This is a genomic window from Acidocella sp. MX-AZ03 (assembly GCF_027626035.1).
GTDB classification, from domain to species: domain Bacteria; phylum Pseudomonadota; class Alphaproteobacteria; order Acetobacterales; family Acetobacteraceae; genus Acidocella; species Acidocella facilis.
On the sequence record NZ_CP110774.1, the window covers coordinates 888589 to 942933 of the forward strand.

Sequence of the window (54345 nt, forward strand, 5' to 3'; positions counted from 1 at the left end):
CAGCGCCAACCGGCCGCCGATAAACTGACCAAGCGCAGCCTGCGGGTGACGCTGCTCAAACGCGCCTTGCCGGCGGCGGCTCTGCTGTTGCTGGTGGCGCTGGCCTTGGCGCCCTCCTGGCATTCCAGCGCCAACCGCGTCACTTATCATGTGACCGCCGGCGCCAGCACCCAGGCCTCGCGTATGCAAGGCGCGACCTATCATGGCCGCGACCAGCAGGGCCAGCCTTACACCGTCACCGCCAGCAGCGCCGTGCAGCAGGGCGACGATAATGTCGCCCTCGTCGCCCCGCAGGGGACATCACCTTGAAATCCGGCTCCTGGCTGTCGCTGAAATCGGCGAATGGTGATTATCACCAGAAAAGCGACAGGCTGGAGCTGGGCGGCGGTGTGACGCTGTATCGCAATGACGGTACCGTGGTGACCACCCAGCGCAGCGCCATCGATCTGCACGCCGGCGATGCAACCAGCACCGATCCGGTGCAGGTGACCGGGCCTTTCGGCACGCTGAACGCGCAGAAGGGCTTTACCTTGACCGGGCGAGGCAGCAAAATCACCTTCAATGGTCCCGCGACGCTGACACTCACACAGGTTCAATGAAATTCATTTATCTCCTGCCGGCCGCGGCCCTCGCCGCCGCGCCGGCCCATGCGCAGGATTTGAATCTGGGCGGCCAACCCGGGGCAGCGCCGGTGCCGATTCAGATCACCGCCCAGCAGGGCATCACCTGGTCACAGGATGCGCAGACCGTCACCGCCAATGGCGATGCCAAGGCGGTGCGCGGGGATGTCACCGTCACCGCCGACCAGCTGGTGGCGCATTATGTGAAAAAGGCCGCGAGCGGCACCCCTGCCCCGGCCGGCACGCCGGCGCAAGCCGCCGCCGCTTCCCAGCCCACCAGCGCCAATGGCGGCACCGACGGGCTGGACCAGGGCAATGCCCAGCTGACCGAGCTGGATGCGATTGGCAACGTCCATATCTATACCCCCACCGATAATGCCTGGGCGATCACGCGGTTTATTCCATGGCCCAGCAGGTGCTGGTGCTCACCGGCCAGCATCTGAAACTGACCACCCAGCACGACACCGTCACCGCCAAGGATTCGATCGAATATTACGCCGGCGAGCATAAGGCGATTGCGCGCGGCAACGCGCTGATCGTCGCCGATGACGGCCGCTCCATCGCCGCCGATGTCATTGTCGGCTATTTCGCGGCGCAGGCGGATAACGCCAAGCCGGGCACCAAACCCGTCGCAGCCAGCAGCCCGGATGCGCTGGGCCAGGCCGGCAATCTGCAGAAGGTGGAAGCCTTCGGGCATGTGGTGATCAAGACCACCACCGATACCGCCACCGGCGATCGCGGTATTTACCTGCCCCCCACCGGGCAGGCGCGGCTGGGCGGCAATGTGCATATCATCCATGGGCCGAACGAGCTGGAGGGCGCGGACGCCCTGGTGAACATGAAGACCGGCGTGGCCACCTTGCTGGCCGGCCCGGGCGGGCATGTCTCCGGCGTGGTGCTGCCCAATTCCGGCAAGACCAAATGAGCATGACGATCGACACGGCTTTGATGAGCCAAACCGGCCCGCTGGGCGAGCAAACCGGGCTGGTGGCGCAGGGCCTCGGCAAGCGCTTCAAGAAACGCCCGGTGGTACGCAATGTCTCGCTGTCGGTGAAACGCGGCGAGGCGGTGGGGCTGCTCGGCCCCAACGGTGCGGGCAAGACCACCACTTTCTACATGATCGTCGGGCTGATCGGCCCGGATAGCGGCACCATCTCGCTGGATGGCGCCGAGATCGGCGGCTTGCCGATGTATCGCCGCGCGCGCCTTGGCATCGGCTATCTGCCGCAGGAGGCCAGCGTGTTTCGCGGGCTGAATGTCGAGCAGAACATCATGGCCGCGCTCGACATGGTCGAGCAGGATGCCGACAAGCGCGAGGAGATGCTGACCGAGCTGCTGGCGGAGTTCTCCATCTCGCATCTGCGCCGCACCCCGGCGCTGGCCCTCTCCGGCGGTGAGCGCCGGCGCGTGGAAATCGCCCGCGCTTTGGCCACCGGCCCCAGCTATATCCTGCTCGATGAGCCGCTGGCCGGCATCGACCCGATCGCGGTGGGCGAGATCCGCGATCTGGTCGCGCATCTGAAGCATCGTGGCTTGGGCGTGCTGATCACCGACCATAATGTCCGCGAGACGCTGGAGATCATCGACCGCGCTTATATTCTCTATGACGGCCAGGTGCTGATGGAAGGCACGCCCGACCAGGTGGTGGCGCATGAGGATGTGCGGCGGGTCTATCTTGGCGAGAAATTCAGCCTGTAGGCTGGCTTAAAGGGGCGCAGGCCCCCTTTTTCATGCGCCAAATTCGCCGCCGAAATGCTGCGCGGCACCATGCAGGTTTCGCGCCAAACGCCCTTTGACAAAGATGAAAACCGCGCTAGGTTTCTGGCATGGCTTTTGCTCCGTCCTTCGCGCCGCGGTTGGATTTACGCCAGTCTCAGTCGCTGGTGATGACCCCGCAATTGCGCCAGGCGATCCAGCTGCTGCAGTTCACCAACCTCGAGGTCAGCGCCTATATCGAGGAAGAACTCCTTAAAAATCCGCTACTTGAGCAAGATGATGGCGGCGAGACGGTCACCGCCTTGGAGCCCCCACCGCAGCGCAAGCGGCCGATTTACCGGAAGATACAGCAAGCCTGACACTGGCCGGAATGCTGCCTGAAGCGGGATCGGCGCCGCTGGATATGGATAGCAGCAATGTCTATGACGCAGGCACCAACGCCGATGGCTACAGCACCGGCGGCCTGGGCGGCGACGCGGATGAGGACTGGAATGCCGTGGACGCGTTGGGGCGCAACGCCCCTGCCTGCGCGAACATCTTGAGCAGCAGGCGCGTCTGGCCTTCGCTGGCCGCGGGGAGCGGCTGATCGCCAGCATGATGATCGCGACCCTCGATCCCGCTGGCCGGCTGGGCGACACGCCGGAGGCTCTGGCCGGCGCGCTGGGGGTGGAGCTGTCCCGGTTCGAAGCGGTGCGCGCCGTGATGATGCATTTCGACCCGGTCGGCGTCTTCGCCACCAGCCTGGCGGAATGTCTCGCCGCACAGCTGGCCGAGCTGAACCGGCTGGACCCGGCGATGCAGGCGCTGCTCGACCATCTGCCGCTGCTGGCAAAGCGTGAGATGCGCGCCCTGCAGGAGCTGTGCGGGGTGGATGCGGCGGATCTCGCCGATATGGTGGCCGAGCTGAAGCGCCTCGACCCCAAACCCGGCGCGCGCTTTGAGTCCGAGCCGCTGCGCCCGCTGATCCCCGACGTGCTGATGCGCCCCGCCCCGGTACGCGACGAGGAGGGCAGCGACTGGCTGCTGGAAATCAACCCGGAGACGATGCCGCGCCTGCTCATCCGCCGCGGCTTTCATGCCCGCATTCTGGCCTCCGCCAACAAGGAGACCAAGAGCTTCCTCTCCGAGCAGCTGCAAGGGGCGACCTGGCTGGTGAAGGCGCTGGAATCCCGCGCCCAGACCATCCTGCGCGTCGCCGCCGAGATCGTGCGCCGGCAGGACGGGTTTTTCCATCACGGCATCTCGCATCTGCGCCCCTTGACCCTGCGCGACATCGCCGTGGAGCTGGGGTTGCATGAAAGCACCGTCTCGCGCGTCACCTCCAACAAATCCATCGCCACCCCGCGCGGGATTTTCGAGCTGAAATTCTTTTTCACCACCGCTTTGGCGGGGGCGAATGGAGAAACCCACTCGGCGGAAACCGTTCGTTATCGAGTTGCGCAGATCATCGGCCAGGAGAGTCCGAAAAATATTTTGTCGGATGACGCCGTCGCATCAATATTACAGAAAGAAGGCATAGACATAGCACGGAGGACCGTGGCCAAATACAGGGAAGCGCTGCGTATTCCCGGCTCGGCGCAGCGTAAGCGGGAGAAAATGCCCGCCTAGTCCTGGCGCGAAAGAGAGTGGCGCCAGGCAGCCTGAAATCAGAGCCGGTTTGTGTTCGGGAGAAGACCATGCAGTTAACGGTCTCTGGCAAGCAAGTTGAACTGTCCGACGCTTTGCGTGTGCATGTGGACAAGCAACTCGGCACGATTACCGCCAAATATTTCGATCACGCGCTTGAGGCACAGGTGACCTTCAGCAAGGCCCGAAGTTTCTTTACTTGCGACATCAACCTTCATGCCGGCCGCGGCATCACGGTGCGCGGCGAGGGCGAGGCGGCGGATGCGCGCGCCGCCTTTGAGGACGCGGCCGAGCATATCGCCAAGCGGCTGCGCCGCTACCGGCGCCGGGTCTCCGCGCATCAGCGCGACCTCGGCAAGATCAAGCCGGAAATGGCCCGCGCCTATGTGCTGGCGCATGAGCCGGACGATGAGGAGGAGCATGAGGCGCCCCCCAACGGCCATGCCAACGGCCATGATGCGGTGCCGATGGAGCTGCACGCCACCGTCATCGCCGAGGACACCACCACCATCGAGACGCTGACCGTGCGCGATGCGGTGATGAAGATGGATCTGGCCTTTCAGCCGGTGATGATGTTCCGCAATTCCAAGACTGGCGGGCTCAACGTCGTTTATCGACGCGGGGATGGCCATGTTGGGTGGATTGATCCGAATGGTTAAGGGGTAAGAGGTGGGGGTGTTTTTGGAAAAACACCCCCACCCCTCCGGCGCCATTCCAACGCCGCTGCGCGACGTTGGAACCTTGGGCGCCTCCGCCACCCAAAAACTTTTGCTCTTTTAGGCCTCGTAGGGCGGGCGGGTGTAGCCTTTTGGCGAGACCGTGAAGATTTCGGCGCCGGTTTCGGTGACGCCGATCATGTGTTCGAACTGCGCCGAAAGCGAGCGGTCGCGCGTCACCGCCGTCCAGCCATCATCCAGGATCTTCACATCCGGGCGGCCGATATTCACCATCGGCTCGATCGTGAAGAACATGCCCGGCTTCAGCACCGCCCCTTCCCCGCGCTTGCCGAAATGCAGCACATTCGGCGGCTCGTGGAAGCGCTGGCCAATGCCATGGCCGCAGAAATCCCGCACCACCGAGAAACGCTGCGCCTCGACATATTGCTGGATCACATAGCCGATATCGCCAAAGGTCGCCCCCGGCTTCACCGCCGCGATGCCGCGCATCAGCGCCTCATAGGTCACGTCGATCAAGCGTTTGGCGCGGGTATTGGCATTGCCGGCCACATACATCCGGCTGGAATCGCCGTACCAGCCATCCAGGATCACCGTCACATCGATATTCAGCACATCCCCGTCCAGCAGCTTCCGGTCGCCCGGAATGCCGTGACAGACGACATGATTGATCGAGGTGCAGATGGATTTCGGATAGCCGCGATAATTCAACGGCGCCGGCACCGCATTATGGGCGAGGATGAACTCATGGCACAGCGTGTTCAGATGCTCGGTGGTGACGCCGGGGGCGACATGTTCGGTGATCATATCCAGCGTCTCGGCGGCGAGCTTGCCCGCCGCGCGCATCGGCGCGAAATCCTCCGGTTTGTAGATCGTGATCCGGCGTGAATCTGCACCGCCATCCATAAGCAAATATCCTCGATTGGTCAGGGCAAGGTTGCTAGCACATCTCGCCCGCGCGCCGCAAAATTCACGCTTAAAGCGCTTTCAGGCTGACCGGAAACGCTCAGCGCACTCTAGCTCTGTGTTTTGGCAAGCAACATGACCCTGACTGGGTCCAGTCAGGGTCATGTTGTTCTAAACGCTCAGCGGCGCGGTCATCGCCTGGGTTTCACCCATTCATCGAACTGCGCGCCGCTCAGCGCTCCGCTGGCCAGGGCGGCCTCACGCAAGGTCAGCCCTTCCCGATGCGCCTTCAGCGCGATCTCGGCCGATTTCGAGTAGCCGATATGCGGGTTCAACGCCGTCACCAGCATCAGATTGGCAGCCAAATTCTCCGCAATTTTACCCCGCGCCGGTTCGATGCCTTCGGCGCAATGGGCGCAAAAACTCTCCAGCGCGTCGGCCAGCAAATTCACGCTGTCGAGATAATTGCTGAGCATCACCGGCTTATAGACATTGAGCTGGAAATTCCCCTGCGAGCCGCCAAAGGCCACCGCATGGTCATTGCCGAACACCTGCACCGCCACCATGGTCAGCGCCTCGCACTGGGTCGGGTTGATCTTGCCGGGCATGATCGAGGAGCCGGGCTCGTTTTCCGGGATCAGCAGCTCGCCGATGCCGGTGCGTGGGCCGGAGGCATACCAGCGCACATCATTGGCGATCTTCATCGCGGCCCCGGCCAGTACGCGCACCGCGCCGGAGGCTGCCACCAGCGCGTCATGCGCCGAAAGGGCCGCGAATTTGTTGGGCGCGGTGATGAAGGGGTGGCCGGTTTCCTCGGCGATGAACGCGGCCGCGGTGGCGCCGAAATTCGGATGCGCGTTCAGCCCGGTGCCCACCGCGGTGCCGCCCACCGCCAGCTCATACAGCCCGGCGAGCGAGAGATCGATCCCCTCCGCGGCCTGATCCAGCTGCGCCTGCCAGCCGGAAATCACCTGGCCCAGCGTCACCGGGGTCGCATCCTGCAGATGGGTGCGCCCGGTCATCACCACATCGCCATAGGCCAGGGCCTTGGCGCGGAAGACATCCGAGAGCCGGGCGATGGCCGGCAACAGCTTCGCCTTGGTGGCCTCCACCGCGGCGATATGCATCACGGTCGGGAAAGTGTCGTTGGAGGACTGGCTGTGATTGACATCATCATTCGGGTGGATCGGCTTTTTGCTGCCGACCACCCCGCCAGCGATCTGAATGGCGCGGTTGGAGATCACCTCATTGGCGTTCATGTTGCTCTGGGTGCCGGAGCCGGTCTGGAACACCACCAGCGGGAATTCCTCATCCCATTTGCCGTCGATCACCTCCTGCGCCGCCTGCACGATCAGCCGCGCTTTCTCCTCCGGCATCTGCCCCAGCGCCTGGTTGGCCAGCGCGCAGGCTTTTTTCAGGATGCCAAAGCCGCGAATGACCTCGCGCCCCCACACGTAACGCGACCGGCCGATCTTGAAATTCTCCAGGCTGCGCTCGGTCTGCGCGCCCCAGAGCCGGTCGGCTTGTACCGCCACGTCGCCCAGCGCGTCATGTTCAATCCGTGTTGTGGCCATCACCAATTCCCATGCAAAAACCCGAGGGCCGGGAGAGGTTTCCACCGGCGGGGCAGATCCGTGCGGCGGATCGGCCTTATCATGTAACGTGGGGCTGGCTGGTCGGTTCTTTCAAGGAAGCTGGCATAAGCGCGCACCTGGGCTTCGCGCCACGCCTGATCGCGCAGCGCCTGGGCGCGGTTGGGGAAGATCTCGGCGATGCGGATCACCCGGCCGATCACGGCGACCACGGCCCAGAGCGAATCTTCGCCGCCCCGGCGCTTTTCGGGAGGAAGTGACTCCAAATCCGGTCTCCTGCTGGAGGCTTGAGGGATGCGTTGTTATCCGCCCTCTCGCGCGCGATGGCCAGACCGAATTTCAGCCAGCCCCAAAGCCAGCAGCAAACGCGGCCCAGCCAGCAGATAGCGCCGTGCCAGCCGGCGCGGCTCCCGGATGAGCCGATGCAGCCATTCCAGCCCGGCCCGGCGCATCCAGAGCGGGGCGCGCCGCGCCGTGCCGGCGGCAAAGGCGAGCGCCGTGCCGATGCACAGCCCCACCCCGCTGCCCCCGCCCTCGCGCCAGAGCCGGTGGGCGAGGATCTCCTGCACCGGCGAGCCGACCGCGAAGAAGCTGACCTGCGGTTGCAGCTGGCGCAGGAAAGCCAGCACATCCTCCTGCGCGGCGAGATTGGTGAGCAGCCCCATCGGCGGCGCGTGGCGGTGAAACAGGATTGCCGGGTAGCGTAATCGTAGCGCTGCGAAATCAGCATCCGCCATGCCGATCACCGCAACCCGCATCCCCGCCAGGCGCGGCAGCAGATCCGCGGTGAGGTCCGCGCCGGTGACCACTGGCGGGGTGGCGCGGCCAAACAGCCCGAGCAGCCGGGCGAGGCAGCGCGAATCGAACAAACAGAGCCAGGCCTCCTGGTAGAGCGGCCGCAGCCCCGGCTGGCGGCGCAGCCGTTCCAGATGATCGACATTCGGGGTGACGACGTAACTGAAATCCGCCGCCTCCGCCTGGGCCAGAATGGCGGTGGCGGTCATCCTCATATCTTCTGTCGCAAAGCGCAGCCCGAAGCGTTTCATGGCGTCCAGCTCACCCCCATCGTCATCACATGCTCATTGGCGGCGCCAAGCTGGGGCGATTGCCGGTCATTGAAGCCATAGCGCAGCTCCAGCGCGAGGAAGGGGCTGAGCTGCCAGGCGACCGTGGCGCCGAGATTGACCAGGGTTTCCCGCAGATCCCCATGCAGATAATCGGCCTGCGAGACCTCCCCTTGCGCCTTGAACGAGAGCTGTTGCAGCCCGGCGCGCAGCAAGGTGAATTTGGCGGCGCTGAGCGTGTAGGGCAGCGCGCTGACGCGGTCCGGATCGTCCAGCTCGCGGACCAGATTCAGCCGCAGCTCGTCCAGCCGGTCGGGCGCCCAATCCAGGCGGATTTCCAGCGCCGGGGTGAGCAGTGCCGCCCCCTGGCGTGGCAGCCGCCCGGCCCGCCGGCCAGCACCGAGACCGACCAGAGCCCGTTCGCCTGCTCACGCACCCCGCCGAGCAGGGCGATGTTGGTGGCATCCTGCGCCACGATCCGCCCATCCGAGAGATCCCGCGCAGCTCCAGCACATAGCTCAGCGGCGCGCCGTCATTATAGGCAAGCCGCAAGGCCGGGCGCAGGTCGCTGCGGTCCTGCGCCGGGGCGTCGGGGAAGCCCAGCAGGCTGGCGGAGATTTCCGGGGTGATGGTCAGCGCCGCCTGGGTGATGGCATCGCTCAGCCGGATCTGTGACATGTTGAAGGGCAGCGGGCGGGCGAGGCTGCCGCCCCGATGGCAAAGCCGGTCTCCGCCCCCCGCACGAAGCCGCCCGCCAGGGTGAGGGTCTGGCGCGCCATGGTGAAGCCCTGCCCCACCGCCAGCGCCGCCATGGTGGAGGATTGCGGCTGGTCCTGCGGATAAAGGCTGGGGCTGACCAGCGCATAGGCGCCGAACCCCGCCACCGGGTCGCTCACCGCCAGGCTCGGCGAAAGCTGTACCAGCATCGAGCCGGCGGCACCATTCGGCGCGCTGTCATACCCGCTGGTGGCACTCAATGTGGGGCTGAGGCTGAGCGTGCCGAACCGCCAGCCGGTGGCGCCAAGCGCCCGCCCCTGCCGGGGGGTGAGAGCGGGCGCACCCGGCGCAAAGCCGGGGATGGTGACGGGCAACAGATCATCCAGCATCTGCGCGCCGGCGCCGGCGGGCCAGCAGAGCAGAACCAGGCACAACCAGGATGCGAGATCACGCGACACGGTTTCTGATACCACTCTAAGTGGAATAATGTTAATAGCAAAACAAATGAACGCTGAGATTTCCGCACGCCGCCAGGATATCGACATGGCCAAGGGCCTCGCCATCACCCTGGTGGTGTTCGGCCATATCGTGGCGCGCCAGGACCCCGCCCAGGTGCACTGGTACGAGCCCCTGCGCCGGGCGATCTATGCGTTTCATATGCCGTTCTTCCTGTATCTGAGCGGCTTCGTGGCGGCCTCCTCGGGCTTTCTCGTGCGCGGGCGGGCGGGCTTTGGCGCGGCGTTGCAGGAGCGCGCGCAACGTTTGCTGCTGCCGTTTTTCGCGCTGGGGCTGCTCATTCTCGCCGGCAAGCTGGTGGCGGCGCGCTTCATCGCCGTGGACAATACGCCACCCAGCCTCACCGCCGGCTGACCGGGCTGTTCTGGCACACCGAGGCCAGCCCAGCGCTGAGTGTGTGGTATCTGTTCGTCCTGTTCGTGCTGGTGCTGGCGACGCGCTGGGCGCTGGATGGGCAGATCGAACGGCTGGCGAATCTGCTGGCGCTGGCGCTGCTGGCCTATTGGCTGCCGGTGCCGGGCTATCTCTATGCCGACCGGCTGACCGGCTACGCGCCGTTCTTTCTGCTGGGGGCGCTGGCGGGGTTTGCCCGGGCGAGCTGGGAGCGCTGCCTCACCCGCCTCTGGCGGCCGGCTTTGCTCTGCCTGATGGCGGGGCTGAGTGTCGTCGCGCTATGCGGGCAGGACTGGCCGCAGCCTTTCTACATGCTGCCGCTCGGCGTGATCTCGATGCCGGCCCTGCATGGCGCGATGCGGGCCTTGCGGGCGCAGAGGGCGCGCGCCGCGCTGCTCGTCCTCGGGCGGGCCAGCTTTGCCATCTATCTCGGCAACACCATCTGCATCGGGCTCGCCAAGGGCATGATGCTGCGGCTGGGCTCCTGGAACGGCCCGCATTTCCTGCTCTTCGCCCCGGCGCTGATGGCGGCGGGATTGTTCGGGCCGATCTTATGCCGGGCAGCGTGGCTGCTCATCCAGGACCATGGTTGGCCGCCCCTGCCGCCGCGCATGCGCCACAGCCACGAGCACCACAGCTGAAAGGAGCAGTACGTCGCCCGGCTATTTCGTCACATACCCGCCATAGCGCGGGGCGTAGAATTCGGCGTCGGCATGGAAAGAGCGGGCATGGGCGGCGGGGTTGACGCGGGTGAGCGCGGTGCCGGCCACATCGGCGCCGGCCTCGCGCAGCAAATTCAGCGCCTCGCGCGCCAGCCGGCGCGGGTGCTGCCCAGCGGATGCATAGCAGGGTCAGATCCGCCATCCGGCAGAGCACCCGCGCCTCCGCCAGGGCAAAGGCCGGGGGCACGTCGAGCAGGATGATGTCGTAATGCTCCCGCAAGGCGGCCAGCAAGGCCGGCAAGGCAGGGGAGAGAAACAGATCCAGTGCGCTGGCCCGCTCGCCGCCAGCGCAGAGCAGGCTCAGGCTGGTCAGCTTGTCCCGGCCCAGCGCGTCGGGCAGTTGCGCCGTGCCGCGGAGCAGCTCCGCCAGGCCGGGGCGCTCCTCCAGGCCGAACACCCGCCCGAAGCCGGGGCAGCGCACATCGCCGTCAATGGCCAGCACCCGCAGCCCGGAGGCGGCCAGCATCCGCGCCAGCGAGACGCAGAGCGTGGTCTTGCCTTCCGCCGGGCGCGCCGCCGTCACCGCCAGAATCTGCCGTCCCGGCTCGCCCAGCCCCAGCCCGGTGCGGATGCCGCGCAATTGCTCGCAATAGAGCGAGAGCGGCGCGGTGATGGCGCGCTCCTCCGGCCTGGCTGCGACCGGCAGCAGCCCGTGGCAGCTCACCCCAGCGCCGCGCGCACTTCATTGCCGGAGCGCAGCGAGCGGTCCAGCGTATCGCGCAAGCCCGCCAGCAGCACCCCCAGGCACAGCCCCAGCACCGTCGCGGCGCTGAGCACCATGGCATAATGCTTGGACTCCGGCCGCGCCGGCACCGCCGCCATGGACAGGATGCGCGCCTCCGGCCGGGTCAGCGAGGCATCTTGCGCCAGCTGCCCGGCCTGCAGGGTCATCGCCCGCAACATGTCCCGCCCGGCCTCGGCGCGCTGCTCCAGAGCCCGGACCGGGGCACTCTCCTCATCCTCGGTCTGGCTGGCGATGCGGATATGGGCCAGGGCCGCCTGCAGCGTCCGCACCTGGGCCTCGTCGGCGGCGACATCGGCGCGGGCCGCCTGCATCTCGCGCCCCGCCTCCGCGTCGATCTGCGCGGTGACGGCGGATAATTGCGCGCGCGCCGTCACCAGCGCCGGATAGGCGGGACCGTATTCGCTGGCGAGCGACTTCACCTGGGAGGCAAGCTGCGCCTGCTGGGTGCGCAGCGGCAGCAGGTTGGGGGCCACGGCGGCGTTGGCGGCAGCGGCATCGCCGCCGGCCTCGGTGGCGGCATCGAGCCGGGCGCGGGCCATCGCCAGGGCCGCCTGCGCTTCCACCAGCGAGGCGGCGAGCCGGCTCGCGGTCTCGCCGGTCAAGGTGCTGCCTTGCGTTGCCGCCACCACCCCTGCCCCGGCCCTGGCTTTCGCCAGCTGCGTCTCGGTCTCGTCCAGCTGCTGCTGCACCTGGGCGGAATGGGTCTCCAGCCAGCTTTGCGCGTCATTGAGGGCCTGGAAGGCGACATCGCGCCCCTGGTCCAGATAAAGCTGCATCGCGAGATTGGCCCCGGCGGCGGCGAGGTCCGGGCTGCGGGCCGAGAAATGCACCGCGATCACCCGCGCCCCTGGCTGCACCGAAACGGCGAGATGGGTCTGCACGATTTGCGCCAGCGTCGCCGCATCCGGCGCGGCGGGGGCAGGCAACAGCGAGAGCGGGAAGATGCGCTTGCGCAAAGCCGGGTTGAATTCCGGCAGCTGGTCCAGATGCAGCCGCGTCGCGATCGCCGCCGCCGCCGGCAAAGCGAGGACGATGGCGCTCTGGCTCGCCATCACCGCATCCTGGTTCAGCTCTGTCGCGGGCCGGCGGCATTGGCGCCGGGCAGGCGCGCCGCTTCGGGATCATAGAGCAGAATGCCGGTGGCTTCATAATGCGAGGGGCTGAGCGCCAGCAACAAGCCGGCCAGCGCCGGGGCCAGCATGGTGGAGAGCAGCAAAATCCGCCATCGCCGCCCCAGCCCCTGCAACTGGTCGGCCAGCGAGGGCGGGGCGGCGACAGCCAGAGGCGGGAGCGCGACACTCATAACGATAGATTAACGAAAACAGCGAGCGAAAACAATCTATGGTTGCGACAGATTCGGCACCCAGGGGCGCGCCCCCTCCCAGGCGCGGTCCGTGATCAGGCGGATCCGCGCCGGGCTCACCCAGGCGGCCAGCGCGCCATCCCGCGCGGCGCGGCTGGCATCCAGGATCACCGCGCCGGCGCAGCCCGGTTGCGACACTGGCGAGACCAGCAACCGCGCCCCCTGGCAGTCGGTTACCGGGGTAGCGGCATAGAGCACCGCGCCGATGCGGCAGGTGGCAGCACTGCAGGCGGATGGCACCAAACGCGCCCCGCCCCAGACCGCGCGCCATTGCTCCAGCGTGAAGCTGCTGGCCTTGGGCATTTCCACCAGCAGCACCTGCCCGCCCTGGCGGATACCGATCAGCCTGGCATCGGCGGAGACCAGCACGTCCGGCGGGCGGGCCAGCAGCGCTGCCACCAGCCCGGCCGCGATCAACCCCGCCCCCGCCAGTCGCGCGGCCGAGCGCCAGAGGCACAGCCAGGCCAGCCCCGCCGCGATCAGCAGGATGGCGGCACCCGGCATCGGCGCCACCTTCAGCAGCGCATCCGGCCAGGTGGCGATATGGGCGGTCATCCAGACGATGATGGCGATGCCCCAGCCCATCGGCTTGAAGGCGAGCCAGGCCAGATGCAGCTTCAGCAGCGCCAACCCGGCCAAGCCCCAGGGCATGATCCAGAGCGCGGTGAGCGGCACCGCGACCAGATTGGCCGGGATCCAGTAAGGTTCGATCTGCTGGAACTGATAGGCGGAAAACGGCATCGAGGCGCCGCCGGCGAGCAGGCTGGTGAAGGCGAGCTCGGCCACATGCATCAGCCCCGCCCCCAGCATGCTGCGCCCGGCATGGAAGCGCCGCCAGATCGGATGCACCGCTTCATAGCCGGCGATGAGGGCGGCGACGGCGGAGAAGCTCATCTGAAAGCTGGCGGAGAGAATCGCCTCGGGGGTGGCCAGCAGCAGGATCATCGCCGCCAGGGCCAGCCCGCGCAGCGAGACCGCGCGCCGCCCCAGCAGCACGCCGAGTGTGACCAGGCTGGCCATCGCCAGGCTGCGCAGGATCGGCAGATGCGCCCCGGTGAGCACCGCGTACCCCGCCCCGCCCGCCAGCGCCAGCACGGCGGCAATGGGTTTGCCCGGCCAGTGCAGTGCCATCCAGGCGCTGCGCGAGAGCCCCCATCGCGCCAGCACAAACACGATGCCCATGACGATGCCGACATGCAGCCCCGCCACCGCGAGAATATGGGCGAGGCCGGAGAGGATGAAGCCCTGCCGCTCATCGGCGGGGATGATCTGCTCATCGCCGGTCAGGAGTGTGACCGCGATGGCGCCGGTGGAGAGCGGCAGCGCGCGCAGGATCTGCGTGGCGATCTCCAGCCGCAACGCCTGCAGCGCATCGCGCCACTGGCTGGGTGGCGCCGGGCGCAGCTGCTTTAGCGGTGTCAGCGCCACCCCGACAGCGGCGAGATTGGCGAAATATTCATCCCGCCCCTGCTGCCAGCCGCCCGGATAGGCCGGCGGGTCCGGGCCGAACAGCAGCGCATAGGCTTTCACCAGCGCCCCCGGGTCGGGCGGCGCATCGCCGGGGCGTAGCTTCAGCCGGACCAGACGGCGCAGCGTCGGGCCGTGATCGATCCGCGGGGCGCGCAGCACCACGCGGGCGGTGTTGGGCAGCATCTCCACCCGCGCGACGAAGCCGCTGACGCTGACCACGCCGGACGGGATGGGCGGCATCGGCGGCATCGTAGCGCTGCGATATTCGGCCCGGGCGAAGCCGATGGCCCCCGCCAGCAGCAGCCAGGCCAGAAACCGCGCATAAGGAAACCGCCAGCTCGCCCCCAGCGCCAGCAGCGCGCCCACCGGAAGGGCCGCCGCCAGCCAGAGCGGCGGCTCCGAAGGCAGCGCGAAATAGACCAGGATGGCGGCCCCCATGGCGACCGGCAGCAGCAGGATGAAATGCCCCCGCTCCGCCTCCACCCAGCGCGCGAACCAGTCCCGGGCCAATACCACCTCCGATTGTTCCGGATGATTAACTTTTTCGCCCGGCTGGCACAAATCGGCGCAAAAGAGTAACAGCCAGCCCATGAAAGTCCGTACCCGCTTCGCGCCCTCTCCCACCGGCCTGCTGCATATTGGCGGCGCCCGCACCGCCCTCTTCAACTATCTCTTCGCCAAACATCATGGCGGCGAGTTCGTGTTGCGCATCGAGGATACGGACAAGGCCCGCTCCACCCAGGAAGCGGTGCAGGTGATCCTGGACGGGCTGGACTGGCTCGATCTGAAGGCTGACGAGCCCCCGGTGTTCCAGAGCAGCCGCGAGGCAAGGCATGTCGAGGTGGCGATGGCGCTGCTGGCGCAGGGCAAGGCTTATCGCTGCTATTGCACCCCGGAAGAGCTGGCGCAGATGCGCGAGACCGCGATGGCCGAGAAGCGCCCGCCGCGTTACGATGGCCGTTGGCGCGACCGTGACCCGTCCGAAGCGCCGGCGGGGTGAAGCCCGCCATCCGCCTGAAAGCCCCACGCGAGGGCGAGGTGGTGCTGAATGATCTGGTGCAGGGCGAGGTGCGGGTGAAGAATGCCGAGATGGATGACATGATCATCCTGCGCTCGGACGGCACGCCGACCTATCTGCACGCGGTGGTGGTGGATGACCATGACATGGCGATCACCCATGTGATTCGCGGCGACGATCATCTCACCAACACCTTCCGGCAGATCCAGATTTATGACGCGATGGGCTGGGAGACGCCCGCCTTCGCGCATATTCCGCTGATCCATGGCGCGGACGGGGCGAAGCTCTCCAAGCGCCATGGCGCGGTGAGCATTCTGGAATTCCGCGAGCAGGGCTTCCTGCCGGAGGCGTTGTGCAACTACCTGCTGCGTCTGGGCTGGGGCCATGGCGATGCCGAGTTCCTTGGCCGCGACGAGCAGATCGCGCTGTTCACCCTGGAGGGTGTCGGCCGGGCGGCCAGCCGCATGGATTATGCCAAGCTCACCCATCTCAACGGCATGTGGCTGCGCCAGGCCGAGGATGCGCGGCTGCGTGACGATGTGGTGGAGCGCCTGGCCAAGGCCGACATCACCGTCGGCACCGCCGCCATGCAGCGCATTCTGGCGCTGATGCCGGGCTTGAAGGAGCGCGCCAAGACGCTGGAGGAGCTGAGCAACTCTTCCGCCTTCCTCGCCCGCGAAATTCCCCTGCCCTTCGAACCGAAGGCCGAGGCGCTGCTGACCCTGGAAAACCGCGAGATGCTGGCGCGTCTGGCCGGCCTGCTGGAGGGCACGGATTTCACCGCCGAGGCGATCGACGCGGCGTTGCGCGCTTTTGCCGAAGCGGAGGGCCGCAAGCTCGGCCAGGTGGCGCAGCCGCTGCGCGCCGCGCTGACCGGCAGCACGATGAGCCCGGGGATCGACGCGACGCTGATCGCGCTCGGCAAGGCCGAGGCGTTGGCGCGCATCCGGGCGGTTGCCGCCTGAGGGGTAATCCGTCTCATCGTTCAGCTCATGTTCATGCAAACATCCCGGCCGCCCCCACATCGGGTTGTGAGCCGGGACGACCCGGCCAACTAAAAACGGGAGTTTGCAATGAAACGCTTTTTCACCACCGCGACGTGTCTTCTGGCCATCGGCGCCGTCACCCCGGCCCTGGCACAGAGCTCCGCCACCGGCAGCAGCGGCTCGACCAACACCATCGGTAGCCACTCCACCGCCGGCATGGGCACCACCGGGGCCGGCATGGCCCCTCCGGCGGCAATGGCAGCGGCATGAAGGCCGGCACCGCCGGCACCGGCTCCAACAACATGGCCGGCAGCCATTCCACCGCGGGCATGGGCTCCGGCGGCTCCAGCATGTCGATGGGAACGGCCGGCGGCAGCTCGTCCTCCAACGCGATGAAGAGCGGCACCAATGGCTCCGGCGCCAGCAACATGACCGGCAGCAAATCCACCACCGGCATGGGGACCACGGGCAATAGCCAGTAAAAGGCTTTGGCCTGAAGGCGCGGAAGTTTTTGGGGATTGTAGGGGCGTTTTTTCAAAAACGCCCCTACGTGACAAAAGGCCGGATCGCCCCTTGAGGGGACGTCCGGCCTTTTGTCTTGACGCCGCTTTTTTGTAAAAAAGCGGCACCAAAAAACTTTTATAACCTATTCATTTTCAAAAATTCGCCACCGTGCAGGCATAGCCGGCGGAGGAGACCTCGCCGCAGAACCGCGCCGCATCGAGCTGGCTGGAAAAGCCGGTGACGCGCAGGCGGTAATAGGTAACGCCCTTCACATTCGCCTCGACGATGTCGGGCGATTTTCCGGCAAACAAAGACGGTGCCGCGGCGCGCACCTTGTTCCATTGATGCTGCGCTGCCTCCTGGCTCGGCAGCGCGCCGAGCTGCACCGCCGCCGGCCCGCCGGGGCTGGTATGCACCGGCGCCGGGGGCGCGGCGGGCGGTGTGTAGCGCATTGCCACCGGCTTTGGGCCCGGGGTTGCGGCTGGCATTGGCGGCGTCGCCACCGGGCCGGGTGTCGAGGAGGATATCGCGCCTGGGATCGGCGATGGGCCGGAATAGGCTGCGTTGGGGTCGCCGCTGGTCGGAATGGCCGCCGCTGGCTTTGGCACCGGAGCCGGAGCCGGAGCCGGAGCCGGCACGGGCGCCACCGGCACCGGCGGCGCAAGCGGCGTCGGCGCCACGCTAGTGGTTTGTGTGGTCACCTGGGTTGTCGTCACCACCGGCTGGGTCGGTGCCGGCGGCGGTGGCGGCGGCGGTGTCTGGATCGAGCTGGCGATCAGTGCCGAGAAACCATCCATCGCCTGCTGCACCTGTTCGGGGGGCAGATCGATCGCGAGCACCTGCCGCGCCTCCTCATCCCGCCCCGACGCGATCAGCGCCGCCGCGTAATCCTCGCGGATTTTCGGCGTGGCGCTCTGGCCGCTGGCCAGCGGGCCAAGATAGGCCAGAGCCTGCGGGCCGTGTCCGGAGAGCGCCAGGGAGAGGCCGAGATTGACCTCGGTTGCCATGCTGCCGGGATTGGCCAGCAGCGATTTCTGATAAGGCTCGACCGCGCCGGCGAAATTGCCTTGCAGGTCGCGCGCGATGCCCAGATCGCTCCAGGCCGCGGCATTGCCCGGGTCGTCATTCACCGCCGCGATGAAAGCCTGCTCGGCCGCCGCCGGATCGCTCTTCAGCAAACAGCGCCCGAGGCCGGTTTCCGCCGGGCTGGATTTGGCGTCATATTTCAACGCGACGGAATAGGCCGCCTGCGCCGGCAAACAGCGATCCAGCGCGTAATAGGCATCGCCCTCATGCACCAGCGCGTCGACATTGTCCGGATCGTCCTTGAGGATCGATTGCGAGATCGACAACGCCATGTTCGGATCGCCGCCGGCGATGGCCGCATCCGCGACATTCAGCGTGTTCGGCCCGACGGACCCGGTGGGCGCGTTCGCGGCCGTCTGCGATTCTGGCTGGCTGCACGCGGCAAGACCGAGAACCATCGTCGCCGCGGCGGAACCACGCAGCAGGCGGCGCAGGGGATAGCCTGATCGAGCGAAGGCGCAGGGGATCATCATGTCTCTTCTTCGGTGCAAGGGTTCATGTTCAGTGATGGGCCAGCACGGCCATGACCTGGATCACCGCCGGCCCGCCAACGATGAGGAAGACGCAGGGCAGGATGAAGACGATCATCGGCAGCGTCATCAAGGTGGGCAGCTTGCCGGCCCGATCCTCGAAGCGGATCAGCGCCTCGGCGCGCAATTCCGCGGAGAGGGTGCGCAGCGCCGCCGTCAGCGGCGTGCCATATTGCAGCGACTGGCTCAGCGTGGTGGCGAGCCGCTTGAGCACTTCCAGCCCGGTGCGCTGGCCCAGCGAAAACATCACGCTGCGCATATCCGCGCCGATCTGCAATTCGCGCGAGGTCTGGGTCAGCTCCTGCGCCAGATCCGGGTTGAGCTGCGAAATTTCCTGGGCGACGCGGGCGATGCCCGCCTCCAGCGCCAGACCGGCATCGGCGCAGATCACCAGCATATCCAGCGCATCCGGCACGCCGCGTTCAACCTGTTCGAGATGCCGGGTGCGGATATTCTTCGCCATCATATCCGGCAGCAACATGCCGACCACCGCGCCGCCGCCAATCTTCAGCACCAGCCCGATGGTGGAGACGAAAATATTATGGAAGGCGAAATAGAGCAGCACCGGCAGCAGGAACAGACCCAGCACCTTGGCGCCGACGAACAGGCCAATGCCGCGGCCGCCGCGAAACCCCGCCCTTCCAGCGTCGCGGTCATCTCCGCGAGGGTTTTGCGCGACAACAGGCCGGACCGGGCGACGGACATGCCAAAGGCCGAGACCAGACGCACCAGCGCCGAGCCTTCCGGCTTGGCCTCCTCCAGCAGAGCCGCATTGCGGCCATGGATGGCGAGATCGATCCGTTTGCCGAGCTTCTGCGAACGGGTCATCGTATGGTTCAGATAGAAAACGCCAGCCGCCAGCACCAGCAAAGCGAGCACCATGCCGGCCAGCAGGACCACGGGGGGAATGGAGCTATTTGAGAACATTGCTGATCATGAATTGAATGACGCCCATGCCGGCGGCCAGCAGCAGGATCGCCGCGCCAAGAATGGCCTCGCCGCCATCGGTGGTGAAGAGAATGCGGATATAATTGGGCTGCAGCCAGAACAGCCCGGCACCGGCCAGGAAGGGCAGCACGGTGAGCACCATGGAGCCCATGCGGGCTTCGGCGGTCAGCGCGTAGCCGCGCGATTTCAGCGCCACGCGCTTGCGGATCACATCCGCCAGCGTCTCCAGAGTCTGGGTGATGCCGCCACCGGAGCGGGCCTGCAGCGTGATGGCGGTGGCGAAGAATTGATACTCGGTCAGCTTCACCCGCTCGGAGAGCTCACGCAACGAAACATCCAGCGGAATGCCGATGCTCACCTTGTCGGCCAAAATGGTGAATTCGCGCTTGGTCGGCTCCATCGAATCCTGCGCCACCGTGCGCAGCGCCTCACCGATGGGGATACCGACACGCACGCAGCGCACGATGATGTTCAGCGCGTCGGGAAATTGCTCGATCAGCTTGGCGTTGCGGCGATTCTTCAGCCAGTTGAAGATGAAACGGTCGATCAGATACCAGAACACCGGCGTGCCGACATATTTCACCAGCAGCCAGATGCTGGGATATTTGCCCAGCGGGTGCGAGGCGAGCCAGATGATCACCAGGGTGATGACCGCGGCGATCGGCGGCACCAGCCACCATTTGATCGGGTAGGTTTCCGCCTGCTGCAGATCGACGCCGATCAGCTCGGCGGCTTTTTCCTTGATCTGATCCGCCCGCGAAACCTGACGCACCAGGCGCAATTCTTCATCGACCGTGGTGATCGGGGCGGAGGTGGAGGTGGTGGCCGCCGTGAGCCGGCGTTTCAGCCGCTCCTCGCGCTCATGCGCCCCCACCAGATTGAGCGTGACCGCCACCGTCGCGACCGCGAGGATGATGACCAGCACAAGTAGGATCAGCAGCTGATGCAGCATCAGGTTTCCTCCAGCGCCGCCATCCAGGCCCGGTCCAGCCCGTAATATTGCAGCCGTTCCTGGAAGGAGGAGCGGATGCGGCTGACCTCGTAGCGCCCGATCAACCGGCCATTCGGCGTCTCGCCGGTGATTTCCAGCTTGAAGATATCGTTGAGCAGCTGGGTTTCGCCCTCGATCCCGGCGATCTCGGTGACCTGGGTGACGCGACGACCGCCATCGCGCTGGCGCTCGACCTGGATGATCAGATTGACCGCGGCGCAGACCTGCTGGCGGATGGCGCGCGGGTGAGGCCCATCGAGGACATCTGCACCATGTTTTCGATACGCGAGAGCGCGTCGCGGGTGTTGTTGGCGTGGATGGTGGACATCGAGCCATCATGGCCGGTGTTCATCGCCTGCAGCATGTCGAAGGCTTCGGCGCCACGGGTTTCGCCGATGATGACGCGGTCCGGGCGCATACGCAGCGCGTTACGCACCAGATCGCGCGCCGTGACCTCGCCCTTGCCTTCAAGGCTGGCGGGGCGGGTTTCCAGCCGCACCACATGCGGCTGCTGCAGCTGCAGCTCCGCCGCATCCTCGATGGTGACGATACGCTCTGTGGCGTCGATGAAGCGCGAGAGCGCGTTCATCATCGTCGTCTTGCCCGAGCCGGTCCCGCCGGAGACGATGATGTTGAGCCGGCAGCGCGCGGCGATTTCCAGCACCCGGGCGATCGGCGGCGTCATCGCGCCGAATTCGATCAGCTTCTTGAAATCGATCGGTTTCTTGGAGAATTTACGGATCGAGATCGACGGCCCGTCGATCGCCAGCGGCGGCAGCACGATATTCACGCGCGAGCCATCCTTCAGGCGCGCATCGCACATCGGGCTGGCTTCATCCACACGCCGCCCGACCGAGGCGGCGATGCGCTGGCAAATATTGGTCAGATGCGCCCAGTCGCGAAACCGCACCGGCACCTGCAGCAATTTTCCCGAGCGCTCGACAAACACATGGTCCGGGCCGTTGACCATGATGTCGTTGATGCTCTCATCCAGAAGCAAGGGCTCCAAGGGCCCCAGCCCGAGCATGTCGTCCACCAGCTCGGTCGCCAAGGCGCGCTGCTCGCGGGCATTCAGCTGCACGCGCTTATCGGTGGCGAGATCGGAGATCAGCCGTTCGACTTCGATCAGCAGCCGTTCCGGCGGCAAGGCGGCGACGGCGGTGGCGTCCATGCGCGCCAGGCACATATTGCGCAGCTCGGCGATTTCGGCCCGCACTGAGGTGCTGGTATCGGCCGGAAACCGGCTGACATCTGGATTCGGCGCGGCGGGCGCGGCGGCGGCCAAGGCCGGCATGGCGGCCGCGGCTTCCAGCTCTTCCCTGCGGCGGCGGCCAAATACCGGCATGCTGTCAGACATTGCCGGTTATCCCTTGCTGAAGCCGAGCATTTTGAACAAGCCGCCGCCACCGCGGCCGGGCAAGGCCAAGCTGCCCTCGATCTCGTCGCGATTCCCCACGAAGCCGATTTCACGCGCCAGATCCAGAACCGCCTGGCGGAACGGCCCCTTATTGGTCACCGCCGGCTCGCCGAAACTGGCACTCTCATTCAGCTGCTTGGGGATGTCCGGAATGGTGATATGAATCTTCAGCTCCAGCGCCTCCTCGATCTGCTTGCGCGACAGCCCGCCCGGCCGGCCGAGCCGGTTCAGCACCACGGTCGGGCTCTGCGGCTGCCAGGGACCGTTGGGCAGCGCCAGCAGCCGGATCGTATCGCGTACCGAGGCCAGAGACGGGTCCATGACGATGACCCGGTGATGCGCGAATTCGATCAGCTCGCGATTACAGGCCATCGGCAGGAAAGGCACATCCATGAAGATGAAATTATAGCGGATGCGCAGCGCCTCGATCAGCCGGCGGGCGGCGCCGGGGTATAATTCATCGGCTCCGCCAGCTTTTCCTCGGAGGCCAGCACATGCAGGCGCTCCGCCACCGGCTGGGCGGCGCGCTCGACGAACAGCGGATCGATCCGGTCCGGCGTTTCCAGCGCCATACGCAGGCCAGGGCCAGTCTTGGCGCCCAGCAGCAACGCGCCGGAGCCCATATGGATATCGGATTCCAGGAACACGGTATGGCGTTTTTCGACCACGCCCAGCAGCCAGGCGAGATTGCCGGCAATGGTGGTCGCCCCTACCCCGCCCCGCGCGCCCATCACCGCCACCACGCGCCCGCCGCGTGTGGCGTCGTCGCCGATGGATTTGCGGGTGATCAGCGGCGCGAAATGCCGGGCCACGGCTTCGCGGGTGATCGGCTTGAACAGATATTCCATCACCCCCATGCCGCGGGTAATGTGGCGGTAGAAATCCACCTCCTGAATATCGCCGACCACCAGCACGCGCACGCCCGGCTCCACCACATCGGACAATTCGCCCAGCGCCTGCAGCGGCTGCTCCTCACCGGCGATGTCGACGATCAGCACTTCCGGGGTCGGCAGTTTGGACATGGCGGCGATGGCGGTGCGCACCGTGCCGCGGCGCACATCCATGCCGCCGCCAGCCGCGGTGATCAGCGTATCGCGCAGAACCTGTTCACTGACGGTATCGTTGATAAAGGCAAGCACGGTCAGCCGGTCCGTGCGGCTGGTCATCCTGCCAGACTCGGCAAGCCCGCCAATCGCGCCCTGGGTGCTCATATCATTGCCCTTCCGTCCTGTGCATGCCCGTCTCCTAGCTGCCGCTATTGATCGACGTGGCCGGCGAGGTCGCCTGGATCTGCGTCTGAATGCCGGTGCCGGTGCCATTCGTGGTCGCACGCTGGACGCCGCCGACGGCGAGGATACCGCTGCTGCCCGGCTCGCCATGGCCGCTGATCAAATCGGCCTTGTTCGCCACCTGCTGCGCCGTCGCCTCATTCGAGGCGCCGGTCAGGGACCAATTACCGGGGCGGTTGAACGGGTTGAACGCCCCCTGGCAGCCGGCCAGCGTCAGCAGCGCCAACAGACAAAACAGCGACACGGGTTTGGTCATGGCGGGGCGCTCCATCATTGCACCATGAAGCCGGCATTGCCGGGGATGCTGGTGCTGGCCTGATCGGTGCCATTATTGCGCAGCAAAAGAATGCGCTGCAGATCGTTCGGCGGCGACCAGCCATCGTCCGGCGAGGCGATGCTGTTGGGATGGTTGACCGGATTGACGATATAAGGTGTCACCGTGATCACCAGCTCCTGCTGCTCGCGCTGGAAGGCATTGCCGCGGAACAAGGCGCCCAGGATCGGAATCTCGGAGAGGCCGGGCAGACCATTGCTGACCTGATTGGTGGTATCTTCGAGCAAACCCGCGATCGCCATGCCCTGGCCCGAACCGAGCACGACGGTGGAGGACGCGGCGGTCACCGTCAGCGAGGGCACCGAGAAGACTTGCGAGCTGCCACCGGTGCTGATGGTGGAGGCGTTGGAGCTGTCGATGGTGCTGATCTGCGGTGATACCTGCAGGGCGATCCGCCCATCGGAAAATACCGTCGGGATGAAGGAGAGCAGCACGCCGTAATTCTTGAAGCTGACCGTCACCGTCGAGCTGCCGCCGGTGCCGCCGGAGGACACCGGAATCGGGAACTGCCCGCCCACCTGGAAATTCGCCTGGGTGCCGGAGAGCGTGGTCAAGGTCGGCTCGGCCAGAATATGGGCGAGATTATCGGTGGCCAGCGCGTCGATGACACCTTCGAACGTGCCGCCGGGGAAGGTGACGCCGATACCACCGGCCGTGGTCGAGGCGAGCGAGCTGGCGGCCGAGGCGGTGCTGCCGGTCAGCGCGAATTTGCCGATGGAAATCGCCGAGGAGCCGACATTGCTCCAATTGATGCCAAGCTCGCGCGTCACTTGCCGCGACATCTGGGCGATGCGCACTTTCAGCTCCACCTGGATCGGCTGCGCCACGGTGAGGTCATTGGTGACCTTGCCGCTCGGCGAGATCAGCTTGGCCTGGCTCATCACCTTGTCGGCATCCTCGGGGCTCTGCACCGTGCCGCGCACGACCATGCCGCCCTGCTCCGATTCGGCGGTGACGCCGCTGCCCGGCGCCACCGCCTGGGACTGGGTTTCGATGCGCTGGCCCGCATAGCCGGACTGGTTCACGGTGACCGAATATTGCGCGATTCGATTGCCGGCGGCGTCTGTGGCGACGACATCGGTCTCGCCCGCCGCCTTGCCGAACACGAACATCGCGCCGGGGCTGGCCGGGCGCACCGAAGCGACGCTGTCATCGGCGACGAACAGATTGGCGACCGGGCGCGGCAGCTTGATCAGCTTGCCCTGCCTTTCGCCAGCGTAATGCCGCCATAATAAGCGGGCGGCACAACCTGCGCCTGTTGCGCCGCGGCGCCGCTGCCGGTTGCGGTTTGCGCCAGGGCGGCTGGCGCAAGGGTAGAAAGCGCCAGCACTGACGCCGTGAACAAACCGCGCATCAGAACTTGAACTCCCCTGTAGTGCCTGAAGAAATCACATTGACTGTGGTGACGGTCTGCTGCGCCGGCTGCGCGGCGGAAAGGGCCGGCGAAACCTGACCGGCCCAGACCGGGCCGGGCGTCTGCTGCGGCACCGACGCCGTGGTCGAGCTCGCGGCGGAATGCACGATCAGGGACAATTTGCCGAGATTGACCGCGACCAGGCAGCGCGCCGCCTGCTCGGGTGTGACCTCGAGCGTCACCGTCGAGGCTGGCTGGTTGTTCGGGCCGCCGCTGCCATTGCTGGCATTCTTGATCAGTTCCTGACCCGTGGCGATCACCCGGACATCGCTCAGTACCGTCTCGGCGGCGATGCTTTTGCCATCCGGCGCGCCGGCAATGCTCTGGGTCAGCAATATATCCACCTTATCGCCCGGCCAGATCAGCCCGTCCGCGCCGGTGACGTTATCGACCGCCACCGTCACCGCCCGCATACCGGGTGCGAGCACTGCGGCCAGGAAGCCGTGATCGCCAGGATGGATGACCCCGCTGTTTAGAATGACCGCGCCCTGGGCGATCGGCGATTTCACCATCGCGCCCGTCAGGGAACTGCGGTTGCCGGGGGTGTCGATCAGCGCATCGGGCGGCACGGCGCTGATCAGCATCGAGCTGCTGGTAATGTTGCCGGGCTGGATCAGCGCGCCGCCGGAGAGCGGCACCCCCGCCACCAGAATTTGTTCGGTCGGCGGCGGGGCCGCGGCCACCGGGGCTTTATGGCCCTGATTGAGGATCGAATATCCAAAAATGAGGACAGCGGCCAGCGCGGCGATCAGGACAGCGAATATGCCGAGGCGAAAGACCATTGGCCACCTTATGTTTCAAAAAAGCGTGGCAGGATTGCCACGAGAGCGCCACCGGCAATGGCGCAGGCATAGGGAAGCGCGCCCCGGCGACGGATTCGCCACCGCTCCGTGCGCAGGGCACGCGTCAGGCGCGAGCCTTCGCGTGAAGCGGCCGGTTTTCCCACGACGAGGGATAAGAAAAGGTAAAGAAGCCCGAGAATGCCGCCGAGCAGCATGACATCGGCCAGAAACATCAATTGCGGGAGCCAGCCCGGGGGCACCAGCAGCGTGGTCGCGGCCCAGAGCTTCACATCGCCGCCGCCCATCAAACCCAGAGCCCAAATGCCGAACAGGGCGATAAACACCAGCAAAGCGGCCAGCAAGGCGGGGAGCAGATCATGCTCAAGCAGCCGCAGCCCGAAACCGGTGAGAAGAACCAAAGCTGAAACGGAATTGGGCACCGTTCGCACAGCGACGTCGTGCACCGCAGCATAGACAAGCAGAGCCAGCCCCAAGCCGAAAAGGGCGGTGATCATGTCCGCCTCATCAATATACGCCCCAGGATCGTCATCCGCTCCGCCCTTTAACGCCCCATAAATAGGCCTTTATCCGAGTCTGCTTAAAAAAAGCGATCAGGTTAACGAAAATCCATCGAAGTACGGTCTCGGCGTGACATTTTCAACACAACCTACACCGTACAGACTCCGATTTTACCGTACAAAATTGAAAAATTACAAGGGCTTTTAAGCTGCGCGTCGCACCACAAAAAAACGGCCGACCGGGAACCCGATCGGCCGCAGCGCAGACATCGCGGGGCTGAGCTTAGAGCTCGGACGCCACTGCGTTGAAGGTGCTGGAGATGTGAGTGCCGAGGCTGGACACGGCGGCGATGATCACAACCGCGATCAGCGCAGCAATCAGGCCGTACTCAATGGCGGTGACGGCACGCTTGTCGACATTGAGCTGCGCCAGCTTGGTGGTCATGGCGGCGCGGATGTAGTTTGCGAGCATGAAAGAAGACCCTTTCAAAAAATTAATTCGAGACCGAAACCTGATAACAGAGAAAGCGTCTCACGCGGAACTGCCACGCCATCTGCCCACCTTGTCATCAACCTGTCGAGGCTGGTGTTCAATACATAAAAATCAGCCATTTCTGTCAAACGAAGTTTGCGCACGAACTAAACAAAAATCCGTGAGCGTGACTTTTTTGTCAAAAAAACTCACGCTCGACCGGCGGCAACCCTAACGATTTGGTCACCAAGCCGCACAGCGACAGGATTTGTTTAATTTTTTATGACAACCTACCTTTATGAGACAAGCAACATCTTAAATAGGGACAGCTCGCCAGCAGGCACGGATAGGCGATTTTTTCCCTGTCAGAGTTCCGAGGCCACCTGATTGAACGGCACCGCGACTTCTGTGCCGATCCGCGTTAAACCTCCGACGATAGCCAAGATAACGATCAATGCGATCACGCCATATTCCACAGACGTAACAGCACGGCGATCGCGCAGAAAAACCGCCAGTCTTACGACCATATTTTGACCTAAGCCCTCAACATCATCAGTTCATTCACCCTAGGGCTGGCATTCAAAGATATTACCGATCAGCGCGCTAAACCAACTCGATCCTAGCGCATTAACGGGTCATTTTGATAGCTATGTCACGCAAAATTGTAGTGAATCGTCGGGTTGGCCCGGATTTTGGCAGTTTCGCAGCATCATGATATGAGCCGGGCGCCGCGCCCCCGTTGGCTAATTGGATAAGCTCCGATCCTTCTAAGTTCGTTTATGCAGGTTCGAGTCCTGCCGGGGGCGCCAGATCTTCCAAAACCCACACGGCACTATTGCGCCGACAGCGAACCACATGAAATCAAACGTTTTTTGTGTTTTTTAGGGTGATAACTTGTCTTGTTGTTCCATAAGTGTTCAGCCCGCTTGTCGCCATAAGTGATGTCACGTAACGCTTAGCATCACTTTTCAGAAGGTCGCAGGTGGTGCCTTTAACGAATGCGAAATTAGGTGCCGCTCAAGCCGGCCCGAAAGCAATATATATCGTATGACCGTGACAGGCTGTTTTTGCGGGCCGGGACCTCAGGCTGTTGGGTCTGGCAGTATCAGCTACGCCTCGGCAAACGACCAACCACGATAACCCTCGGCGATTACCCTTACATGACCTTGCGCCAGGCCCGAGATGCGCGGGACCCGCTGCGCATGCAGGCACGCGCCGGCGAGCCCATTCTGCACAGGACAAGCCGGCGGCGGCCGGCGATCTTTGCCGAAGCTGCGACGCGCGGGCTGAAGCGCCAGGAAAAGCTCTGCACACCAACGCATTATGCAGGGGTGAAACCCGGATGACGCTGCTGACCGCCTCACGCCAGAGCGAAATCCGGTTCGCCGTCTGGAAAGAGTTCCACGATCTGGCGGGAGAGGCGCCGGTCTGAATCATCCCGGGGCATCGGATGAAGGGGAAGCCCCCCACGTGCCACCAGATCATAAGATGCCGCTTTCACGGCAGGTGGTGGCGTTGCTGCTGCAGGTGCGGGACATGAGCGGGGATTCGGAGTGGGTCTTTCCGTCTTTCCAGAGGGTGAGCGTCATCAGCGGCAACGCCGTCAACAGCCTCATTAAACGAGCCGGCTATGAAGGGGGCCAGAGCGCGTACGGACTCAGGAGCTGCTTTTCCTTCATCATGAAGAAGCGCAACCGTATGGATTCTTATGTTATCGAGCTGATGCTGCCCCCGTCCGACGAAGTCGCCAGCGCTTAGGGCCGGGAGAAATATCTGGAGGAACGCCGGGAGCTGGCGCAGATCTGGGCGGATATCGTGTTTGGAGGGACAGCCATCGGCCGCCGCGCTGATCGGCCGCACGCGGCGCCGGGGCAAAGAGCCGACGAAGATGCAGATGGAGGATGCCGCGTGATCTTTACGGCCTCCCCAAGGACGCTAGCCAGGCCCGGGCCGGGTTCGGCCGGTAAATAATGCGCTATTAAAGCCGGGGATCAAACAGCTCTGACGACGAGGCTTTGGAATATCGCTGGTGCGATTTCCTCGACGGCCGCCAAATCCTCCCCGACCGCTTCGAGATAGACCACCGCCAGCGTACCGCCCTTCATCGCCAGCTTCGCGGCAAAACGACGCTCATCTGCCTCTTGCCCCTCATAGGTGGCGGACAGGGTTCCATCCTCATGTTGCAGAACATCTGCGACGCCGATGGTAATATCCGCGTCCGGCGCGGCGCTGAACTCCGAATCCCGGCGAATCTGGAGAAACCGGTCAAAAACATGCTGGGCGTCCTCGGCGGAGCCGTCAGTGGTAAAATAATAAACCGAGAGGGTTATCATCAACGTATCATCCGGTGACCCTATAAAATTTTGCAGGCCATCGCCGGATGATTCGCCCGGCCAATCATCCGGGACGGACATCTCGCCGCCGCTGAAAGACACAGACCGATAGGCATTATGCACGACACACCTCTCTTTGCGAAACTCAGGGCGCACAGCCGCCTGAAACAGATGCGTCATATGCCGGCATCACCGGCGCGCAACAACGCAGCCTCCCGCAACATCCGGCTGCCTGCGAAGGGGTAATTCAGGCACCCGCCACGCTTACGGCAAAACTGAACATATAGCTCCCGCAATCACCGCCTTGGGCAGGCACTCCTTAAACCAGCCACCTCAGAGGAAGCTACCACCACACCATTCCGCCTTTTCTTAGGGCCAGGGGGCTATCCTGCCCTCAATCAAGGGTGGATAGGCAGCTCAAAAGCCTCAAAGCACGGTCTGAGAGTTTGTGAAAATCGAGGACCGTCCCACGGAAGGCAACAATCACCCCACCTGCGCCGCTGAGTACAAGGGCCCGGAAGCCATCCGGCTTGTCCGTTCCTATCATGGATTCCAGCTTGTAGCCGGGTAGCACAGTTTTGACGTAATCCCCGCTTTGTCGATATAGGCCAAGCGGGATGCATGAATATAGGTTTGATTATCCACGCCCGGCATGTGGAACCTTTTAAGTATCAGGTTTGAAGAGCAATATTTCGGAATCTATGGCAACAGCGAGCTGCTGCCCATCAGGGCTGAATGCCGGAATGGCCCAGCCATCCGGTACGTGGATGATACGCGGCGCACCTCCACCTGCCGGGCAGATTTCCACCGCGCCTTCGCCGTTGGCTATAGCAATGCTGTCTCCGTCAGGACGCCAGGAGAGGCGAGAGGCACCGGAGGGCTGCGCCCCACAAAGCGGCTGTGGCGGGCCAGGCTGTGCCAAATGCCAGAGCAACAAAGGCGGGCGCGGCCAACCGGGAGAGCCATTCCCCACAGAGCTGAAGGACGCGGCCAGGGCGTTACCGTCTGGGTTGAAGGCAAGCTGAGTGAGAACCGCAACGCTGCCGGGCGGTAACTGGTAATGCAACACAACGGGACTGGTCGCGGAATCAAGCGGCTGGAGGATAATCCGGCCATTATCGACCGCCATGGCCAGCGTGTTGCCATCCGGCGAAAGCGCCAGCGCCAGCGCCCCTAACTTACCGGGCGGCATAAAGGCCGGCCAGGTTTGTAGGCCGGTGGCATGTAGAGCTGCGCGGGCTGGCCCGGTGCCTGCAACTGCGTAACAGCCAGCCTTGCGCCATTGGCTGAGAACGCCGCAATGCGCTCACCAAACCGGAAATGCGGGTCATGCGGCCAAGGCAGCGCGGTCTGCAGCTTGCCACTCTTTGCTTCCCAAACGGTCAGCACCTGGCCGGGGATGTTACCCGGTGCGTCCGTGACGAGTGTTTCGGCACCAGGAAAAAAATGGATGATCTGCCCTGCCAGCCCGTCGGGCAGATTGGTGATGGTCTTGCCTGTCGCTTCATTGAGGACATGGCAGCTTTGGGTCCCGCAATAGGCAAGATTTTTGCCATCCGGGCTCCAATTAACATCCCATGCCGGAGGGTCTGAAAGAGAGATATCCGCCGCGACGGCAGGCCGGGCAGATGATGCCAAAGAGCAAAACAGCAGAAGGGCACCGGCAAGCGGCTGGGCGTGGCGAAAAATAATGGCTTTCGTCATGCTAACCCCATGGATATGGCGTACAGGCATAGCTCAACCATGTCTGTCGGGCAATGATTGCGAATGGAATGGAGGTTATCACCACACCATTCCGCCTTCTCCTAGAGCCAGGATCGGGCTATCCTGTCCTCCATCAAGGGCGGATGGGCAGCTCAAATGGGTAATGTCGGCTGATCACAAGATGGAGCTGCGTTGGCATATGTCTGGTACGTTGGATCACGAGTTTAACGCGTTGCTGGCCTCCTGCACGGAGCATCCTGAGTCAGGTATTTTGCTGCGGGCCTTGCTGTCACTGGCAACCCAGACGGGAAAGCTTGCCGACGCCGCGGCTTTTATTTCGACACTTGATCCCGCCGCGATCACCGACGAAACGCTTTGCCGGGAGATCAGAGCGTTTCTCCTGGAGCTCGGCGAGCCTGGCGAAGCGGCACGTTGGAGTCAGCAGCCTGTGCTGGTGCAGCTAAACGAACATCGTCCGGTTTCGGTGCCGCCAGCGTTGCAGGCCGCGCCGATGAGCTTCGCCGATGTAGGCGGGTTGGAGGAGGTGAAGCGCCAGATCCATCGCCGCATCATCGCACCGCGTGAGAAGCCAAAATTGTTCGAGCGCTTCGGCCGGCGTGCCGGAGGCGGCATTCTCCTTTACGGCCCGCCCGGTTGCGGCAAGACGCTGCTGGCCCGCGCCGCCGCCGGCGAGGCGCGTACAAGTTTTATCGAGGTCGGCATTGCGGAGATACTGGACTGCTATAGCGGCCAGGCGGAAAAAAAGCTCGTCGCCGCATTCACCGAGGCACGGCAGCGCAAGCCCGCCATTCTGTTTTTTGATGAGATTGAGGCCCTGGCGGCGCGGCGCAAATCCGGCTTGGACACCTCGCTGGTCTCTACCTTTCTGAGCACGTTTGACGGGCTTGATAGCCGCAATGACGGCATTCTGGTGCTGGCCGCCACCAACGTGCCCTGGGCGGTGGACAGCGCCTTTCGTCGCCCAGGACGGTTCGACCGCGTCATCTTCGTTCCGCCGCCGGACCAGGCGGCCCGGCTGACCATATTGCGCCGGCTGCTGCTCAACCGTCCGATTGTGCCAGGGCTGGATATTGCGCGCTATGCCACGCTGACCAGCGGCTATTCCGGCGCCGATCTTACCAACCTCGTTGAAACCGCGATCGATCTCGCCATCGAGCAGGAGATGCAGGGGCGCGAGAGCACGCAGATTTCGCGTCTGCACATGGACGCGGCCCTGGAGGAAACCCGCCCGACGACATTGGAATGGCTCTCCACCGCGCGCAATTACGCGAAATACGCGCCCGAGCCCGGATTATATGGAGAGTTGCTGGCCTTTCTCGAGCGGTATCAGAAGTGACGGATACTCAGTTGCAAACCGTGCTCAAGCAGGGCGAAGCCGCTTGGCGGGCGGGCAATCTGACGGCGGCTTTGCTGCATTATGAGAGGGCCATTTACCTCGCCCCTGGCGCGGCCGAAGCCTATCTGCACGCGGGCAATCTGCAATATGGCTTCGGCCGTTACAAGCAGGCCCTGGCCTTGCTGGAGACCGGGCTGGGATTGCCCTGCGACGAGACGGAGCGCGCCTATGGCTTGCGTGTGCGGGCGCTCACGCTGCTGCAATTGCGGCGCAAGCGTGAGGCTCTGGGCACCGCGCAAGAGGCCGTCGCCATCGCGCCGGAATCCGAGGAGAACCACATTGTTCTAAGCACCGTCCTGCGCGCGCTTGGCCGCTTTAAACCGGCCGAGGCGGCACTGGCACAGGCGCAACGCCTGGCTCCGGATTCAGCATCGGTCTGGGAGGGTTATGCGCAGCTGCATAAGGCGCAGCGCCATTTTAAACAGGCGCAAGTCTTCGCCGACCGCGCCTTGCGCTGCGCCCCCGAAACGCCGGAACTGATGTTATTGAAGGGCAGATCGCATTCCGGCTGAACGATATCGCGACAGCACGGGACATGGCGCTCTGGGCCTTATCCCGCAATGCGACGGATCTGGACGCGCTGGGGCTTCTGGCCATGGTGAGGTCCTGGCAGAGTTGGTTCACCCGGCCATTCTGGTGGTTCAGCACATTACCCAATCGACTGCACAAAGGGGCGTTCATGTTCACCATGCTTGCGCTGGGCAGTGCGGTCGCGGTGGTGCAACTTTTTCTGCCGGCTTGGCTGCTGCAGGATATGCCCGCTGAAAGCACGCTTAACCAGGCGGTGATGGACGGGGCCGTTGGATATATGCTGCTCTGCGCCGCGCATGTAGGCTGGTTGATCTGGCGCGATCGCCGGCAGGTGAAGTTGAAAAATTATTAGCCGCAACGGGCGGGATTTTCGAGAGGCAGGAAATCAAGACCGAATTTGCAAAAAGCCCGTTATAAAAGACAAGCCATGGATGATCTGATTGTCAGCATCAGCCGGGAAGCAGACAACTGAGTGGCGGAGTCAACAAGAACGCGCCTCGACGAGCTTCATGTCCGCAGAGTTCCTGACATCCCTAAAGTCTCAGTATATCAGGATGGTTTCAGGGTAAGGTGAGGATTAATTTCGTCGCCCCCGCACGAGCTGAGCAGCGACGGCGGCTGACGGCGCATCACGGGCCCTGCGCCGCCTCAGCCGCAAATGGGATGCCTTTGCATTTTTGGTCGAGCGTTTCGCTGTTTTCGATCCTAAAATTCGGGTCAAAACAAACCAATTTCATGGTCCGAGAGCTGGCCTTGAAAGTCCGGCAGAGGCAAGCCGCACAGCACTACCGACAACTGCCAAATCCGCTGCTTTCTTCAGTTTCACAACGGGAATGCCAGGCGGCTGTTGCCTACACCTGGCCCGGCGCCTGCCAGCCCAGGCCCAGGCTCTTTTGCAAGGCGATGTAATCCTCGGTGGTTCGCGCCTGAGCCTGGATGAAACGATCCTGCGCGCTGTCCAGATCACGCTGCGCGCTCATCCATTGCAGATTCGATATGGTTCCTTGCGTGGCACGCTCCCGGGCAAATCCCGCGCTGCGTTGCGCCAGCCCGTAAGCCTGCGCCAGCGCCTGCGAATTCTGCCGCTGCGCGCCGTAACGCGCCAGCGAATCCTCCGCATCCTGCAAGGCCTTCAACACCGTGCTCTGATAATTCGCCACCGCCTCATCGCGCCCGCCCGGGCCTGCGAGACGGCGGCGGCGGTGCGGCCGAAATCAAACGGCGTCCAGGAGATCACCGGCGCCGCCAGTACGGAGAAGGCATTGCCGTTGAAGAGCTGCGAGATGTTGGTTGAGGAAAACCCGATATCGCCGAGCAGCGTCACTTTCGGAAAATAATCCGCCAGATGCTGGCCGATGGCGGCATTCCGCGCTGCAATGTTGCGCTCCGCCGCGCGAATATCCGGGCGCTGGCGCAGCAGCAAAGCGGGGTTGCCCACCGCGACTTGCGCCGGCGGCATCGGCACCGGCGCCGGGGTGGCCAGTTCCGCATCCAAGGCCCCCGGCAGCTGGCCGGTGAGGATGGCGAGCTGGTCCAGCTGCACGGAAATCTCCGCGCGCAGCGGCGCCAGATTGGCCTGGTCCTGCTGTACCTGCTCGGCCAGCTGCAGCAGATCATCCTGGGACACCGTCCCGGCGGCCGCGCGCTGCCGTTCCAACCCCAGCATCTGCTGGTGCAGCCCCAGACTGGCCTGGGCGAGTGCCACACGCTGCTGGTCGGCACGCAGATCCACATAGGCGCGGGCGAGATTGGCGGTCAGGCTCACCTGGGTATCCGCCAGATCCGCGATGCGCGCCTGCGCCTGTGCCGCCGCGCCTTCCGCGGTGCGTCGCTTCGCCCCGAACAGATCCAGCTCCCAGCTCGCATCGAAGCCGGTGCTGTAGAAATTCAAATCCTGGGCGCCGCCGCCAGAGCTGCCGCCGACCAGCCCGTTCAGCAGCCCATCGCCGCTATGGCTGTGCAGATAGAGGCCGCTCGCTCCGGTTGTCGGCAAAAGCTGCGCCTGGTCCGCATGCAACTCGGCGCGGGATTCGCGCAGACGCGCGCGCGCCGCCGCCAGATCCGGGCTGGCGGACAGCGCCTGGGCTTCCAGCTTGTTCAGCGCGGCATCGTTCAGCTCGGTCCACCATTGCGCGAGAGGCGGGCCGGGGACAGCGCCGGCATCCGCCGCGCGGGCGAAGCCCTGGCCGGGCGGCAGCATCTTTGGCGGGCCTTTATAATTCGGCCCCAGCATGCAGCCGGAGAGCAGCAGGCAGGCCAGAGAGAGGCTGGAGGTTCTGCGCATCTCAACGCCCTCCCGGGGCGGGGCGCGCCCGGCGCGGCGGCGGGCGCAGCAGGGCCACCAGCGGAATAATGCCCAGCAGCATGGCGCCGGAGAGATAGAAGCAATCGGAATAGGTCATCACCAGAGCCTGAATATGAATCTGTGCCGCCAGCTGGCTCAACGCCTGCATCCGCGCGTAGGCGGTATCGGTGCCGTTCTGCATGAAGCTTGCCGCCATCCCCGCCACCCGGCTCTGCACCAAAGGCGAATTCGCATCCAGGCTGGCGCGGATGGTGTCGGCGTGAAACTCCGTGCGCCGGTCGATGAAAATACCGAGTATGGCAATGCCGGAGGAGCCGCCGAGATTGCGCGCCATGCTGTAGAGCCCGGCCGCATCGGCCGCAAACTCGCGCCCCACCGCCCCCACCGAGGCCTGGTTCAGCGGCATCATCGCCATCAGCATGCCGGTCCCGGTGAGCAGCTGCGAGGCGACGAAGGCGCTGCCATTTTCCTGCGAGGTCAGGCCGATATTCAGCATGCAGGCCCGCCGAAACAAAGCAGCCCGATCGTCACCATGATCCGCAGATCCACCCGTCCCAGCAGCCGCGGCAGGATCGGCATCAGCAGGAACGCCGGAATGCCGGAGAGCACCAGCACCCGTCCCGATTGCTCGGCATTATAGCCGGCGATATTGGCGAGGAATTGCGGCAGCAGATAGGTGAGCCCGTACAGGCCGGAACCGACCGCGACCACCATGATGATGACGCTGGCATAAGAGCGGTTGAGCAGCAGCCGCAATTTCACCACCGGGTCCGCCACGGTGAGCTGGGAGAGCATCAGCGTCACGAAGCCGAGAATGGTGGTCGCGGTCAGCCAGCAGATCAGGTTGGAGTCGAACCAGCGGTCGCGCTGGCCTTCTTCCAGCACCACGGTGAGCGAGCTGAGAAAGAGTGTTAGCCCGAAAATCCCGGCCCAGTCGGCGCGGGCCAGCAGTTCCGGCCGGGCGGGTTCGTGCTTCAGCCCCAAAAGCAGCAGCGTCACCAACGCCACCGTCACCGGCATGTTGAGGAAGAAGCACCAGCGCCAGCTTACCGTCTCGGTCAGCCAGCCGCCCAGGACCGGCCCACCAGCGGCCCCATGATCACGATCAGCCCGAACAGGCTCATCCCCAAAGGCTGCTGGCTCTCCGGCAGCCGGGTGCGCACGATGGTCTGCGCGGTGGGGATCAGCGCCCCGCCGAAAAACCCCTGCCCTACCCGGCCCAGGATCAGCATGGTCAGGCCCGAGGAGAGCCCGCACAGGGCCGAGAATAGGCTGAACATCACCACCGTGCCGAGCAGCAAGGTGCGCAGCCCGAGCAGCCGGGTGAGCCAGGCGGTGAGCGGGATGATGACGATCTCGGAGACCAGATAGCCGGTGGACATCCAGGTGCCCTCGGTCCCGGTGGCGCCGATCTCACCCTGGATGGTCGGCAAGGCGGAATTGACGATGGAAGTATCCAGCGTCGCCAACAGCGCGCCCAGCGCCCCGGCCAGCACCGCCAGCCAGTCGGTCATGCTCGCTTTCGCGTGCGGATCGGGCGCCATCAGCCGGCGCCCTGAGCGGTGCCTTTGGCGTGCGTATCCACCGTTACCGTAACGGAGAGACCCGGCACCAGCCGGGCCAAGGTGGCCGCGTCAGCCTGCAGACGCAGCCGCACCGGCACGCGCTGGACGATCTTGGTGAAATTCCCGGTGGCATTCTCTGGCGGCAGCAGCGCGAATTGCGCCCCGGTGCCAGGTGAAAAACTCTGCACCACCGCATCCAACTTGCGCCCATCCAGCGCATCCACCGCCACCATGGCATGCTGGCCGATGCGCATATGGGCGAGCTGGGTTTCCTGGAAATTCGCGGTCACATAGATATTCTGCACCGGCACCAAAGTGAGCAGCCTGGTGCCGGGCTGCACGAACTGGCCGACTTGCACCGTCTTGTCTCCCACCACGCCGGAAATGCCGGCGCGGATCTCGGTATGGTCGATATCGAGCTGGGCGCTGGCCAGGGCCGCCTGCGCGGCCTTCGCCTCCGCCTGTGCCTGGCCGATCTTTTCCTGGGCAGTCTCCAGCTGCGCCTGGGCGGCGCGCACCCCGGCGGCATCCGCCTTCACCGCCGCATCCGCCTGGTCGCGCTGGCTTACCAGCCGCGCGTAGGTTTGCGGCGCTTCCGCCCCACTCTGCGCCAGGCTGTGATAGCGCGCCACCTGCCCGGCGGCGTAACGCTGGTTGGCCTCGTCCCCGGCCAGCCTGGCCTGGGCCTGGGCCAGATCCGCCTGTTGCTGGGAGAGCTGTCCCTGGGCGATGGTCACATCCATTTGCCGCGCCTGGGCGGTGGCCTGTTGCTGGGCGAGGCTGGCCTGGTAATTCGCCGCGTCGATCTTCACCAGCAGCTGCCCCTGGGTCACGTGCTGATTGTCATGCACCAGCACCTGGCCGACATAGCCGGAGATGCGCGGCGCCATCGCCACCTGGTCGGCGTTCAGATAGGCATCGTCGGTGCTGACATAGAACCGGGCCACCAGCAGCCAATACAGCCCCAGATGCAAAGGATCAGCAGCAGCAGGAACAGTACCGCCCAGGTGACGGGGCGCTTGAGCAGAGGCGTTTTCGCGGGCGCGGCAGAGGTGCTCGCTCCGGGAGATAAGGACGAAGCTGACAAGGGGCGACTTTCAATGTATGCCGGATGCTACAAATGTAACCCGGCGCAAATGTATGTCAACTGGTACAAATTTAACCCACCTCGTGGATGATCCACAGAAGCAGGACGGCCCCGCCGCAGCCCCAAAAGCGGCGGCTATGCGCGCGGCGAGGAAAAGCGGCTGAAAATCATCGAGGCCGCCCTGCGCCGCTTCGGCGAGGACGGGTACGAGGGCACCTCCACCCGGCAGATCGCCCAGGAGGCCGGGGTGAATCCGCCGGCCCTGCAATATTATTTTGACAGCAAGGAAGGGCTCTACGCCGCCTGCCTCACTTATATCCGCGAGCATTTCAGCGTGGCTTTGGAGGACGTGTTTGCCCGGGCCACAGCGTTGCAGCCGACCGATCGCGACGCGGCGACGGAGATTTTCGGCGACACGCTGGCGGTGATGGCGGAGTTTCTGTTCGAGACCTCGGAGGTGAAAGGCTGGCGCCTCTTTGCCGCGCGGATCAAGGCCAAGGACGGGTGCGGCCCTTATCAGTCGGAGGACAAGCAGCGCTTCACCAACAAACTGTTCGGCCATCTCTTCGCCCTGGCGGGGATCGCCACCGGCCAGGCGCCGGAGGATATCAACACCAGGCTGCGCGCCTTCGCGGCGATGGGCATGCTGATCGTCCTGCATCACAATCGCGACGATCTATTCCCCTGGCTCGGCTGGCAGGAGCTGCGCGGCGCGGCGCTGGAGGATTTCAAGACCATGCTGCGCCGGCAGGCGCGCGTCAGCCTGAGCCCGCTGATCTAGGACGCGTGGCTATAAACCCACCTGCTCAAGGCATTCAAGACGCGGCAAGCTGTCCGTATTTGTAATTTCCCCGCCCATAATCAGACGGCGCGCCTCACCCCACATCTCCTCCTCGGCACCCTGAACAAAACGCTTAATGGAGGACAAGATGAGCTACACGAATCAAAACCGCCCGCTCACCGATGGCGCGCTTGAAACAATGTCGCTGATTGCGGCAAGCAAAGTGAATTTCACAAATGTCTATGGCGTCGATGGCGAGAAAATCGGCTCGATCTATGATGTGATGATCGACAAAATGTCCGGCCGTGTCGCTTACGCGATTCTGTCCTTCGGCGGGTTTCTGGGCTTTGGCGAGAAATATCACCCCCTGCCCTGGAATCAGTTGAAATATAGCGAACAACATGGCGGCTATATCATCAATCTCAGCCGCGATGTTCTTGAAGGCGCGCCGGCTTATGGGGCGGCTGATGCGCCTGATTGGTCCCAGCCGGGTTATCGCGGCCAGATCGATGATTATTATGGCCGCCACAGGCCTCTCATCTAAGAGATACCTGGGATCGTCCGGATGACTTATTGAAAATTTTCGCGGGAAATTCCGTTTTAGACGGGAGAGTTGGGGGATTTTGAAATCTCCCAACTCTTTTCAAGGTTGTTTGCGAAAGCAACGCGCCAGGACCAACGTCAGACGCAGGCGGTCCGCAAGAGACCAGCAGGCCCGGCCCGACGCCGTCCGGCGGCGATCAGATGCGCAGGCTACATCGACCAGCCGCCATCGATGATCTGCGCCGTGCCAGTGGTGAAGCCGGCCTCTTCGCTGCCGAGATAGACGGCCAAGGCGGCGATCTCCTCGGCGGTGGCCAAACGCCCCATCGGTTGGCGCGCGATGAAATCGCGCCGGATCTGCTCGGCGTCGCGCGCCTGGGCTTTGGCCTGGGCCACGATCCGCTCATCCAGCGATGGCGATTGCACCGTGCCCGGGCAGATCGCGTTACAACGTATCCCTTGCCCGATATAATCCGCCGCGACGGATTTCGTCAGCCCGATCACCGCCGCCTTGGTGACGCTGTAGGCGCAGCGATTCGGCACCGCCTTCAGGCTGGAGGCAACGGAGGCCATGTTGATGATGGCGCCGCCGCCCGCCGCCAGCATGCCCGGCAGCACCGCGCGGATGGTATGAAACATCGAGGTGACATTCAGGGACCAGGAAAATGCCCAGGATTTTTCTTCAGTTTCCAGGATGCTGCCGGCATCGACATAGCCCGCGCAGTTGAACAGGATGTCGAAGGGGCCATGTTCGGCCACCAGCGCCTGGATCGCGGCGGCGTCGGTGACGTCCAATGTCGCGGTCCGCAGCCCGGAAAGTTGGTTTAGCGCGGCTTTGTTGATGTCGGTGGCGAGCACATTGGCGCCCTCCGCGGCAAAGGCGAGCGCCGTGGCACGCCCTATGCCCTGCCCCGCCGCCGTGATGAGAGCGGTCTTGCCTTTCAGCCTCATGGTTCATCCTTTTTCATGGTTCATCCTTTTTTAAGTTCATGGACGCTGGAAGGCGCCGATGATCGGCTGCGCACGAGATCGCGTCAAATATCGATAAAGCCATGATCGATCATCAAAAAGGCATCTCGTTTTTCTCGTTTTGATATTGTTTTTGGTATCAATCATGCGAAAAATTCGATTTGACAATTATCAAACCATCGCCTTACCACTGAGCGACAAGCGCTCGGGAGCAACCTGCGCGCCGATCGACCAGCATATGAAATCGCTGGCAAGGAGTGAAACCATGCCATACCCGGCCCAGCGCCGCATTGTGGTGAGCGCCGCACGGTGAGGCCGATGAGCGACAGACTCGTGCTGGCCGATTGGGGCACCAGCAATCTGCGCCTCTGGGTGCTGGATGCGGGTGGTCAGGTCTGCGCCCACGCCGCCAGCCCCGATGGCGCGGACGGCCTCACCCCGCCGGATTATGCGCCGCTGCTGCGGGCCCGGCTGCACGCCATGGGACTCGCCGAGAGCAACGACCTGCCGGTGGTTATCTGCGGCATGGCGGGCGCCTGGCGCGGCTGGCGCGAGGCCGGTTATGCGCGCGTTCCCGCGGCGCCCGCCGCCTGTCTAGATGCCGCCAGCGCCTTTACCGAGGCCGGGCTGCATGTGCGCATCCTGCCTGGCCTAGCCTTCGAGGATGCAGACCGGCCGGATGTGATGCGCGGCGAGGAGACGCAGCTGCTCGGCTTCCTCGCCACCGAACCGGCATTTTCCGGCCTGCTCTGCCTGCCCGGTACGCATAATAAATGGGTGAAGCTGCAGGCCGGACGGGTGATGCATTTCCACACCGCGATGACTGGTGAATTATTCGCCTTGCTCGCCCACCACTCGGTCCTGCGCCATGTGATCGGCGATGCGTCAGGGTTTGCGCCGGATCATCCGGCATTCGCCGCCGGGGTGGAGGCGGCGCTGGCGCACCCGGCGCGCTGGCCGCTGGCTTTGTTTCCCGTCCGCGCCGCCGGTTTGCTGGCCGGAGAAAAAGGCGCCGCGGCGGCGGCACGGCTCTCGGGCCTGTTGATCGGCGCGGAGCTGGCCGCGGCGCTGGAGGGCGAGGCGGTGCAAGAGATGGTGCTGCTGGCCTCCGGGAAGCTGGCGCCGCTTTATGCCCAGGCCCTCGCCCGAACCGGCCGCGCCTGCCGCCTGCTGGAGGCCGAACCGCTGACCCTGGCCGGACTGGAACAGGCGGCACGCCATCTCTTCCCGGCATTTTTCCAAGGTTGACCCATGCAAGAATTTTCATCCTCAGCGCCCTTCCCGTCCTTCAAACGCGGACTCGTGGCGATTTTACGCGGACTGACACCGGACGAAGCCGAACCGATTGGCACGATCCTGGCCGAGGCCGGCTTTGAGGCAATTGAGGTGCCGCTCAACTCGCCCCAGCCGCTGCGTTCGGTTGAGATCCTGGCGAAAGCATGGGGAGATCGCCTGCTGATCGGCGCCGGCACCGTGCTGTCCGCAAGCGCGGTGGCGGATGTCGCCGCCGCCGGCGGGCGGCTGATCGTCTCACCGAATGTCGAGGCGGAGGTGCTCGTGGAAGCCGCCAGGCGGGGGCTGGTGAGCATGCCCGGCGTGTTCACCCCACCGAGGCGCTGGCGGCGCTGCGTTACGGGGCCTCCGGGTTGAAATTCTTCCCCGCCAATGTGCTGGGCGCGGCGGGGCTGGGGGCCATCCGCGCCATTCTGCCGCCCGGCACGCTCACCGGCGCCGTCGGCGGCGTGGCGGAGCCGGACTTTCCCGCCTTCTGGCAGGCCGGGGTGCGTATCTTCGGCCTTGGCACCAGCCTCTACCGGCCCGGCGACCATCCGGACGAGGTGGCCAAGCGCGCCCGGCGCGTGATTGCGGCCTACGACGCCCTGCCCGCCGGCCGGTCATAATCAGCATATACGGCACAACCCATGCGTGATAATGATCCGGCCATAATCAACCACGGCAAAGGGAGTTCGAAGCGCTCATGCGACGCATCTGGCGCCATCGGCCGGGCCTGGGCTGAGCGCATGCCGCACGGTCTCGCACCAGACTGGTTCCTGCGCTCACGCCTGAAGCTGCGGCACCTGCAATTGCTGCTGGCGATCGACGAGCAGCGCAATCTGCACCGCGCCGCCGAGCACATGAATATCGCCCAGCCCGCCGCCTCGAAATTGCTGGCGGAGGTCGAGGCGATTTTCGGCCAGCCTTTGTTCGAGCGGCATCCGCGCGGCCTGCTGCCGACGGTGCAGGGCGAGATCCTGATCCGCAATGGCGCCATGGCGCTGCGCACCCTGACCCAGGCGGCGATGGAGATGAACGCCTTCACCAAGGGCCAGACCGGCATGGTCTGCATCGGCACGGTGATGGCGCCGATGATCGAGCTGCTGGTCGATGCGATCGAGGAGGTGCGTGGCCATCATCCTGGGCTGCAAATCACCGTCGAGCATAATATCAGCGACGTGCTGGCGACAAAGCTGCTGGATGGTGAGATCGATTTCGCCCTGGCGCGCATTCCCAGCGACATGGATCCGAAGCAGTTCGCCTACCAGGAATTATGGGGTGAGGAGCTGCATCTGCTTTGCCGGGAAACACATCCTCTTGCCGGCCGCAAGAATGTCAGCCTGGCCGAGCTGGCGGAATTTCCCTTCGTGCTACAACCGCGTGGCGCGCCGTTGCGCCAGAAGGTCGAGCAGCTTTTCCTCACCGCCGGCGTGCCGATGCCCTCCTCCATCGTCAACTCCACCTCGGCGGTGATGTCGCTGATCATGGTCAACCAGTCCGATGCGATCACCTCGCTGGAATGGAATGTCGCGAAGCTGATGTCCGATATGAGCCGGCTGCGGATTCTGGAATTTCCCGAGCGCGTGTTCCTGCAGCCTTATGGGGTGCTGCGCCTGGCGGAGCGGCCGCTCTCACCAGGGGCACGGGTGATGCATGATGCGATCCTGGGGCTTGCGGCCCGCCGTTACCCTGAGAAATTCCGCACCACCGGCTGAACGATATTCAAAAAATTATCGAACGCCCGCATTTTCGCATTTGACCGCTATTCTGCCCATGCCCTACCCAAATTCGCGCGTCGCGGCGAATCCAGGCGCCGCGCGGCGCCTGCCGCAAAGCCAGTCCAAGGAGAAAAAATGACAAAGATTCTAACCGCCTCCTACCCCAGCCTGAAGGACCGCGTGGTCTTCATCACCGGTGGCGGAACCGGCATCGGCGCCTCTCTGACCGCCGGCTTCGCCGCGCAGGGCGCCAAGGTGGCATTCATCGACATCGCCGAAGAGCCCAGCCGCGCTTTGGCCACGCGGCTCGGCGCAGAGACCGGGCGCACGCCGCTCTTCATCCCTTGCGACATTCGCGACATCGCGGCCCTGCGCGCCAGCATCGCCCAGGCGCAGGAGGCGCTTGGCGATATCGACGTGCTGGTCAACAACGCCGCCAACGACCAGCGCCACAAGATCGAGGACGTAACGCCGGAATTCTGGGATGAGCGGATGGCGGTGAATCTGCGCCCGCAATTCTTCGCCGCCCAGGCCGTGGCGCCGGGCATGCAGGCGCGCCAATCCGGCAGCATCATCAATTTCGGCTCTTCCTCCTGGAAGAAAGGCCAGGGCGGCATGCCGGCCTACACCGCGGCGAAGGCGGCGATCCACGGCCTCACCCGTGGCCTGGCGCGCGATCTCGGGCCCTCCCATGTGCGCGTCAACACCATCGTCCCGGGCTGGATCATCACCGAGCGCCAGCTGCAGCTCTGGCTGACGCCAGAGGCCGATGCCGAGCGCGCCCGCCAGCAATGCCTGCCGGAACGGGTGATGCCCGACCATGTCACCGCCATGGCCTTGTTCCTCGCCGCCGATGATAGCGCCGCCTGCACCGCCCAGGAATTCACGGTCGATGGCGGCTGGATCTGACATCCGCCCTTGCGGCGAACCCGGTGCCTTACTGGGCGAAGGCCCGGTCTGGCACCTGCGCGAGCAGGCGCTCTATTGGGTGGATATCAAAGGTCTGAGGCTGCATCGCTATCGCCCGTCGGACGGCAGCTCCCAGCATTGGGAGATGCACGACCGGCTGGCCTGGCTGTTGCCGCGTAGGGAGGGCGGTTTTGTCGCCGGCTTTCCGCACGAGATCGGCATTTTGCAGCTTGAGCCGCATCCGCATTTCACGCCGCGCCTCGCGGTGGAAGCGGAGTTTCCTGGCAACAGGCTCAATGATGCGAAAACCGATCATGATGGCAGCCTGTGGTTTGGCAGCATGGATGATGGCGAGACCCATGCCAGCGGCGGTTTCTACCATCTGCGCCCGGATTTTTCCGCCAGCCTGGTGGATCGCGGCTACACCATCGCCAATGGTCCGGCCATCGCGCCCGATGGCAGCTGCATCTATCACACGGATTCAGCCGCGCGCACGATCTATCGCTACGCCCGCCAAACGGATGGTACGCTGGCACCGCGCCAACCTTTCATCCGCTTCACCGAAGCGGATGGCTATCCGGATGGCATGACGCTGGATTCACAAGGCGGGCTGTGGGTGGCGCATTGGGGTGGCGCACGCGTCAGCCGCTTCGCCCCGGATGGCCGGCTGGACCGCGCCATCGCCTTACCGGTTTCACAAGTTACCAGCTGCTGCTTCGGCGGTGAGCGGCTGGAGACGCTTTACGTGACCACCGCCGCGATTGGGCTGAACCCCGCGCAGCGCGCCCGCGAACCCATGGCGGGTGGCTTGTTCGCGCTGCAGCCGGGGCTTGCCGGCCTGCCTTGCCCGGATTTCGCCGGCTGATCGCCTGCGAAATCGATAATAAATAAGATATCAAATGCCCGCTATTAAGCATTTGACTGCTATCGCTCAACGCCTAAGATATTTTTCATTCCGTAAGCAACAATAACCTCCGAGGAACCAACCAAAATGGACGATACTGAAAAATCCAAAGGTTTGCTCAATCTGAAGCGGCGCATGATGGTGCAAGGCGGCCCTGCCTTGCTGGCCGCGGCGGCCGGCATGGCGGCGATGTCAAAGACCGCCCAGGCGGCGGAATCTGGCCCCTGCCCAAGCATAAGCGCTGGAAGCTGGTGTTCGTGAATCACGTCACCACCAACCCGTTCTTCGTGCCGACGCAATATGGCATCCAGGACGCGTGCGCCTATTTCGGTTGCGATTACCAATGGACCGGCTCGGAGACCGCCGTGGTCGGCGAGATGGTGAACGCGATGAACGCCGCCATCGCCGGCAAGGCCGATGCCATCGCCGTCGCCATCGTCGACCCCAAAGCCTTCAACGGCCCGACCGACGCCGCCTTGCAGGCCGGCATTCCGGTATTTTCCTACAATGCCGACGCGCCGGCCAACAGCGACAATAAGCGCCTCGCCTATATCGGGCAGGATCTCTACAAATCCGGCTTTCAGATGGGCCAGAAAATTGTCGATCTGGTCGGCAGCGGCCATGTCGGGCTGTTCATCGCCACCCCTGGCCAGCTGAACATCCAGCCGCGGATCGACGGCGCGGCGGCGGCGATCAAGGCCTCGGGCAAGCCGATCACCTACGAGGAAATCGCCACCGGCGCCACCATCGATGAAGAACTGCCCAAGATCAAAGCCTATTATCTCGGGCATCAGGATGTGAAGGGCATGTTCGCGGTGGATGCCGGCTCGACCCAGTCCATCGGCCAGGTCATGCAGGAATTCAATCTCGACAAGAAGGGCGTGCATGGCGGCGGCTTCGATCTCGTGCCCCGCACACTGGAAGCCATTCATGCCGGCGTGCTGGATTTCACCATCGACCAGCAGCCTTATCTGCAGGGCTTCTACACGGTGATGGAGATGGTCATGTATCTCGCCTCCGGCGGTCTGGTTGGCCCGGCGGATATCAATACCGGCCTGAAATTCGTGACCAAGGACAATGTCGGCCCCTACCTGAACACCTCCACCCGCTATGAGGGCAACAGCGCGAAACAACAGATCGTGCCGCGCACCGGCCCGATTTCGGCATAATCGCGCGCCAGCCAGCATTCTTGCATTTGGGATGAAACGAACGTGAATAAGACAAAAGCCACTCTGCCGACGCTATTATTGCGCAAACCCGAGGCGAGTATCCTGCTGGCTGGCATCGTGCTGGTCATCGTCTTCCAGATTTTGACGCCTAATTTCTTTACCGACGCGAATCTGCAGACGGTGAGCCAGTTTTTCGCGCCCTGGACGCTGATCGCCTGCGGTGAGATCATGCTGCTCATCGCCGGCGAGGTTGATCTTTCGGTCGGCCAGGTCTTCGCCCTGGCCCCGTTCATCATGCATTTCGCCATGCTCGCCGGGCTGCCGGTGATCCTGGGCGTGATCGTGGCGCTGCTGGTTTCAGCCTTGCTCGGCCTGTTCATCGGCGTGATCACGGTGCGCTTTGGCGTGCCCTCCTTCATCACCACGCTCGGCGCGATGCTGCTCTTCAACGGCTTGACCCTGACGATCAGCGGCGGCTTTCCGATCGACACCCCGGCCGGCGCCACCGGCTTCGTGCTCGGCGGTTGGGATTATAGTGAAATCCTCTGGGCGGTCGTGATTGCTTTGGGCATGCATGTCATGCTGCGGCATACGCGTTGGGGCTGCATACCGTGGCCGTCGGTGGCAACCCCACCGGGGCGGCGGAGGCCGGCATCCATATCCGGCGGATCAAGATCGGCAACTTCATGCTCTGCAGCCTGCTGGGCGGGTTCGCTGGAATTCTCAACGCGTTTCATGTCACCTCCATCGACCCCAATGCCGGCGGCGCGAATGTGATGTTCCTCGCCATCGCCTCGGCGGTGATCGGCGGCACCTCGCTGATGGGCGGCTCGGGCACCATTCTGGGCGGGCTGATCGGCGCCGCGGTGCTGGGCATTCTGCAGGATGGCTTCACTTTGTTGGGCATCAACGCCTTCACCTTCGACATCATCACCGGTGCTGCGATTCTCATCACCATGATCTCCAACGTGCAATTCGCGGCCTGGCGCCGCCGGAGCCGGACCTGACATGAGCGACACAACCTACGCGCTGGAAGCGCGCAACATCACCAAACGCTTCGGCCGGGTGCAGGCCCTGCATGGCATTTCCCTGAACCTGAAACCAGGCGAAATGCTGGGCATATTGGGTGATAACGGCGCCGGCAAATCGACGCTGATGAAAATCCTCTCAGGGTTTCATGCCCCCAGCAGCGGCGAGCTACTGGTCAATGGGCAACAGGTGGCGTTTGAATCGGTTGATCATGCGCGCAGCCACGGCATTGAATGCGTTTATCAGGATCTCGCCCTGGTCAACACGCTCTCTGTCTATCACAACATGTTTTTGAACCGCGAGCTGCGCAAGCCGGGCACGCCATTTCTCGATCACAAGGCGATGCGCGAGCGCGCCGCGGCGGCCCTCGCCGATATCGGGGTGAATGTGCCCTCCGTCGATGAGGAGGTTGGCATGCTCTCCGGCGGCCAGCGCCAAGCCATCGCCATTGCCCGTGCGGTGTCTTCCAATGCCCGGGTGCTGCTGCTCGATGAGCCGCTGGCCGCCATGGGCGCGCGCGAGGCGGGCATGATCATCGCGCTGATCGAACGCTTGAAGGCGCGCGGCGATGTCTCGCTGATCATGATCGCGCATAATTACGCGCAAACGCTGGATGTCGCCGACAAGGTGATGATGGTCCAGCGCGGCACCTGCACCTTCGAGGGCCGCTCCGCCGAAACCTCGGTGATGGAATTGCTGGACATCGTCAAGCGGGAATACCGGGCGGCGGCGCAATGAGCGGCCCGGTCTATCGCGGCGTCTTTCCCGTCGCCCCAACGATCTTTAATGAACATGGCGAGCTGGATCTGGCGGGGCAGAGACGCGCGCTGGACTTCATGATCGACGCCGGTTCACACGGAATCTGTATTCTCGCGAACTTCTCCGAACAATTCGCGCTCAGTGATGAAGAACGTGAGATTTTGATGCTGGATTGCCTCGCGCATGTCGCGGGGCGCGTCCCGGTCATCGTCACCACCAGCCATTTCAGCAGCGCCGTCTGCGCCGCCCGCTCGCGCCGCGCCGAAGCGGCGGGGGCGGCGATGGTGATGGTGATGCCGCCCTACCATGGCGCCACCATTCGCGTCGGCGAGGCGGAGATTTATGAATTTTACCAGCGCGTCGCCGGGGCGATCACGATTCCGGTGATGGTGCAGGACGCGCCGGTCGCCGGCACGCCGCTCAGTGTGGCGCTGCTGGCCCGCATGGCGAAAGAGATCGGCAATCTTGCCTACTTCAAAATCGAAGTACCGCGCGCCGCGTCGAAATTGCGCGCCTTGATCGAGGCAGGCGGGGACGCAGTGCTGGGGCCGTGGGATGGCGAGGAGGCGATCACGCTGATGGCGGATCTCGCCGCTGGCGCCACCGGCGCCATGACCGGCGGCGGCTTTCCGGATGGCATCCGGCAGATCATCGATCCCTGGTTTGCCGGCAACCGGGAAGAAGCGACGCAGGCTTATATGCGCTGGCTGCCCTTGATCAACTGGGAAAACCGCCAATGCGGCTTTGCCACGGCAAAAATCCTGATGCGCGCGGGCGGTGTAATCGCGCATGATGGGCTGCGCCACCCGATCGCGCCGGTTCATCCCGCCGAACGCGAAGGGCTGCTCGCCCTCGCCCGCCCGCTCGATCCGCTTGTGCTGCGCTGGGGGACATGAACCGCCGCCAGCCTCCATCTGCCTCTTTTTGAAAAGAGTTGCCCATGACGACGACACCTCCAAAACTACGTTCCCGCGCCTGGTTCGACGATCCCGCCAACCCGGACATGACGGCGCTGCACATCGAACGCTACATGAATTTCGGCATCAGCCAGAAGGAACTCCAGGATGGGCGGCCGATCATCGGCATCGCCCAGACCGGTTCCGATCTTTCCCCTTGCAACCGGCATCATCTTGAACTCGCCACCCGGGTGAAGGAAGGGATTCGCGAAGCTGGCGGTATTCCTCTGGAATTTCCCGTGCACCCGATCCAAGAAACCGGCAAGCGCCCGGCACCGGGGCTGGATCGCAATCTGGCTTATCTCGGGCTGGTGGAACTGCTCTACGGCTATCCGCTGGACGGGGTGGTGCTCACCATCGGCTGTGACAAGACCACGCCGGCCTGCCTGATGGCGGCGGCGACGGTGAATATTCCCGCGATCGCCCTCTCCGTAGGCCCGATGCTGAATGGCTGGTTTCGCGGCGAGCGGACAGGATCGGGAACCATCGTCTGGAAGGCGCGGGAATTGCTGGCCAAGGGCGAGATCGACGAGGCGGGCTTCATCAAGCTGGTCGCCTCCTCAGCGCCTTCCACCGGCTATTGCAACACGATGGGCACCGCCACGACGATGAACTCCCTGGCGGAAGCTTTGGGCATGCAATTGCCCGGCTCCGCCGCCATCCCCGCCCCTACCGGGACCGGCAGGAAATGGCCTACCTGACCGGGCTGCGGATCGTCGAGATGGTGCATGAGGATCTGAAACCCTCCGATATTCTCAAGCGCGAAGCCTTCATCAACGCGATCCGCGTCAATTCCGCCATTGGCGGTTCGACCAACGCGCCCATTCATCTGAACGCGCTAGCGCGCCATATCGGCGTGGAGCTCAGCATCGATGATTGGCAGACCTATGGCGAAGAGATCCCGCTGCTCGTCAATCTGCAGCCGGCGGGGAGTATCTCGGCGAGGATTATTATCACGCCGGCGGCGTGCCGGCCGTGGTCAACCAGCTGATGCGCCATGGTTTGATCCATGAGGAGGCGCTGACGGTGAATGGCCGAACCCTTGGCGAGAATTGCCGGGGGCGGAGATCATGGCCGAGGCGGTGATCCGGCCTTTTGAAACCCCGTTGAAACAGCGTGCGGGTTTCCGGGTTCTGCGCGGCAATCTCTTCACCTCCGCGATCATGAAAACCAGCGTGATTTCAGAAGAATTCCGCGCCCGCTACCTCTCCAACCCGCATGACGAGGAGGCGTTCGAAGGCCGTGCCATCGTGTTCGACGGGCCGGAGGAATATCATGCGCGCATCGACGATCCGGCGCTGAACATCGATGCCAATTGCATCCTGTTCATGCGCGGCGCCGGGCCGATCGGCTATCCCGGCACCGCGGAGGTGGTGAACATGCGCGCGCCGAATTACCTGATCAAGGCCGGCATCACCTCGCTGCCTTGCGTCGGTGATGGCCGGCAATCGGGCACCTCCGGCTCACCCTCCATCCTCAACGCCTCTCCCGAAGCGGCCGTTGGCGGCGGCTTGGCGCTGTTGAAAACCGGCGACCAGGTCAGGATCGATCTCAAGAATGGCCGGGCCGACATGCTGGTGCCGGAAGCGGAACTGGCTGCGCGCCGTGCGGCACTGGAAGCAGCCGGGGGCTATCAATATCCCGCGCACCAGACGCCCTGGCAGGAAATGCAACGCGCCGTCGTCGGCCAGATGGATACCGGCGCGGTGCTGGAACCCGCCATCGCCTACCAGCGCATCGCCCAAACCAAGGGCATCCCCCGCGACAGCCATTAGAGCAATATTTGTTTATCTTAACGCTCCAGCGTCTAGATAAACAAATGAAATTGCTCGCCAATACCAAATTTAGAGCATCAAGCTAAAAGCTTGAGGCTCTAAATTGACATGACCCTGACTGGAATCATTCAGGGTCACAAAGTTTCCCGCTAAAACAAAAACTAGCGCATCAAGCTAAAAGCTTGATGCGCTAGAGTCTCTTTCACTTAATTTGACGCATACCCTGAGTTTCTGAGGTAGTTTGCGCATTCGTTGGGCTTGAACTCGTTGAGCAATATTCCAATGCGCTTCCATGTGGCTTCGACGGTTCTTTCTGCGGCTTTTCGGAGCAGGGTTTTGAGTTTGGCGAAGACCTGCTCGATGGGGTTGAGATCGGGGCTGTAGGGCGGCAGGAAGAGGAGTTTGGCACCTGCGTCTCGAATGGCCTTGCGCACGGCGGGGCCTTTATGGCTGCCGAGATTGTCCATGATGACGATGTCTCCGGGGGACAAAGTCGGCACTAGCATCTGGCGGACATAGGCGGTGAATGTTTTGCCGTTGATTGGCCCGTCCAGAACGAAGGGGGCGTCGATGCGATCTGAGCGCAAGGCGGCCAGGAAGGTCAAGGTTTTCCAGTGACCATGTGGCACCTTTGCCTGTAGGGGCTGACCGCGCGGTGACCAGCCGCGCAGGCGCGTCATATTCGTCTTGGCCCAGGTTTCGTCCAGAAAAACCAGCCGCTCAGGCGCCAGTTTTGCCTGATGCTTCTTCCAGAACCGGCGTTTGCGCGCCACGTCGGGACGATCTTGCTCGGCGGCGAACAGCGTTTTTTTTTGAAACTGAGCCGGGCGTCACGCACCAGGCGCCACACCGAAACCTCACTTGTGGCAACGCCGCGCGCGCCAAGTTCCAGCGCCAAGGCGCGCATCGTCAAATCCGGCTTCTCGTCCAGCCGGGCCAGTATCCAGCTCAAATGCGGCGCCAAAGCCCGAGGCGGCCGCCGGCCTTGCGGTTTGGCCGCAGCACTACCCGTCTCCCGCAGCCGCTGCGACCACTTCACCGCACTTGCCGGACTTACAGAAAACAGCGCCGCAACCTCACGGCACGAACGGCCAGATAAAACCGCCGCCGCCACTCGTTCCCTTAGATCGTTCGAATAATGCCGACCCATTCCAAGCTGACCTCCAACCCAGCAGTCAGCTTGAATCAGAAATCAGCCCGCGCCGGAATCCCAAAAACGATTCAAGTGAGAGGAAAGAGACTCTAAGAGAAAGGAACGCCGGCCGCGAGGCCGGCGTTTTCAGTTTCAGTCGGTCGAGAACTTAAAGACCGTGGTGGATTTGAAGGTCTGCCCCGGATTCAGCACGGTGCTCGGGAATTTCGGCTCGTTCGGCGAGTCAGGATAGTGCTGGGTCTCGAAGGTATAGCCCTCGCCCTGGCGGTAAAGCTTATCGTCGGATCCGACCGTGGTGCCATCGAGATAGTTGCCGGTATAGAACTGCACGCCGGGTTCGGTCGTGTAGACCTTCATGATCCGCCCGGTCTTTGGCGCGTAGGCTTCCGCGGCGAAGCTGAGCGCATCGGGCTGCGGTTTGTTCAGCACCCAGTTATGGTCGTAGCCATGCGCCATGATCAGCTGCTGGAAATCGGTATAAATCTGCGAATCGATCGGCCGTAGCGTGCGGAAATCCATGGGCGTGCCGGCCACGGGCGCAATCTCGCCGGTGGGGATCTGGGTGGCGTCGGTCGGCGTGTAGCTGTCGGCGTTGATCTGCACCAGCTGCCCGAGGGCGGAGCCGGAGCCGTTACCATCCAGGTTGAAATAATCATGGCTGGTGAGGTTGATCACCGTCGGCTTGTCGGTCGTCGCCTCGTAATCGATCCGCAGCGCGTTGGAATCCTCCAACGTGTAGGTGACGGTCACCTTCATCGTGCCGGGATAGCCATCCTGCCCGTCCGGGCTGGTATAGGTGAGCACGGCGGCGACGCCGTCATTGACGGTCTTGGTCGCAACCTTCCAGAGCTGCAGATTAAAGCCCGTGGTGCCGCCATGCAGCGAGTTCACGCCGTTATTGATCGGCAGATGGTAGGTCTTGCCGTTCAGCGTGAACGCGCCCTTGGCGATGCGGTTGGCATATCGCCCGACAATCGCGCCGAAATAGGTGGAGTTCTTCACCGCGTAGCCGTTGAGGTCCTTGAAGCCGAGCACGACATTGCCGAGCTTGTTGTCGCGGTCCGGCACATCGATGGCGGTGATGCAGCCGCCCAGCGTGATGAATTTCACCACCATGCCATGCGCGTTGGTCAGCGTGTATTGCTCCACGCTCTGGCCGTTGGCCAATGTGCCGAAACTGTCATGGGTCACGCTATCCGCATGTGCCGTTCCCACACCGGCGATCGCGGCCAGAACGGCAATTCCGGCCATTTGCTTTGTCGATTTGATTTTTATGTTTTTCATGGCGCTTCCTTTCAAAAAGCGCCATATCGTATCAACCTACGTCGCACAGTAAAAATAATCTATGACAGGCGACTGATAACCTTACCGATATCAGCGCCGTCATCGCCGCCTACGGGATCAGCAGCAGCGCCGCGGCATAGATCACCAGCGAGACCAGAAAGGTGATGGCGGTGTAGCCCATCACTTTCTGGATGCGGATGCCCGCCATTGCCACCATCGGCACCGCCCAGAAGGGCTGCAGCATGTTGGAGACATTCTCCGCCATCGCCACGCCCATCGCGGTGCGCGCGGCATCCGCATGCAGCGCCACCGCGGCCGGCACCACGAAAGGCCCTTGCACGGCCCAATGCCCGCCTGCACTCGGCACCAGCAGCGTGATGATCAGCGAGCTGCAATAGCTCCAGAAGGGCAGCGTGCCGGCCGAGGCGAAGGCGACAAAGCCCTTGGCGATCGCCGCCGCCAGCCCGGTGCCGGCCATGATGCCCATGATCCCGCCATACATCGGATATTGCAGCACCATCGCGCCGCATTGCGTCACCGCGGCGCGGATGGCGTTGGCATAGGCGATCGGCCGCCCCTGCAGCGCCAGCCCGACGAGCAGGAAGATCAGGATGGTCGTGTTGATGTCCAGCGCGAATTTATGCGCCTGCACCGCGATGAAAATCACCCCAAGCCCGATCGCCAGCAGGATCAGCGTGCCGATCGGCGAGCGCTCCAGCCGGGCTGCGAAAGAGTCCGGCGCGATGGCGCTGCGGCTATGGCTGTCCTGCTCTGGCGCCTCCGCGTCCGGCACCAAAGGCTGCACGTCGCCGACGGGATACATGCGCACGAACACAAACCCCATCACCACCAGCACCGCGAGGCTGGGCAACAGCACGAAGGGCGCGAAAATCGTCGCGGAGAGCGGGATCAACTGCCCGGTGGCCTTTTCGATGAAATTCATCTCATTGCCGTGGCTCGCCTGGGACAGTGCAATCGAGCTGGACAGCCCGTTATTGCAGACCGACCAGGCGGAATAGCAGGCGGCGACCAGCCAGCCAAAATCGATCCGCGTATTGCGGGCGATGGCACGCGAGAGGAAGGCCGCCACCACCAGACCCAGCCCCCAATTCGCCCAGGCGGCGAGCCCGACAATCGGGAACACCAAGGCGGCGGCGCGGCCTGGGGAGGTCGCGCCGCGCGCGAGGCGCTCCAGCAGGGCGCGCACCACCGGCGCATCCGCCACGGCAAAGCCGGTGGCCAGGATCAGCACCATCTGAAAGGCAAATTGCAGGATCTTGAAGGCCCCGCCATACCAGCTGTTCAGCAATGTCGTCGCGCTCGCATGCGGGGCGAAGGCAATGGCGAGCAGCCCGACCAGAACGGTCAGCCAGATCGAGAGCACAAACGGGTCCGGCAGCACCCGCTCGAACACATATACGATTTTGCCGATCACGCCGTGATGACCACCCGGCCCCGACGCGGCTGTTTGTTGATGCGGTTGCAATGTCTCGCTCCCTGACGTTGTCGTTCCCCGAAGACGGGTGGACGCAGCTTTGTTGATGTTGAATCTGACCGTTTATCGGTCAGACTGATCGATTAACGGCAGGACTCCTTACCAGAAAGGCTGTCTCAAGAAAACCCGCCAGAGCGCGCCCCGCCAGCCAGGCCCAAAACGCGAAACAGGCCGGTGGATGCCCACCGGCCTGTTTCGTGTGCAATGATCCGAGAGTCTTCTAACGGGAGCGTCCAGCCCCCATGCCTCAGGCCAGAATGGCGGCGTTGCG

The 54345-nt window shown here is 63.9% G+C and carries 68 protein-coding genes, 1 tRNA gene and 4 pseudogenes (2 of these 73 cut by a window edge); 35 read left to right on the top strand and 38 right to left on the bottom strand.

The genetic code is table 11. From position 1 onward, the window contains the following. From GT370_RS04955 to hpf, 9 genes are all read left to right on the top strand, one after another. A protein-coding gene (locus GT370_RS04955) for a hypothetical protein (protein WP_270183972.1) crosses the window boundary here: on the top strand, window positions 1-309 show its 3' portion. The gene continues 54 nt to the left of window position 1, outside the view; 309 of the gene's 363 nt are visible here — the last part of the coding sequence; the start codon falls outside the window, past its left edge; its stop codon occupies window positions 307-309. Beyond that, complete coding sequence (gene lptC, locus GT370_RS04960; RefSeq protein ID WP_270183973.1) at window positions 306-599, top strand: LPS export ABC transporter periplasmic protein LptC; 294 nt, start codon at window positions 306-308, stop codon at window positions 597-599. The genes GT370_RS04955 and lptC overlap by 4 nt, the downstream gene beginning before the upstream one ends. Continuing rightward, the gene (locus GT370_RS04965; protein WP_270183974.1) at window positions 596-1063 is read left to right on the top strand and encodes a hypothetical protein; all 468 of its coding nucleotides are present in this window, start codon (window positions 596-598) and stop codon (window positions 1061-1063) included. Before lptC ends, GT370_RS04965 begins: the two co-directional genes overlap by 4 nt. Next, complete coding sequence (locus GT370_RS04970; protein WP_270183975.1) at window positions 1024-1545, top strand: LptA/OstA family protein; 522 nt, start codon at window positions 1024-1026, stop codon at window positions 1543-1545. Before GT370_RS04965 ends, GT370_RS04970 begins: the two co-directional genes overlap by 40 nt. Continuing rightward, window positions 1542-2318 carry an LPS export ABC transporter ATP-binding protein gene (gene lptB, locus GT370_RS04975; RefSeq protein ID WP_008492881.1) on the top strand — a complete coding sequence of 259 codons (777 nt, stop codon included), beginning with the start codon at window positions 1542-1544 and terminating at the stop codon, window positions 2316-2318. The genes GT370_RS04970 and lptB overlap by 4 nt, the downstream gene beginning before the upstream one ends. 128 nt (window positions 2319-2446) lie before the next feature. Next, window positions 2447-2695, top strand: coding sequence for a hypothetical protein (locus tag GT370_RS21245; protein WP_442865491.1), 249 nt, complete (start codon window positions 2447-2449; stop codon window positions 2693-2695). Window positions 2696-2739: 44 nt separating this feature from the next. After that, a complete protein-coding gene (locus tag GT370_RS21250; protein WP_442865492.1) occupies window positions 2740-2922 on the top strand; it encodes a hypothetical protein in 183 nt (60 codons plus the stop codon). Further along, a complete protein-coding gene (gene rpoN, locus GT370_RS04980) occupies window positions 2892-3944 on the top strand; it encodes an RNA polymerase factor sigma-54 (protein ID WP_442865531.1) in 1053 nt (350 codons plus the stop codon). Before GT370_RS21250 ends, rpoN begins: the two co-directional genes overlap by 31 nt. A 68-nt stretch (window positions 3945-4012) precedes the next feature. After that, window positions 4013-4621, top strand: coding sequence for a ribosome hibernation-promoting factor, HPF/YfiA family (hpf, locus tag GT370_RS04985; protein ID WP_039884730.1), 609 nt, complete (start codon window positions 4013-4015; stop codon window positions 4619-4621). Between the two features lie 117 nt (window positions 4622-4738). On the opposite strand, the gene map is transcribed toward hpf, so the two are convergent. The 7 genes from map to GT370_RS05020 form a co-directional block, all read right to left on the bottom strand. Continuing rightward, window positions 4739-5542 carry a type I methionyl aminopeptidase gene (gene map, locus GT370_RS04990; RefSeq protein WP_008492878.1) on the bottom strand — a complete coding sequence of 268 codons (804 nt, stop codon included), beginning with the start codon at window positions 5540-5542 and terminating at the stop codon, window positions 4739-4741. Between the two features lie 191 nt (window positions 5543-5733). Beyond that, window positions 5734-7116, bottom strand: coding sequence for a class II fumarate hydratase (fumC, locus tag GT370_RS04995; protein WP_270183977.1), 1383 nt, complete (start codon window positions 7114-7116; stop codon window positions 5734-5736). Beyond that, window positions 7116-7400 carry a hypothetical protein gene (locus GT370_RS05000; protein WP_051060181.1) on the bottom strand — a complete coding sequence of 95 codons (285 nt, stop codon included), beginning with the start codon at window positions 7398-7400 and terminating at the stop codon, window positions 7116-7118. The genes fumC and GT370_RS05000 overlap by 1 nt, the downstream gene beginning before the upstream one ends. A gap of 36 nt (window positions 7401-7436) precedes the next feature. Further along, a complete protein-coding gene (locus GT370_RS05005; protein WP_008492874.1) occupies window positions 7437-8180 on the bottom strand; it encodes a WecB/TagA/CpsF family glycosyltransferase in 744 nt (247 codons plus the stop codon). Then, window positions 8177-8575, bottom strand: a complete 399-nt coding sequence (locus tag GT370_RS05010; RefSeq protein ID WP_333490059.1) for an outer membrane beta-barrel protein — start codon at window positions 8573-8575, stop codon at window positions 8177-8179. The genes GT370_RS05005 and GT370_RS05010 overlap by 4 nt, the downstream gene beginning before the upstream one ends. After that, the gene (locus GT370_RS05015) at window positions 8488-8673 is read right to left on the bottom strand and encodes a hypothetical protein (RefSeq protein ID WP_270183978.1); all 186 of its coding nucleotides are present in this window, start codon (window positions 8671-8673) and stop codon (window positions 8488-8490) included. The genes GT370_RS05010 and GT370_RS05015 overlap by 88 nt, the downstream gene beginning before the upstream one ends. Before the next feature lie 184 nt (window positions 8674-8857). Continuing rightward, the gene (locus tag GT370_RS05020) at window positions 8858-9373 is read right to left on the bottom strand and encodes a hypothetical protein (RefSeq protein WP_270183979.1); all 516 of its coding nucleotides are present in this window, start codon (window positions 9371-9373) and stop codon (window positions 8858-8860) included. A 46-nt stretch (window positions 9374-9419) separates the two neighbouring features. On the opposite strand from GT370_RS05020, the gene GT370_RS05025 reads away from it, so the two are divergent. Together GT370_RS05025 and GT370_RS05030 are read left to right on the top strand one after the other, a co-directional pair. Next, window positions 9420-9785, top strand: coding sequence for an acyltransferase family protein (locus tag GT370_RS05025; RefSeq protein WP_270183980.1), 366 nt, complete (start codon window positions 9420-9422; stop codon window positions 9783-9785). 5 nt (window positions 9786-9790) lie between these two features. Beyond that, the gene (locus tag GT370_RS05030; protein WP_270184354.1) at window positions 9791-10465 is read left to right on the top strand and encodes an acyltransferase family protein; all 675 of its coding nucleotides are present in this window, start codon (window positions 9791-9793) and stop codon (window positions 10463-10465) included. Here the strand turns inward: GT370_RS05030 and GT370_RS05035 are convergent. From GT370_RS05035 to GT370_RS05050, 4 genes are read right to left on the bottom strand one after another with little or no spacing between them, the layout of a single operon-like run. Continuing rightward, window positions 10398-11210 carry a CpsD/CapB family tyrosine-protein kinase gene (locus GT370_RS05035; protein ID WP_270183981.1) on the bottom strand — a complete coding sequence of 271 codons (813 nt, stop codon included), beginning with the start codon at window positions 11208-11210 and terminating at the stop codon, window positions 10398-10400. The genes GT370_RS05030 and GT370_RS05035 overlap by 68 nt on opposite strands. Continuing rightward, on the bottom strand, window positions 11207-12343 hold the full coding sequence (locus GT370_RS05040) for a hypothetical protein (protein WP_270183982.1): 1137 nt from the start codon (window positions 12341-12343) through the stop codon (window positions 11207-11209). The genes GT370_RS05035 and GT370_RS05040 overlap by 4 nt, the downstream gene beginning before the upstream one ends. A 14-nt stretch (window positions 12344-12357) precedes the next feature. After that, window positions 12358-12594 (bottom strand): hypothetical protein, encoded by a 237-nt coding sequence (locus GT370_RS05045; RefSeq protein ID WP_270183983.1) that lies wholly within the window; start codon window positions 12592-12594, stop codon window positions 12358-12360. 36 nt (window positions 12595-12630) lie between these two features. Beyond that, window positions 12631-14640, bottom strand: coding sequence for a ComEC/Rec2 family competence protein (locus tag GT370_RS05050; protein ID WP_270183984.1), 2010 nt, complete (start codon window positions 14638-14640; stop codon window positions 12631-12633). Between the two features lie 73 nt (window positions 14641-14713). Between GT370_RS05050 and gltX the strand changes: the two are divergent. From gltX to GT370_RS05065, 3 genes and pseudogenes are all read left to right on the top strand, one after another. Next, window positions 14714-16107, top strand: a pseudogene (gene gltX / locus GT370_RS05055) (glutamate--tRNA ligase). A gap of 108 nt (window positions 16108-16215) precedes the next feature. Then, window positions 16216-16398, top strand: coding sequence for a hypothetical protein (locus GT370_RS05060; protein WP_270183985.1), 183 nt, complete (start codon window positions 16216-16218; stop codon window positions 16396-16398). Further along, window positions 16395-16610, top strand: coding sequence for a hypothetical protein (locus GT370_RS05065; RefSeq protein ID WP_270183986.1), 216 nt, complete (start codon window positions 16395-16397; stop codon window positions 16608-16610). The genes GT370_RS05060 and GT370_RS05065 overlap by 4 nt, the downstream gene beginning before the upstream one ends. Window positions 16611-16784: 174 nt before the next feature. Here the strand turns inward: GT370_RS05065 and GT370_RS05070 are convergent, their stop codons facing one another. The 14 genes from GT370_RS05070 to GT370_RS05135 form a co-directional block, all read right to left on the bottom strand. Next, entirely contained in the window at window positions 16785-18191 is a 1407-nt protein-coding gene (locus GT370_RS05070; protein ID WP_008492864.1) for an SPOR domain-containing protein, read from the bottom strand. Between the two features lie 28 nt (window positions 18192-18219). Next, the gene (locus GT370_RS05075; RefSeq protein WP_270183987.1) at window positions 18220-18837 is read right to left on the bottom strand and encodes a type II secretion system F family protein; all 618 of its coding nucleotides are present in this window, start codon (window positions 18835-18837) and stop codon (window positions 18220-18222) included. Next, entirely contained in the window at window positions 18756-19148 is a 393-nt protein-coding gene (locus GT370_RS05080; protein ID WP_270183988.1) for a hypothetical protein, read from the bottom strand. The genes GT370_RS05075 and GT370_RS05080 overlap by 82 nt, the downstream gene beginning before the upstream one ends. Window positions 19149-19161: 13 nt before the next feature. Further along, window positions 19162-20148, bottom strand: a complete 987-nt coding sequence (locus GT370_RS05085) for a type II secretion system F family protein (RefSeq protein WP_008492862.1) — start codon at window positions 20146-20148, stop codon at window positions 19162-19164. 241 nt (window positions 20149-20389) lie between these two features. Next, complete coding sequence (locus GT370_RS05090) at window positions 20390-21544, bottom strand: CpaF family protein (protein WP_442865493.1); 1155 nt, start codon at window positions 21542-21544, stop codon at window positions 20390-20392. A gap of 6 nt (window positions 21545-21550) precedes the next feature. Further along, on the bottom strand, window positions 21551-21997 hold the full coding sequence (locus GT370_RS05095; RefSeq protein WP_270183989.1) for an AAA family ATPase: 447 nt from the start codon (window positions 21995-21997) through the stop codon (window positions 21551-21553). Window positions 21998-22032: 35 nt separating this feature from the next. Continuing rightward, window positions 22033-22815 carry an AAA family ATPase gene (locus tag GT370_RS05100; RefSeq protein WP_270183990.1) on the bottom strand — a complete coding sequence of 261 codons (783 nt, stop codon included), beginning with the start codon at window positions 22813-22815 and terminating at the stop codon, window positions 22033-22035. Window positions 22816-22849: 34 nt separating this feature from the next. Continuing rightward, window positions 22850-23149 carry a hypothetical protein gene (locus GT370_RS05105; RefSeq protein ID WP_144052644.1) on the bottom strand — a complete coding sequence of 100 codons (300 nt, stop codon included), beginning with the start codon at window positions 23147-23149 and terminating at the stop codon, window positions 22850-22852. Between the two features lie 14 nt (window positions 23150-23163). Continuing rightward, window positions 23164-24423 carry a type II and III secretion system protein family protein gene (locus tag GT370_RS05110; protein WP_333490060.1) on the bottom strand — a complete coding sequence of 420 codons (1260 nt, stop codon included), beginning with the start codon at window positions 24421-24423 and terminating at the stop codon, window positions 23164-23166. Beyond that, window positions 24420-24581, bottom strand: a complete 162-nt coding sequence (locus GT370_RS05115; RefSeq protein ID WP_270183991.1) for a hypothetical protein — start codon at window positions 24579-24581, stop codon at window positions 24420-24422. The genes GT370_RS05110 and GT370_RS05115 overlap by 4 nt, the downstream gene beginning before the upstream one ends. Beyond that, complete coding sequence (cpaB, locus tag GT370_RS05120; RefSeq protein ID WP_008492857.1) at window positions 24581-25423, bottom strand: Flp pilus assembly protein CpaB; 843 nt, start codon at window positions 25421-25423, stop codon at window positions 24581-24583. Before cpaB ends, GT370_RS05115 begins: the two co-directional genes overlap by 1 nt. An 8-nt stretch (window positions 25424-25431) precedes the next feature. Further along, the gene (locus GT370_RS05125) at window positions 25432-25938 is read right to left on the bottom strand and encodes a prepilin peptidase (protein ID WP_008492855.1); all 507 of its coding nucleotides are present in this window, start codon (window positions 25936-25938) and stop codon (window positions 25432-25434) included. Between the two features lie 286 nt (window positions 25939-26224). After that, on the bottom strand, window positions 26225-26413 hold the full coding sequence (locus GT370_RS05130) for a Flp family type IVb pilin (protein ID WP_008492853.1): 189 nt from the start codon (window positions 26411-26413) through the stop codon (window positions 26225-26227). A 365-nt stretch (window positions 26414-26778) separates the two neighbouring features. After that, the gene (locus GT370_RS05135; protein ID WP_083878563.1) at window positions 26779-26940 is read right to left on the bottom strand and encodes a Flp family type IVb pilin; all 162 of its coding nucleotides are present in this window, start codon (window positions 26938-26940) and stop codon (window positions 26779-26781) included. 205 nt (window positions 26941-27145) lie between these two features. Between GT370_RS05135 and GT370_RS05140 the strand changes: the two genes are divergently transcribed. The 3 genes from GT370_RS05140 (at window position 27146) to GT370_RS05145 (ending at window position 28171) form a co-directional block, all read left to right on the top strand. Next, window positions 27146-27222: transfer RNA gene (locus GT370_RS05140), tRNA-Arg, on the top strand. 201 nt (window positions 27223-27423) lie between these two features. Beyond that, the gene (locus GT370_RS21255; RefSeq protein WP_083878457.1) at window positions 27424-27759 is read left to right on the top strand and encodes an Arm DNA-binding domain-containing protein; all 336 of its coding nucleotides are present in this window, start codon (window positions 27424-27426) and stop codon (window positions 27757-27759) included. Between the two features lie 169 nt (window positions 27760-27928). Then, complete coding sequence (locus GT370_RS05145) at window positions 27929-28171, top strand: hypothetical protein (RefSeq protein ID WP_270183992.1); 243 nt, start codon at window positions 27929-27931, stop codon at window positions 28169-28171. A gap of 233 nt (window positions 28172-28404) precedes the next feature. Here the strand turns inward: GT370_RS05145 and GT370_RS05150 are convergent, their stop codons facing one another. The 3 genes from GT370_RS05150 to GT370_RS05160 form a co-directional block, all read right to left on the bottom strand. Continuing rightward, complete coding sequence (locus GT370_RS05150) at window positions 28405-28869, bottom strand: hypothetical protein (protein WP_008492849.1); 465 nt, start codon at window positions 28867-28869, stop codon at window positions 28405-28407. 541 nt (window positions 28870-29410) lie between these two features. Next, entirely contained in the window at window positions 29411-29938 is a 528-nt protein-coding gene (locus tag GT370_RS05155; protein WP_270183993.1) for a WD40 repeat domain-containing protein, read from the bottom strand. Beyond that, window positions 29920-30450 carry a hypothetical protein gene (locus tag GT370_RS05160; RefSeq protein ID WP_270183994.1) on the bottom strand — a complete coding sequence of 177 codons (531 nt, stop codon included), beginning with the start codon at window positions 30448-30450 and terminating at the stop codon, window positions 29920-29922. Before GT370_RS05160 ends, GT370_RS05155 begins: the two co-directional genes overlap by 19 nt. Here GT370_RS05160 and GT370_RS05165 point away from each other — a divergent pair. From GT370_RS05165 to GT370_RS05175, 3 genes are read left to right on the top strand one after another with little or no spacing between them, the layout of a single operon-like run. Then, window positions 30437-31807, top strand: a complete 1371-nt coding sequence (locus GT370_RS05165) for an ATP-binding protein (protein WP_083878454.1) — start codon at window positions 30437-30439, stop codon at window positions 31805-31807. The two genes, GT370_RS05160 and GT370_RS05165, sit on opposite strands and share 14 nt — an antisense overlap. Window positions 31808-31827: 20 nt before the next feature. Continuing rightward, window positions 31828-32379: a tetratricopeptide repeat protein gene (locus GT370_RS05170; RefSeq protein WP_270184356.1), complete on the top strand. Its 552-nt coding sequence runs from the start codon at window positions 31828-31830 to the stop codon at window positions 32377-32379. Window positions 32380-32402: 23 nt separating this feature from the next. Beyond that, window positions 32403-32750 (top strand): hypothetical protein, encoded by a 348-nt coding sequence (locus GT370_RS05175; protein WP_270183995.1) that lies wholly within the window; start codon window positions 32403-32405, stop codon window positions 32748-32750. 499 nt (window positions 32751-33249) lie between these two features. Here GT370_RS05175 and GT370_RS05180 read toward each other — a convergent pair whose 3' ends face one another. The 5 genes and pseudogenes from GT370_RS05180 to GT370_RS05205 form a co-directional block, all read right to left on the bottom strand. Then, a complete protein-coding gene (locus GT370_RS05180; RefSeq protein ID WP_270183996.1) occupies window positions 33250-33558 on the bottom strand; it encodes a TolC family protein in 309 nt (102 codons plus the stop codon). Further along, the gene (locus GT370_RS05185) at window positions 33531-34682 is read right to left on the bottom strand and encodes an efflux transporter outer membrane subunit (RefSeq protein WP_270183997.1); all 1152 of its coding nucleotides are present in this window, start codon (window positions 34680-34682) and stop codon (window positions 33531-33533) included. Before GT370_RS05185 ends, GT370_RS05180 begins: the two co-directional genes overlap by 28 nt. A gap of 1 nt (window position 34683) precedes the next feature. Continuing rightward, the gene (locus tag GT370_RS05190; RefSeq protein WP_270183998.1) at window positions 34684-35199 is read right to left on the bottom strand and encodes a hypothetical protein; all 516 of its coding nucleotides are present in this window, start codon (window positions 35197-35199) and stop codon (window positions 34684-34686) included. After that, a pseudogene (locus GT370_RS21260) lies at window positions 35193-36247 on the bottom strand (DHA2 family efflux MFS transporter permease subunit). Before GT370_RS21260 ends, GT370_RS05190 begins: the two are co-directional and overlap by 7 nt. Beyond that, complete coding sequence (locus GT370_RS05205; protein WP_270184000.1) at window positions 36247-37242, bottom strand: HlyD family secretion protein; 996 nt, start codon at window positions 37240-37242, stop codon at window positions 36247-36249. The pseudogene GT370_RS21260 and the gene GT370_RS05205 overlap by 1 nt, the downstream one beginning before the upstream one ends. A gap of 282 nt (window positions 37243-37524) precedes the next feature. Here GT370_RS05205 and GT370_RS05210 point away from each other — a divergent pair, with 282 nt between their 5' ends. Together GT370_RS05210 and GT370_RS05215 are read left to right on the top strand one after the other, a co-directional pair. Continuing rightward, window positions 37525-38136, top strand: a complete 612-nt coding sequence (locus GT370_RS05210; RefSeq protein ID WP_270184358.1) for a TetR family transcriptional regulator — start codon at window positions 37525-37527, stop codon at window positions 38134-38136. Between the two features lie 148 nt (window positions 38137-38284). Continuing rightward, window positions 38285-38680 (top strand): PRC-barrel domain-containing protein, encoded by a 396-nt coding sequence (locus GT370_RS05215; RefSeq protein WP_144052643.1) that lies wholly within the window; start codon window positions 38285-38287, stop codon window positions 38678-38680. A 209-nt stretch (window positions 38681-38889) separates the two neighbouring features. Here the strand turns inward: GT370_RS05215 and GT370_RS05220 are convergent, their stop codons facing one another. Further along, window positions 38890-39630 (bottom strand): SDR family oxidoreductase, encoded by a 741-nt coding sequence (locus GT370_RS05220; protein ID WP_008492837.1) that lies wholly within the window; start codon window positions 39628-39630, stop codon window positions 38890-38892. Between the two features lie 336 nt (window positions 39631-39966). Between GT370_RS05220 and GT370_RS05225 the strand changes: the two genes are divergently transcribed. The 13 genes and pseudogenes from GT370_RS05225 to GT370_RS21270 all read left to right on the top strand — a co-directional run bounded on the left by GT370_RS05225 (window position 39967) and on the right by GT370_RS21270 (window position 50142). Further along, on the top strand, window positions 39967-40896 hold the full coding sequence (locus GT370_RS05225; RefSeq protein ID WP_008492836.1) for a 2-dehydro-3-deoxygalactonokinase: 930 nt from the start codon (window positions 39967-39969) through the stop codon (window positions 40894-40896). A gap of 54 nt (window positions 40897-40950) precedes the next feature. Then, window positions 40951-41298 carry a hypothetical protein gene (locus tag GT370_RS05230; protein ID WP_270184001.1) on the top strand — a complete coding sequence of 116 codons (348 nt, stop codon included), beginning with the start codon at window positions 40951-40953 and terminating at the stop codon, window positions 41296-41298. Then, entirely contained in the window at window positions 41295-41549 is a 255-nt protein-coding gene (locus GT370_RS05235; protein WP_270184002.1) for a hypothetical protein, read from the top strand. The genes GT370_RS05230 and GT370_RS05235 overlap by 4 nt, the downstream gene beginning before the upstream one ends. Window positions 41550-41669: 120 nt before the next feature. Further along, the gene (locus GT370_RS05240; RefSeq protein WP_039884969.1) at window positions 41670-42638 is read left to right on the top strand and encodes a LysR family transcriptional regulator; all 969 of its coding nucleotides are present in this window, start codon (window positions 41670-41672) and stop codon (window positions 42636-42638) included. Between the two features lie 138 nt (window positions 42639-42776). Then, window positions 42777-43550 carry an SDR family NAD(P)-dependent oxidoreductase gene (locus tag GT370_RS05245; protein ID WP_008492833.1) on the top strand — a complete coding sequence of 258 codons (774 nt, stop codon included), beginning with the start codon at window positions 42777-42779 and terminating at the stop codon, window positions 43548-43550. Next, a complete protein-coding gene (locus GT370_RS05250; RefSeq protein WP_008492832.1) occupies window positions 43534-44415 on the top strand; it encodes an SMP-30/gluconolactonase/LRE family protein in 882 nt (293 codons plus the stop codon). Before GT370_RS05245 ends, GT370_RS05250 begins: the two co-directional genes overlap by 17 nt. 126 nt (window positions 44416-44541) lie before the next feature. Beyond that, window positions 44542-44715 (top strand): hypothetical protein, encoded by a 174-nt coding sequence (locus GT370_RS05255; protein WP_270184003.1) that lies wholly within the window; start codon window positions 44542-44544, stop codon window positions 44713-44715. Next, entirely contained in the window at window positions 44712-45623 is a 912-nt protein-coding gene (locus GT370_RS05260) for a sugar ABC transporter substrate-binding protein (RefSeq protein WP_270184004.1), read from the top strand. The genes GT370_RS05255 and GT370_RS05260 overlap by 4 nt, the downstream gene beginning before the upstream one ends. 228 nt (window positions 45624-45851) lie before the next feature. After that, window positions 45852-46630 (top strand): annotated as a pseudogene (locus tag GT370_RS05265) (ABC transporter permease). Window position 46631: 1 nt separating this feature from the next. After that, window positions 46632-47390, top strand: coding sequence for an ATP-binding cassette domain-containing protein (locus GT370_RS05270; protein WP_008492828.1), 759 nt, complete (start codon window positions 46632-46634; stop codon window positions 47388-47390). Then, window positions 47387-48307 carry a dihydrodipicolinate synthase family protein gene (locus tag GT370_RS05275; RefSeq protein ID WP_008492827.1) on the top strand — a complete coding sequence of 307 codons (921 nt, stop codon included), beginning with the start codon at window positions 47387-47389 and terminating at the stop codon, window positions 48305-48307. Before GT370_RS05270 ends, GT370_RS05275 begins: the two co-directional genes overlap by 4 nt. 134 nt (window positions 48308-48441) lie before the next feature. Beyond that, a pseudogene (locus GT370_RS21265) lies at window positions 48442-49453 on the top strand (dihydroxy-acid dehydratase domain-containing protein). Next, window positions 49438-50142: a hypothetical protein gene (locus tag GT370_RS21270; RefSeq protein WP_442865494.1), complete on the top strand. Its 705-nt coding sequence runs from the start codon at window positions 49438-49440 to the stop codon at window positions 50140-50142. Before GT370_RS21265 ends, GT370_RS21270 begins: the two are co-directional and overlap by 16 nt. 206 nt (window positions 50143-50348) lie before the next feature. Here GT370_RS21270 and GT370_RS05285 read toward each other — a convergent pair. From GT370_RS05285 to GT370_RS05300, 4 genes are all read right to left on the bottom strand, one after another. Continuing rightward, a protein-coding gene (locus GT370_RS05285) for an IS630 family transposase (RefSeq protein ID WP_270184005.1) occupies window positions 50349-51292 on the bottom strand; the annotation gives its coding sequence in 2 pieces (ribosomal slippage) (window positions 50349-50954 and window positions 50957-51292; 942 coding nt in all). A 135-nt stretch (window positions 51293-51427) separates the two neighbouring features. Then, the gene (locus GT370_RS05290) at window positions 51428-52546 is read right to left on the bottom strand and encodes an aldose epimerase family protein (protein WP_039884967.1); all 1119 of its coding nucleotides are present in this window, start codon (window positions 52544-52546) and stop codon (window positions 51428-51430) included. 142 nt (window positions 52547-52688) lie between these two features. Further along, window positions 52689-54014 (bottom strand): TIGR00366 family protein, encoded by a 1326-nt coding sequence (locus GT370_RS05295; protein WP_008492824.1) that lies wholly within the window; start codon window positions 54012-54014, stop codon window positions 52689-52691. Between the two features lie 307 nt (window positions 54015-54321). Then, window positions 54322-54345, bottom strand: the 3' portion of a protein-coding gene (locus GT370_RS05300; RefSeq protein WP_008492823.1) for a fructose-specific PTS transporter subunit EIIC. 1650 nt of this gene lie beyond the right edge of the window; the window shows 24 of its 1674 coding nt (coding positions 1651-1674); the start codon falls outside the window, past its right edge — the gene reads right to left on this strand; its stop codon occupies window positions 54322-54324.

Coding starts and splice junctions, on each gene's coding strand:
- GT370_RS04965 (WP_270183974.1), top strand. CDS start 596: ATGAAATTCATTTATCTCCTGCCGGCCGCGGCCCTCGCCGCCGCGCCG.
- GT370_RS04970 (WP_270183975.1), top strand. CDS start 1,024: ATGGCCCAGCAGGTGCTGGTGCTCACCGGCCAGCATCTGAAACTGACC.
- lptB (WP_008492881.1), top strand. CDS start 1,542: ATGAGCATGACGATCGACACGGCTTTGATGAGCCAAACCGGCCCGCTG.
- GT370_RS21245 (WP_442865491.1), top strand. CDS start 2,447: ATGGCTTTTGCTCCGTCCTTCGCGCCGCGGTTGGATTTACGCCAGTCT.
- GT370_RS21250 (WP_442865492.1), top strand. CDS start 2,740: ATGGATAGCAGCAATGTCTATGACGCAGGCACCAACGCCGATGGCTAC.
- hpf (WP_039884730.1), top strand. CDS start 4,013: ATGCAGTTAACGGTCTCTGGCAAGCAAGTTGAACTGTCCGACGCTTTG.
- map (WP_008492878.1), bottom strand. CDS start 5,542: ATGGATGGCGGTGCAGATTCACGCCGGATCACGATCTACAAACCGGAG.
- fumC (WP_270183977.1), bottom strand. CDS start 7,116: ATGGCCACAACACGGATTGAACATGACGCGCTGGGCGACGTGGCGGTA.
- GT370_RS05005 (WP_008492874.1), bottom strand. CDS start 8,180: ATGAAACGCTTCGGGCTGCGCTTTGCGACAGAAGATATGAGGATGACC.
- GT370_RS05025 (WP_270183980.1), top strand. CDS start 9,420: ATGAACGCTGAGATTTCCGCACGCCGCCAGGATATCGACATGGCCAAG.
- GT370_RS05040 (WP_270183982.1), bottom strand. CDS start 12,343: ATGGCGAGCCAGAGCGCCATCGTCCTCGCTTTGCCGGCGGCGGCGGCG.
- GT370_RS05045 (WP_270183983.1), bottom strand. CDS start 12,594: ATGAGTGTCGCGCTCCCGCCTCTGGCTGTCGCCGCCCCGCCCTCGCTG.
- GT370_RS05060 (WP_270183985.1), top strand. CDS start 16,216: ATGAAACGCTTTTTCACCACCGCGACGTGTCTTCTGGCCATCGGCGCC.
- GT370_RS05065 (WP_270183986.1), top strand. CDS start 16,395: ATGAAGGCCGGCACCGCCGGCACCGGCTCCAACAACATGGCCGGCAGC.
- GT370_RS05070 (WP_008492864.1), bottom strand. CDS start 18,191: ATGATGATCCCCTGCGCCTTCGCTCGATCAGGCTATCCCCTGCGCCGC.
- GT370_RS05085 (WP_008492862.1), bottom strand. CDS start 20,148: ATGCTGCATCAGCTGCTGATCCTACTTGTGCTGGTCATCATCCTCGCG.
- GT370_RS05090 (WP_442865493.1), bottom strand. CDS start 21,544: ATGTCTGACAGCATGCCGGTATTTGGCCGCCGCCGCAGGGAAGAGCTG.
- GT370_RS05095 (WP_270183989.1), bottom strand. CDS start 21,997: ATGGATGTGCCTTTCCTGCCGATGGCCTGTAATCGCGAGCTGATCGAA.
- GT370_RS05100 (WP_270183990.1), bottom strand. CDS start 22,815: ATGAGCACCCAGGGCGCGATTGGCGGGCTTGCCGAGTCTGGCAGGATG.
- GT370_RS05105 (WP_144052644.1), bottom strand. CDS start 23,149: ATGACCAAACCCGTGTCGCTGTTTTGTCTGTTGGCGCTGCTGACGCTG.
- GT370_RS05115 (WP_270183991.1), bottom strand. CDS start 24,581: ATGCGCGGTTTGTTCACGGCGTCAGTGCTGGCGCTTTCTACCCTTGCG.
- cpaB (WP_008492857.1), bottom strand. CDS start 25,423: ATGGTCTTTCGCCTCGGCATATTCGCTGTCCTGATCGCCGCGCTGGCC.
- GT370_RS05125 (WP_008492855.1), bottom strand. CDS start 25,938: ATGATCACCGCCCTTTTCGGCTTGGGGCTGGCTCTGCTTGTCTATGCT.
- GT370_RS05130 (WP_008492853.1), bottom strand. CDS start 26,413: ATGCTCGCAAACTACATCCGCGCCGCCATGACCACCAAGCTGGCGCAG.
- GT370_RS05135 (WP_083878563.1), bottom strand. CDS start 26,940: ATGGTCGTAAGACTGGCGGTTTTTCTGCGCGATCGCCGTGCTGTTACG.
- GT370_RS05155 (WP_270183993.1), bottom strand. CDS start 29,938: ATGCCGCCCGGTAAGTTAGGGGCGCTGGCGCTGGCGCTTTCGCCGGAT.
- GT370_RS05165 (WP_083878454.1), top strand. CDS start 30,437: ATGGCTTTCGTCATGCTAACCCCATGGATATGGCGTACAGGCATAGCT.
- GT370_RS05160 (WP_270183994.1), bottom strand. CDS start 30,450: ATGACGAAAGCCATTATTTTTCGCCACGCCCAGCCGCTTGCCGGTGCC.
- GT370_RS05175 (WP_270183995.1), top strand. CDS start 32,403: ATGGCGCTCTGGGCCTTATCCCGCAATGCGACGGATCTGGACGCGCTG.
- GT370_RS05185 (WP_270183997.1), bottom strand. CDS start 34,682: ATGCGCAGAACCTCCAGCCTCTCTCTGGCCTGCCTGCTGCTCTCCGGC.
- GT370_RS05190 (WP_270183998.1), bottom strand. CDS start 35,199: ATGCTGAATATCGGCCTGACCTCGCAGGAAAATGGCAGCGCCTTCGTC.
- GT370_RS05215 (WP_144052643.1), top strand. CDS start 38,285: ATGAGCTACACGAATCAAAACCGCCCGCTCACCGATGGCGCGCTTGAA.
- GT370_RS05220 (WP_008492837.1), bottom strand. CDS start 39,630: ATGAGGCTGAAAGGCAAGACCGCTCTCATCACGGCGGCGGGGCAGGGC.
- GT370_RS05225 (WP_008492836.1), top strand. CDS start 39,967: ATGAGCGACAGACTCGTGCTGGCCGATTGGGGCACCAGCAATCTGCGC.
- GT370_RS05240 (WP_039884969.1), top strand. CDS start 41,670: ATGCCGCACGGTCTCGCACCAGACTGGTTCCTGCGCTCACGCCTGAAG.
- GT370_RS05245 (WP_008492833.1), top strand. CDS start 42,777: ATGACAAAGATTCTAACCGCCTCCTACCCCAGCCTGAAGGACCGCGTG.
- GT370_RS05250 (WP_008492832.1), top strand. CDS start 43,534: ATGGCGGCTGGATCTGACATCCGCCCTTGCGGCGAACCCGGTGCCTTA.
- GT370_RS05255 (WP_270184003.1), top strand. CDS start 44,542: ATGGACGATACTGAAAAATCCAAAGGTTTGCTCAATCTGAAGCGGCGC.
- GT370_RS05270 (WP_008492828.1), top strand. CDS start 46,632: ATGAGCGACACAACCTACGCGCTGGAAGCGCGCAACATCACCAAACGC.
- GT370_RS05275 (WP_008492827.1), top strand. CDS start 47,387: ATGAGCGGCCCGGTCTATCGCGGCGTCTTTCCCGTCGCCCCAACGATC.
- GT370_RS21270 (WP_442865494.1), top strand. CDS start 49,438: ATGGCCGAGGCGGTGATCCGGCCTTTTGAAACCCCGTTGAAACAGCGT.
- GT370_RS05290 (WP_039884967.1), bottom strand. CDS start 52,546: ATGGCCGGAATTGCCGTTCTGGCCGCGATCGCCGGTGTGGGAACGGCA.